The 57,671-nt window shown below is 73.2% G+C and carries 45 protein-coding genes (1 of these 45 running past the window's edge); 26 read left to right on the forward strand and 19 right to left on the reverse strand.

The features are described from left to right. The first annotated feature begins 834 nt into the window (after positions 1-834). The 14 genes from AB0399_RS08835 (at position 835) to AB0399_RS08900 (ending at position 21,794) form a co-directional block, all read left to right on the forward strand. On the forward strand, positions 835-1,176 hold the full coding sequence (locus AB0399_RS08835; RefSeq protein WP_329363006.1) for a sulfurtransferase TusA family protein: 342 nt from the start codon (positions 835-837) through the stop codon (positions 1,174-1,176). 31 nt (positions 1,177-1,207) lie between these two features. Further along, entirely contained in the window at positions 1,208-5,440 is a 4,233-nt protein-coding gene (locus tag AB0399_RS08840; RefSeq protein WP_366410753.1) for a carboxypeptidase regulatory-like domain-containing protein, read from the forward strand. A gap of 97 nt (positions 5,441-5,537) precedes the next feature. Then, positions 5,538-8,939: an AAA family ATPase gene (locus AB0399_RS08845; RefSeq protein ID WP_366410754.1), complete on the forward strand. Its 3,402-nt coding sequence runs from the start codon at positions 5,538-5,540 to the stop codon at positions 8,937-8,939. A gap of 787 nt (positions 8,940-9,726) precedes the next feature. Next, positions 9,727-11,337, forward strand: coding sequence for an AMP-binding protein (locus tag AB0399_RS08850; RefSeq protein ID WP_366410755.1), 1,611 nt, complete (start codon positions 9,727-9,729; stop codon positions 11,335-11,337). Further along, complete coding sequence (locus tag AB0399_RS08855) at positions 11,334-12,608, forward strand: pyridoxal phosphate-dependent aminotransferase (RefSeq protein ID WP_329363014.1); 1,275 nt, start codon at positions 11,334-11,336, stop codon at positions 12,606-12,608. The genes AB0399_RS08850 and AB0399_RS08855 overlap by 4 nt, the downstream gene beginning before the upstream one ends. Positions 12,609-12,639: 31 nt before the next feature. After that, positions 12,640-13,983 carry a lysine 2,3-aminomutase gene (locus tag AB0399_RS08860; protein WP_366410756.1) on the forward strand — a complete coding sequence of 448 codons (1,344 nt, stop codon included), beginning with the start codon at positions 12,640-12,642 and terminating at the stop codon, positions 13,981-13,983. Further along, positions 13,980-15,161: an acyl carrier protein gene (locus tag AB0399_RS08865; protein WP_366410757.1), complete on the forward strand. Its 1,182-nt coding sequence runs from the start codon at positions 13,980-13,982 to the stop codon at positions 15,159-15,161. Before AB0399_RS08860 ends, AB0399_RS08865 begins: the two co-directional genes overlap by 4 nt. A gap of 41 nt (positions 15,162-15,202) precedes the next feature. Continuing rightward, positions 15,203-15,448, forward strand: a complete 246-nt coding sequence (locus tag AB0399_RS08870; RefSeq protein ID WP_329373736.1) for a phosphopantetheine-binding protein — start codon at positions 15,203-15,205, stop codon at positions 15,446-15,448. Further along, the gene (locus AB0399_RS08875; protein ID WP_329363021.1) at positions 15,441-16,655 is read left to right on the forward strand and encodes an acyl-CoA dehydrogenase family protein; all 1,215 of its coding nucleotides are present in this window, start codon (positions 15,441-15,443) and stop codon (positions 16,653-16,655) included. The genes AB0399_RS08870 and AB0399_RS08875 overlap by 8 nt, the downstream gene beginning before the upstream one ends. A gap of 1 nt (position 16,656) precedes the next feature. After that, positions 16,657-17,811: an acyl-CoA dehydrogenase gene (locus tag AB0399_RS08880; RefSeq protein ID WP_366410758.1), complete on the forward strand. Its 1,155-nt coding sequence runs from the start codon at positions 16,657-16,659 to the stop codon at positions 17,809-17,811. Beyond that, the gene (locus AB0399_RS08885) at positions 17,808-18,524 is read left to right on the forward strand and encodes a 4'-phosphopantetheinyl transferase superfamily protein (RefSeq protein WP_366410759.1); all 717 of its coding nucleotides are present in this window, start codon (positions 17,808-17,810) and stop codon (positions 18,522-18,524) included. The genes AB0399_RS08880 and AB0399_RS08885 overlap by 4 nt, the downstream gene beginning before the upstream one ends. Further along, positions 18,521-20,119, forward strand: coding sequence for an AMP-binding protein (locus AB0399_RS08890; RefSeq protein ID WP_366410760.1), 1,599 nt, complete (start codon positions 18,521-18,523; stop codon positions 20,117-20,119). Before AB0399_RS08885 ends, AB0399_RS08890 begins: the two co-directional genes overlap by 4 nt. Before the next feature lie 26 nt (positions 20,120-20,145). Beyond that, positions 20,146-21,075, forward strand: a complete 930-nt coding sequence (locus tag AB0399_RS08895; protein WP_366410761.1) for a DMT family transporter — start codon at positions 20,146-20,148, stop codon at positions 21,073-21,075. Next, positions 21,072-21,794 carry an alpha/beta fold hydrolase gene (locus tag AB0399_RS08900; protein WP_366410762.1) on the forward strand — a complete coding sequence of 241 codons (723 nt, stop codon included), beginning with the start codon at positions 21,072-21,074 and terminating at the stop codon, positions 21,792-21,794. Before AB0399_RS08895 ends, AB0399_RS08900 begins: the two co-directional genes overlap by 4 nt. Before the next feature lie 118 nt (positions 21,795-21,912). Here the strand turns inward: AB0399_RS08900 and AB0399_RS08905 are convergent, their stop codons facing one another. Both AB0399_RS08905 and AB0399_RS08910 read right to left on the reverse strand, forming a co-directional pair. After that, entirely contained in the window at positions 21,913-22,674 is a 762-nt protein-coding gene (locus AB0399_RS08905; protein ID WP_366410763.1) for an SDR family oxidoreductase, read from the reverse strand. A 203-nt stretch (positions 22,675-22,877) separates the two neighbouring features. Continuing rightward, complete coding sequence (locus tag AB0399_RS08910; protein WP_366410764.1) at positions 22,878-24,731, reverse strand: FAD/NAD(P)-binding protein; 1,854 nt, start codon at positions 24,729-24,731, stop codon at positions 22,878-22,880. Between the two features lie 239 nt (positions 24,732-24,970). On the opposite strand from AB0399_RS08910, the gene AB0399_RS08915 reads away from it, so the two are divergent. Continuing rightward, positions 24,971-25,690, forward strand: coding sequence for a methyltransferase domain-containing protein (locus tag AB0399_RS08915; RefSeq protein ID WP_366410765.1), 720 nt, complete (start codon positions 24,971-24,973; stop codon positions 25,688-25,690). Between the two features lie 57 nt (positions 25,691-25,747). On the opposite strand, the gene AB0399_RS08920 is transcribed toward AB0399_RS08915, so the two are convergent. The 13 genes from AB0399_RS08920 to AB0399_RS08980 form a co-directional block, all read right to left on the reverse strand. Then, a complete protein-coding gene (locus AB0399_RS08920; RefSeq protein ID WP_329363040.1) occupies positions 25,748-26,488 on the reverse strand; it encodes an IclR family transcriptional regulator in 741 nt (246 codons plus the stop codon). A 213-nt stretch (positions 26,489-26,701) separates the two neighbouring features. Then, on the reverse strand, positions 26,702-27,475 hold the full coding sequence (locus tag AB0399_RS08925; protein ID WP_366410766.1) for a fumarylacetoacetate hydrolase family protein: 774 nt from the start codon (positions 27,473-27,475) through the stop codon (positions 26,702-26,704). Next, positions 27,475-27,768 carry a YciI family protein gene (locus AB0399_RS08930; protein WP_329363044.1) on the reverse strand — a complete coding sequence of 98 codons (294 nt, stop codon included), beginning with the start codon at positions 27,766-27,768 and terminating at the stop codon, positions 27,475-27,477. The genes AB0399_RS08925 and AB0399_RS08930 overlap by 1 nt, the downstream gene beginning before the upstream one ends. Before the next feature lie 48 nt (positions 27,769-27,816). Next, complete coding sequence (locus AB0399_RS08935) at positions 27,817-28,569, reverse strand: SDR family oxidoreductase (protein WP_366410767.1); 753 nt, start codon at positions 28,567-28,569, stop codon at positions 27,817-27,819. Beyond that, a complete protein-coding gene (locus AB0399_RS08940) occupies positions 28,566-29,750 on the reverse strand; it encodes an enolase C-terminal domain-like protein (protein WP_366410768.1) in 1,185 nt (394 codons plus the stop codon). Before AB0399_RS08940 ends, AB0399_RS08935 begins: the two co-directional genes overlap by 4 nt. Next, positions 29,747-30,634: an alpha/beta fold hydrolase gene (locus tag AB0399_RS08945; RefSeq protein ID WP_366410769.1), complete on the reverse strand. Its 888-nt coding sequence runs from the start codon at positions 30,632-30,634 to the stop codon at positions 29,747-29,749. Before AB0399_RS08945 ends, AB0399_RS08940 begins: the two co-directional genes overlap by 4 nt. 71 nt (positions 30,635-30,705) lie before the next feature. Next, positions 30,706-32,406: a GH3 auxin-responsive promoter family protein gene (locus AB0399_RS08950; RefSeq protein WP_329363052.1), complete on the reverse strand. Its 1,701-nt coding sequence runs from the start codon at positions 32,404-32,406 to the stop codon at positions 30,706-30,708. Between the two features lie 146 nt (positions 32,407-32,552). After that, positions 32,553-34,037, reverse strand: a complete 1,485-nt coding sequence (locus AB0399_RS08955; protein WP_366410770.1) for an FAD-dependent oxidoreductase — start codon at positions 34,035-34,037, stop codon at positions 32,553-32,555. A gap of 103 nt (positions 34,038-34,140) precedes the next feature. Next, positions 34,141-35,205, reverse strand: a complete 1,065-nt coding sequence (locus tag AB0399_RS08960) for a 2-hydroxyacid dehydrogenase (protein WP_366410771.1) — start codon at positions 35,203-35,205, stop codon at positions 34,141-34,143. A 36-nt stretch (positions 35,206-35,241) separates the two neighbouring features. Beyond that, positions 35,242-36,237, reverse strand: coding sequence for an NAD(P)-dependent oxidoreductase (locus tag AB0399_RS08965; protein WP_366410772.1), 996 nt, complete (start codon positions 36,235-36,237; stop codon positions 35,242-35,244). Continuing rightward, a complete protein-coding gene (locus AB0399_RS08970) occupies positions 36,224-36,847 on the reverse strand; it encodes a 3-isopropylmalate dehydratase small subunit (RefSeq protein ID WP_366410773.1) in 624 nt (207 codons plus the stop codon). Before AB0399_RS08970 ends, AB0399_RS08965 begins: the two co-directional genes overlap by 14 nt. A 692-nt stretch (positions 36,848-37,539) precedes the next feature. Beyond that, entirely contained in the window at positions 37,540-38,997 is a 1,458-nt protein-coding gene (locus AB0399_RS08975) for a 3-isopropylmalate dehydratase large subunit (RefSeq protein WP_366410774.1), read from the reverse strand. 47 nt (positions 38,998-39,044) lie between these two features. Then, positions 39,045-39,860 (reverse strand): glucose 1-dehydrogenase, encoded by an 816-nt coding sequence (locus AB0399_RS08980; RefSeq protein WP_366410775.1) that lies wholly within the window; start codon positions 39,858-39,860, stop codon positions 39,045-39,047. A gap of 297 nt (positions 39,861-40,157) precedes the next feature. On the opposite strand from AB0399_RS08980, the gene AB0399_RS08985 reads away from it, so the two are divergent. The 4 genes from AB0399_RS08985 (at position 40,158) to AB0399_RS09000 (ending at position 45,395) form a co-directional block, all read left to right on the forward strand. Continuing rightward, complete coding sequence (locus tag AB0399_RS08985; protein ID WP_329363065.1) at positions 40,158-41,387, forward strand: MFS transporter; 1,230 nt, start codon at positions 40,158-40,160, stop codon at positions 41,385-41,387. A 102-nt stretch (positions 41,388-41,489) separates the two neighbouring features. Continuing rightward, positions 41,490-41,963: a type II 3-dehydroquinate dehydratase gene (gene aroQ, locus AB0399_RS08990; RefSeq protein ID WP_329363067.1), complete on the forward strand. Its 474-nt coding sequence runs from the start codon at positions 41,490-41,492 to the stop codon at positions 41,961-41,963. A 774-nt stretch (positions 41,964-42,737) separates the two neighbouring features. Continuing rightward, complete coding sequence (locus AB0399_RS08995) at positions 42,738-43,394, forward strand: SAVMC3_10250 family protein (RefSeq protein WP_366410776.1); 657 nt, start codon at positions 42,738-42,740, stop codon at positions 43,392-43,394. Next, the gene (locus AB0399_RS09000; RefSeq protein WP_366410777.1) at positions 43,395-45,395 is read left to right on the forward strand and encodes a HEAT repeat domain-containing protein; all 2,001 of its coding nucleotides are present in this window, start codon (positions 43,395-43,397) and stop codon (positions 45,393-45,395) included. Between the two features lie 76 nt (positions 45,396-45,471). On the opposite strand, the gene AB0399_RS09005 is transcribed toward AB0399_RS09000, so the two are convergent. The 4 genes from AB0399_RS09005 to AB0399_RS09020 form a co-directional block, all read right to left on the reverse strand. Then, entirely contained in the window at positions 45,472-46,653 is a 1,182-nt protein-coding gene (locus AB0399_RS09005) for an MFS transporter (RefSeq protein ID WP_366410778.1), read from the reverse strand. 71 nt (positions 46,654-46,724) lie between these two features. Next, positions 46,725-47,966: a glycosyltransferase family 4 protein gene (locus tag AB0399_RS09010; RefSeq protein ID WP_366410779.1), complete on the reverse strand. Its 1,242-nt coding sequence runs from the start codon at positions 47,964-47,966 to the stop codon at positions 46,725-46,727. A gap of 26 nt (positions 47,967-47,992) precedes the next feature. Further along, positions 47,993-48,589 (reverse strand): TIGR00730 family Rossman fold protein, encoded by a 597-nt coding sequence (locus AB0399_RS09015; RefSeq protein WP_366410780.1) that lies wholly within the window; start codon positions 48,587-48,589, stop codon positions 47,993-47,995. A gap of 358 nt (positions 48,590-48,947) precedes the next feature. Continuing rightward, on the reverse strand, positions 48,948-49,670 hold the full coding sequence (locus AB0399_RS09020) for an HAD family hydrolase (protein ID WP_366410781.1): 723 nt from the start codon (positions 49,668-49,670) through the stop codon (positions 48,948-48,950). A 566-nt stretch (positions 49,671-50,236) separates the two neighbouring features. Between AB0399_RS09020 and dpgA the strand changes: the two genes are divergently transcribed. The 7 genes from dpgA to AB0399_RS09055 form a co-directional block, all read left to right on the forward strand. Continuing rightward, the gene (gene dpgA, locus AB0399_RS09025) at positions 50,237-51,331 is read left to right on the forward strand and encodes a 3,5-dihydroxyphenylacetyl-CoA synthase DpgA (protein ID WP_366410782.1); all 1,095 of its coding nucleotides are present in this window, start codon (positions 50,237-50,239) and stop codon (positions 51,329-51,331) included. Continuing rightward, positions 51,328-52,080, forward strand: coding sequence for an enoyl-CoA-hydratase DpgB (gene dpgB, locus AB0399_RS09030; protein WP_366410783.1), 753 nt, complete (start codon positions 51,328-51,330; stop codon positions 52,078-52,080). The genes dpgA and dpgB overlap by 4 nt, the downstream gene beginning before the upstream one ends. After that, positions 52,077-53,597, forward strand: a complete 1,521-nt coding sequence (locus AB0399_RS09035; RefSeq protein ID WP_366410784.1) for an enoyl-CoA hydratase/isomerase family protein — start codon at positions 52,077-52,079, stop codon at positions 53,595-53,597. Before dpgB ends, AB0399_RS09035 begins: the two co-directional genes overlap by 4 nt. Beyond that, the gene (locus tag AB0399_RS09040) at positions 53,594-54,934 is read left to right on the forward strand and encodes a PLP-dependent aminotransferase family protein (RefSeq protein WP_366410785.1); all 1,341 of its coding nucleotides are present in this window, start codon (positions 53,594-53,596) and stop codon (positions 54,932-54,934) included. Before AB0399_RS09035 ends, AB0399_RS09040 begins: the two co-directional genes overlap by 4 nt. Positions 54,935-54,947: 13 nt before the next feature. Beyond that, a complete protein-coding gene (locus tag AB0399_RS09045; RefSeq protein ID WP_366410786.1) occupies positions 54,948-56,375 on the forward strand; it encodes a condensation domain-containing protein in 1,428 nt (475 codons plus the stop codon). A gap of 10 nt (positions 56,376-56,385) precedes the next feature. After that, on the forward strand, positions 56,386-57,264 hold the full coding sequence (locus AB0399_RS09050) for a hypothetical protein (protein WP_366410787.1): 879 nt from the start codon (positions 56,386-56,388) through the stop codon (positions 57,262-57,264). Between the two features lie 107 nt (positions 57,265-57,371). Further along, positions 57,372-57,671 carry the beginning of a ParB/RepB/Spo0J family partition protein gene (locus AB0399_RS09055; protein ID WP_366410788.1) on the forward strand. 858 nt of this gene lie beyond the right edge of the window, so only the first 300 of its 1,158 coding nucleotides appear in the window; its start codon is at positions 57,372-57,374; its stop codon lies off the right edge, out of view.

Raw genomic sequence — 57,671 nt, forward strand, 5'->3', positions numbered from 1 at the left:
GCCCGCCCCGAGGAACACCTCGGGGCGGGCACGCGCGCGTGTGCGAGGGTGAGGGCCGCCGCACGGGCGTTCAGGCATCCTGACGCCCCGTCACCTCGGCCGGTGCCAGGCGGTGCCCCCGACGCCCCGCTGCCCTTGCTGCCCCCGGTGCCCCCAACGCCCCACCGCGCGGGTGTTCGGTGTCGAGGAGAGCTGCGAGGTCGGGGCACCCTCCACGAGTACCAGGTCAGCCGCGGCGCCAGGCTCGATTCGCCCGCGGTCGGTGGGGCCGGACCGGTCGGTGGGGCCGGACCGGTCGGCGGTACGCCGCGCCGCCGCGCTGAGCGCCCCGACCGGACTCCAGAGCGCCGGCCCGAGCGGGCGCGGCTCGTCGTGCGGGCCGGCGCCGTGAGCGAGGCCCGGGGCACCGAGGTGGGGACACCGAGGCGGGGTGCGCCGGTACCGGGGAGAACCTCGACGCCCGCGGCGTGCAACGGCCCGACCGGGCGCAGGCGTCGGACAGGTGGACGTTCCGAGAGAACCGGCAGCGTGCCGGGCGACTGCCCCGTGTCGATGAGGCGCCGGCGTCGCCGGGCATGGATCGCCTGGTCGCCGATGCCCAGGAGCCGGGCGACCTCGGCGACCTCGCTTCCGGGTGCGACGAGAGCGACGAGAGCGACGAGAGCGAGAACCCTCGTGGAGGGACCCGGGAGTGACGTCAAGCCGCGCCACACGCAGGCATCGGGCCGGCCGCCCGTCATCCGGTGAGGTGCGGCCGAGCGCAGTAACACACGAGTAACGCCCTTCGACCGTACCTTCGGTGAGCCCTGGTACCCCACGTCCGAGGACCGCTCAGTGCCCGATCCCTGTCCACCCGACCCGACTTCCGCTCCCGCCGACCCACCCGGCGGCGCCGACCAGCCGCTCGCCGTGGTGGACGGCGGTGAGGAGCCGTGGTCCCGACTGCGCGCCGCTCTGGAGCGGCGCCGCGCGGCGCTCCCACCGGGCGCGCTGCTCGAGGTCTCGACCTCCCACCCCGAGGCCGTTTGTGCCGTCCCGGCCTGGTGCGCCCGCAACGGTGACCGGCTGACCCGCACTCACGACGGCGACGCCGTCGCCCGCTTCGTCATCCGGATCGGCGCGCACCCGGAACCCGGTTCCGCGGGACAGGCCCTGTCCCGCGACCCCCATGAGTAAGCCCACTCCGCCATCAGCAGGGAGACACCGCATGTTCCGTCGAAAGTCGGCCGACCCTCCGCGGGCCGGCCGTCAGCCGCAGTGGCGCGGCTTCGCCCGCAGACTGCTGCCGCCCCTCGTGGCACTGGCGATAGCCGCGGGGCTCGCCGTGGCCGCCCCGGCCGTCGCTTCGGCTGCCCCGACCGCCGCCCCGGCCGCCGCCCCGGCCTCGGCTCCTGCCGCCCACCCCACGCACGAGCTGTGCGCCAAGCCCACCAAGCCGCGCCAGATGGCCTGTCTGGCCGTGGTGCGCGACGACGTCGCGCCGCTGCGCGGCGTGCAGCGGCCCAACGCCGCCGGTACGGACACCGCCCCCTCGGGCCTGTCGCCCAACGACATCGACAGTGCCTACGACCTGCCCACCGACACCGGCGCGGGGGCCACGGTCGCGGTCGTCGACGCCTACGACGACCCCAACGCCGAAGCCGACCTGGCCGTCTACCGCAGCCAGTACGGCCTGCCGCCCTGCACCACCGCCAACGGCTGCTTCCGCAAGTCCGACCAGCGCGGCGGCGTCACCTACCCGGTCAGCGACAGCGGTTGGGCCGGCGAGATCTCGCTGGACGTGGACATGGTCAGTGCGGCCTGCCCGCAGTGCCACATCCTGCTGATGGAGGCGGACTCGCCGACCACCGAGAACCTGGGCAGCGCGGTGAACGAGGCGGTGGCGCTGGGCGCCGACTACGTCTCCAACAGCTACGGCGGCGCGGAGTACGCCGGTGAGGCCGCGGACGCCGCGAAGTACTACGACCACCCGGGAGTTGCGGTCACCGTCAGCTCCGGCGACAACGGATACGGCAACGAATTCCCCGCCGCTGCCTCCCAGGTGACCGCGGTCGGCGGTACCTCGCTGGTCAAGGACGCGAGCGACCCGCGGGGCTGGCGCGAGAGCGCGTGGAACGGCGCCGGCAGCGGCTGCGCGGCCTACGCTCCCAAGCCCTCCTACCAGTCCGACACCGGTTGCGCGCAGCGCACCATCGCCGACGTGTCCGCGGTCGCGGACCCGGCGACCGGTGTCGCCGTCTACAACACCTGGGCCGGCGCCGGCTGGGCGGTCTACGGCGGCACCAGCGCCGCCGCGCCGATCATCGCCGCCGTGTACGCGCTGGCCGGCACCCCGGCCACGGGCGACCACCCGGCCGCCTACCCGTACGCCGACCGCAGCGGCCTGAACGACGTGGTCGACGGCAGCAACGGAGGCTGCGGCAGCTACCTGTGCACCGCGGGCGCCGGTTACGACGGGCCGACCGGCCTCGGCACCCCGCACGGCACGGCCGCCTTCGGGATTCCCGGCGCGCACGGCGAGATCACCGGCACGGTGACCGACGCGGCAACCGGCAAGCCGGTGCCGGGAGCGACGGTCGCCACGTCCGCGGGCACGGTCTCCACGGGGAAGGACGGCACGTACCGGCTCGGCCTGCCGGTGGGCCGGTACGACCTGAAGGTGACCGCCTACGGATACGCCGCTCGCACCCTGGACGGGGTGTCCGTCACCGACGGCGGTACCACCGCCGAGGACGTCGCCCTGACGTCGGAGCCGATGGCCACGCTCAGCGGCAAGGTCACCGACGGCAGCGGGCACGGCTGGCCGCTCTACGCCACGGTGGCCGTCGGGGGCCGCCCGGGCGGACCGGTGTACACCGACCCGAAGACCGGCGCGTACAGCGTGCGGCTGCCGCAGGGCTCGGACTACACGCTGCACGTCAGCGCGGTCGCGGCCGGCTACACCGCGGCGGACGACACCGTGACCGTCGGCACCGCGGACACCGTCCACGACACCGCGCTCGCCGTGGACGCGACGGCATGCGTCGCCCCCGGCTACGCCGCCGCCTACACCGGGTTGAGCCAGACCTTCGACACCGGCTCGACACCCACCGGCTGGACCGTGGACACACCGCGGACCAGCGTCGCCGGCTGGACCTTCGACGACCCCGCCACCCGCGGCAACCAGACCGGCGGCCGGGGCGGCTTCGCCATCGTCGACGGCCAGTACGCGGGCCTCGGCCTGTCCCTGACCACCACGCTGACCAGCCCGTCCACCGACCTCAGCGGCCAGGACGCTCCGGTGCTCGGCTTCCGCTCCGACTACAACGAGGCCTACGGGGGCTCCGCCTACGTGGACCTGAGCCTGGACGGCGGCACCACCTGGAGCACCGTCTGGCACCAGAGCCACGTCGGCGGCCAGATGGAGACCGTTCCGCTGCCGCAGGCCGCCCACCAGCCCAAGGCCCAGATCCGGTTCCGCTACGCCAACTCCTACGACTACGACCGGTGGTGGCAGGTGGACGACGCCTACCTGGGCACCCGGGCGTGCGCGCCGGTCGCGGGCGGCCTGGTCATCGGCCGGGTCACCGACAGCAACACCGGCAAGGCCGTGGACGGCGCGAAGGTCACCAGCGCCGACCAGCCGCTGGACTCCGCCACGACCGCGCCGACCGGCGCGGACACCGCCCTCGGCGACGGCTTCTACCAGATGTTCTCCTCGCTGACCGGCAAGCACGCACTGAAGGTCGCCGCCGCCGGCTACACGACGGCGTCGGTCCCGGTGACCGTCAAGGCCGACGCCGTGGTCAGGGCCGGCACCGCGCTGGCGGCGGGCCGGCTCACCGTTGGCGGCCCGGTGACGCGGAGCGTCGCCCTGGGCAAGGCCGGCACCGGCACGTTCACCGTCACCAACACCGGGACCGCCCCGGCGAGCGTGCAACTCGGCGAGCGGGACGGCACCTTCACCTCGCTCACCGGTACGGTCAGCAGCCCCGCCTCGACCACCGCCCCGGCCGGACCCGCGACCCAGCGGATCAAGGGCCACTACGCCGGGACACCGCTCGCCCGGCGCGCGGCGGGCCCGGCCGGCACCCCGAGGACCGCCTCGCCGTCCGCCGCACCCTGGCAGACCCTTCCCGACCTGCCCAGGGCGGTCCAGGACAACCTGGCCGCCTCCCTCAACGGCGTGATCTACTCCGTCGGCGGCACCCGGGGCGTGGACGCGGTGCCGGACGGCTACGCCTACGACCCGGCCACCGCCACCTGGTCATCGATCGCCGACCTGCCCGTCCCGAGCGAGCGCCCGGTCGGCGGCTTCATCGGCGGCACGCTCTACGCGGCAGGCGGCTGGGACAGCACCGGCCGGCCGATCACCAATCTCCAGGCGTACGACCCGGTGACCGACACCTGGTCGCAGAAGGCCGCGATGCCGCACCCGTACGCGGCCGCCGGCGCCGCCGTGCTGGACGGAAAGCTGTACGTGGTCGGCGGCTGCGACCAGAGCAACTGCGGCCACACCGATGTGCAGGTCTACGACCCGGTCTCGAACACCTGGTCCGTGGCGGCGTCCTACCCCGCCCCCACCTCGTGGCTGTCCTGCGGCGGTCTGGACGGCGCGGTCTACTGCGCGGGGGGCCTGGACCTGAGCAGCGTCAGCACCACCAAGGGCTGGGTGTACGAACCGGGCTCCGACTCCTGGACCCCGCTGCCCGACCTGCCGATCGACCTGTGGGGCAGCGCCTACGCCACCGCTGACGACCGGCTGGTCGTCTCCGGGGGTGTCACCTCGGGCAGCACCGTCCTGACCAACCAGGGCTTCGCTCTCGACCCGCAGACCCGCACCTGGACGCCGCTGCCCAACTCGAACGCGGCCACCTACCGCGGCGGGGCGGCCTGCGGCTTCTACAAGGTCGGCGGCTCGGTGGGGCCGTCCCAGATCGCGCCGGTCGCGGAGGTCCTGCCGGGCTGGGACCAGTGCGGCTCGGCGGACGTCGACTGGCTCGGCGAGACACCCGCGAGCGCGAACCTCGCGCCGGGCGCGTCGGTGAAGATCGCCGTCACGGTCAACTCCGCCGTGGTGAGCCAACCGGGCACCTACGGAGCGCAGCTGACACTCCGCCAGAGCACCCCGTACACCGTCGGCCCGGTCGACGTGACCATGGACGTGACCCCGCCCACGAGCTGGGGCGAGGTCACCGGACTGGTGTCGACCGCGCAGTGCGACGGCACCACGACCCCGCTGCCCGGCGCACTGGTGCAGATCGACGGGGCGGCCGGCAGTTGGACGCTGACCACCGGTGCCGACGGCCGCTACGCACTGTGGGCGGACCGGAAGAACAACCCGCTCACCGTCATCGCGACCGCCGGCGGGCGGCAGCCCCAGACGGCGAAGGTGAAGATCACCGCGGGAGGTGTGAAAACCGCGGACTTCGCCCTCAAGCCCGTCAACTCCTGCGGCTGAGACCGCGGGTGGCCGGGTGCGGCGGGAACGTCCCGCCGCACCCGGCGCCTCGGCCGGCACGAGACACCGCCGGTGAAACTCATTACAGTGCCCAACCATGGACCACGACCTGCGGCTCCACCTCCTGGGCGGCTTTCGCGCCGAGTTGGCGGAGGCGGGAGGCGACGCGACGGCGGTCGTCGTGGACGAGGAGCGCTGGACCCGCTCCAGCGCCCGGCACCTGGTCAAGCTGCTGGCCCTGAGTGAAGGAACGTCACTGCACCGCGATCGGGTGCAGCGCCTGCTGTGGCCGAGCGCCGGCCGGCAGGCCGCCCAGGTCAGCCTGCGCGTCGCCCTGCACGCCGCCCGCCGTGCCCTCGAACCGGGCCTGCCGCCCCGCGCCGCCTCCTCCTACCTCGTCGTCCAGGACGGCATGGTCCAGCTGGTCCCGGAACGGACCCGGGTCGACCTGCACGAGGTCCGTGCGGCGGCCAACGCGGCCCTCGCCGGGCCGCCCACCACGACGGCCCTGGCCGCCGCGCTGGCCGCGCTCGACCGGCCGTTGCTGCCCGAAGACCGCGACACCCCCTGGACGGCCCCGGCCCGCAGGGACCAGCAGGAGCTGCTGCGCCGGCTCGCGACCGCGCTGGCCGACCTCTTCCGCGACGGCGGGGAGCCGGCCCGCGGGGTCGAGCCGCTGGCGGCGGCCCTGGCCGCCGACCCCCTGGACGAAGGGCTGCACCGCCGGCTCATCCGGCTCCACCTCGACCTCGGGCGGCGCCGCGAGGCCATCCGCCAGTACCACGCCTGCCGCGTCGCGTTGCGCGCCGAACTGGGCGTCGACCCCGACGTCTCGACCCGCGCACTCTTCCAGGAGGCGGTCTCCGCACCGCAGGACAGCGTCTTCCAGGGGCTTGCCGCCGCCCTGCCGTCCGCCCTGGAATCGCCGCCGCCGACCCCGCTGTTCGGGAGGGTCCGCGCGCTGCGGCTGCTCACCGCCGACCCCGCGGGCACGGTCGGGCGACTCACCCTGGTCAGTGGCGAGACCGGCGTCGGCAAGACCAGGCTGGTCGCCGAGGCGGCCAGGGCCGCCGCCGCGAAGGGCGCGGTCGTGCTGTGGGCGGCCGGCGAGGAGGGCGCGCGCGACGAGCCGTACCGCACGGTGGCCGCCGCGCTCGACGACTTCGTGACCGGATGCCCGCCGCGCGTCCGCGAAGCCCTCGCCGTGCAGTACCCCGACCTGGCGGAACTGCTGCCGGGCTTCGGCGGCGGTGTCCCCCCGCTGACCCGGGGCCCCGACGACCCGCACGTCGGCACCCCGCAGGAGCGCAGGGACAGGCTGCGCGCCGACACGGCGGCGCTCCTCACCGACCTGGCCGCGAACCGCCCGGTGCTGGTCGTCCTCGACGACCTGCACACCGCGGACGGGCCCTCGCTGGAGCTCGTGGCCCATCTGCTGCGCCGGACCGCGGGGCGCCCGGTGCGCTTCCTCGGCACCTACCAGGAGCCCGAGGCGGGCGGCGACCTGGAGCGGTTCGTCCGGGCCACCACCGCCGCGGGCACGCTGCGCCAGCTGGAACTGATGAGGCTCAGCCGCGCCGACTGCGACGGGTACGCGACCGCGCTGCTCGGCGCGGCAGCACCCGGGGCCGGGCCGGACCTGGTCGAGCGGGTCTTCCGGGCCTCGCTCGGCAACCCGCTCTTCGCCCACGAGCTGATCGGCGCCTGGGCGGCGGAGCCGTCGGGATCGGCGGGCGGTTCCACCCACCAGGTGCCCAGCGGCCTGCGTGAACTCGTGGTCGCCCGGGTCGACCGGATCTCGGTCGACGTCCGCCGGGTGCTGGAACTGCTCGCCGCGCTTGGCGGCCACGGCCCGCTGGCCGAACTCCGCGCCAGTGCCGCGCTCCTCGTACCTCCGCTGACCGAGGAGGTACTGCTGACCGCGTTGGACCGCGCTGTCACCACCCGCCTCGTGGAGGACCGCCCGGTCGGCACCGCCGCCGGCTACGCCTTCCGCCACCCGCTGGTCCGCAGGGCCCTGTACCAGCGGCTCTCGGCGGCCCAGCGGCTCCGGTTGCACCGCGCCCTGGCCCTCGCCCTGGAGCGCACCCGCCCGCGGGACGTGGACGCCCTTGCCCGGCACTTCGACCGAGCCGAGCACCCCCGGGCCGCCGACCACCTGCGCAGGGCCGGCGATCGGGCGGCCGCGCTCTACGCGAACGACGCCGCCGAGCAGTACTACGGGCGCCTCGCCGAGCGCCTCGACCAGTCCGGCGACCCTTCAGGAGCAGCGGCGGCCCGGGTGGCCCGGGCCGCGGTGCTGCGCACCGCCGCCCGGTGGGCCGACTCCGCGGCGGCGCTGACCGCGGCCGAGGGCTGGTACCGCGACGCGGACGACACCGAAGGGCTGGTGCGCACCATCACCGAGGGCGGCCACCTGCACGCGGGCGCCGGCACCCCGGCCCTGGGGCTGGCCGCGCTGCTGGCGGTGAACGACTCGACGGCCTCTGCCGCGGTGCGCGCGGCCCGCCAACTGGTCCTGGGCCGGCTCTACTTCCCGCTCGGCCGGTATCCGGAGCAGCTGGCCGCCGGCGACGCCGCGGTCGCGCTGGGCCGGGAACTGATCGCAACCGGCCATCCAGCCGGGCCCCGTACAGTGATCGACGGGCTGGTCTGCCGGTCGGTGGCGCAACTCGCCGTCGGACAGGCGGCGGACGGTCGGCGCAGCCTCCAGGAGGCCGCCACGCAGGCCGAACCCCTCGGTGACGCCGTGCTGCTGGCCACGGTGCTGGGCAACCTGTCCGAGGCGTGCCGGCGCGACGGAGACCTCACCGGCGCGCTGGTGCACCGTGCCCGCGCGGTCACGCTGGCCGAGCGGATCGGTGACCCCTCCCGGCTCGCCTTCCAGTTGGCGAACCTCGCCAACCTGCGCCTGCTGACCGGTGACCCCGACGCGGCGGCCGAACACGCGCAAGAGGCCGTCGCCCAGGCCCGCTCCGTCGGTACGTCCTGGTCGCTCGCCTACGCCATGCTCAACCTCGGCGAGGTGCACCTCCGCACGGGCCGTACGGACCAGGCCGAGCAGTACCTGGCCGAGGCCGCGGAGGCCGCCGCGGCCAGCGGCGACGCCCAGGCGGGACTGCGGACCGTCGTCCTGCGCGCGGAAGCGGCGCTTGCCGCCGGCGACCCGGCGCGGGCGGCGGTGCTGCTCGGCCCGTACACCGAAGGGGACGCGGCCGAGCGCGTCAGCCCGCTCGTCGGATGGGCCCGCTTGGAGACCGGGGCGGTGGACGACGCGCTGGCCGCCGCCGCGAAGGGAGTACGGCGCGCCGGCGAACTCCCCGACCGCCCGGCCGAGGTCGACGGCCTGTGGGTGCTGGGGCGCGCCCTGCTCGCGGCCGGGCGCCCCGCTGACGCGGCGGCGGAACTGCGCCGGGCCGTCGCCCTCGCCGATGCCATGCCGTACCCGGCGGGCGCGGCCCGCGCACGAACGGAGCTGGCAGCGCTTCAGCGACCGTAGCGACCGTGCACCGCTGGAGTCGTCGCCCCGCGCTGCTCCGTCGGCTGGACGGACCCCGATCCGCCGTCCGGAACCGTGGCGCGGGCGCGGCAGCGGCCGGCAGGGCCTGGGACCGGTCGACGGCGGCGTCCAGGTGGCGGGTCGTCCGGAGTACGGCGGCGGTCAGGAGCAGGCCGGGAGCGCCGGGTCGGTCCTCCCGGTACACGGGGGCGGCCGAGTGGAAGACGCGCGCGGGAAACAGTTCCGAAGGGCGCCGGCATCGCGGGATTCCGGCCGCCGCACTTCGGCGTCCACCAAGGGAGTGGACCTCCAAATCGGCCGGGACGCCATGGACTTGCGCGGTCTTCGTCATTCTCGTGCAATGTTCTCTTCACGAATGTCTGCTACCAGCGGCGGGCGTTCACATTTTCCTCACCCTCTCACTCCGCCACCCTCGGCAGATCTTCTCCACTTCGCTCCGGGCGCCGCCGCGAGTCCCGATTGGCCGGAAATAAAAGAAGGCCGAAATTCGCCACGGCACAGAATCGGCCACCTCGGCGTCCCGCGGCACGAAAGAAAGCGAAACGCCGGGCGAACCCCCTCGCGACCAGCGCATGACAACGATGCCCAGGTCCGGGAATCGGCCACCCGAAAGCGCCCCCGTCCAGCGCCCGCACCGCGCTGACGTGCGCCGGAGCCGCCGTGGCGGATACGGCAGCGGGGCTGGGACTCATGGGTTCACGCACATGGCTTCCGTAGTACTGTCCCCTGTGCCCAGGCCGCCCCGCCGATTTTCTCGGAGGAGAACATGGCCACCACAGGTTCGTTTTCCCCGTGGCATCGCCAAGCCCCTGAGCTCCTGCACGAGTTCCTGCTCGGTGCGAGCGATACCCTCCCCACCAGACCGGCGGTGATCGAAAGCGCCCCCGACGGGGGCCTTCACACGGTCACCTATCGGGAGTTGGCGGCACGCACCGCCGCCAGGACCGAAGAACTCGCCGGCCTCGGAATCGGAGTCGGCGACCGCGTGGCGCTGGAGTCCGACAGCAGTGCCGCCGTCCTCACGTTGCTGATGGCGTGTTCCGCACTCGGCGCGACCTTTCTTCCGCTGAGCCCGCAGTCGCCCGTGGGCCGCCGGCTGACGATCGTCGGCATGACCGGACCGGCGCTGTACCTGCGGTCCGGCGGCGAGGAACCGCCGGGCCTGCCAGCGTCCACCGGCAGCGGCCGCTTCGGCCCGGAGGAGCTGGTCATCGAGCGCGCGCCGGCCCGGCGCGCCCACCACCGCACCGGCGCCGTCTCCACCGACCCCGCCTACGTCGTCTTCACCTCCGGCTCCACCGGCACCCCCAAGGGCGTGGTGATGAGCCACCGCGGGTATCTGGCCTTCTGCCGGGGGATGTTGCGGCACGACATCGTCACCGCCGAGGACCGGGTCGCCAGCACCTCGCCCTTCCAGTTCGACTTCTCCCTGCTGGACGCCGGGCTCGCGCTGGGCAACGGGGCCACGCTGGTGCCGGTACCGCGCGGCCTGCTGCGCTGGCCGCGGCGCTTCGCCCGCTTCCTGCGCGAGGCCGGGGCCACCCAGGTCAACGGCGTCCCCTCGATCTGGCGGCCGCTGCTGCGGCACGAGCCGGCGCGGCTGTCCGAACTCGGCGCGGTGCGGGGCATCCTCTTCTCCGGCGAGCGCTTCCCGCTGGAGGATCTGCGGCTGCTGCGCCGCGAGTTGCCCGGGGTGCGGATCGTCAACTGCTTCGGCAGCACCGAGTCCATCGCCTGCACGTTCGCCGACCTCCCCGACCCGCTCCCGGCGGACCAGGCGGACATCTCCATCGGTCGGCCGCACGCGGGAGCCGAGATCCTGCTGATCGACGGCGAGGGCCGGCCGGTGGACGAGCCGGGGGCCGTCGGTGAGATCCACCTGCGCAGTCCCGCGCTGTTCACCGGCTACTGGAACGACCCGGCGGCCACCCGCGCCGTCCTGGTGGCCGATCCGCTCGAACCGCGGTCCGGCCAGCTCGTCTACCGCTCGGGTGATCTCGCCTCCCGCGGAGCCGACGGCGAACTGTACTTCCACGGCCGGGCCGACTCGATGGTGAAGATCCGTGGCAACCGCGTGGAGCTGGGGGCGGTGGAGCACCGGCTGCGCGCGTTCCCCTCGGTGGAGGCCGCCGCCGTGCTGGTGGTGCCGCGCGCCGGGGACGCGGCCGATCCCGTGCTGACCGCCTTCGTCGTACCGGAGCCCGCCGCCGGCTGGGACCCCGATCAGCTACGGGAGTTCTGCGGGAAGGAACTGCCCGACTACATGGTCCCCGACGAGCTGAGAGCCATCGACCGCCTGCCGCTCAACCCCAACGGCAAGGTCGACCGGGCCCGGTTGCTGGCACTGGCGCTGCCCGGGAAGGAGCGGACGGTGTGACGCGGATCGAACTGACCGGCGCGCGCGGGATATCGCCCAACCTGGCGCTGGACGAGCAGGTCCGGGAGCGCCGGCGGCGCGGCGACACCGTGGTGCACCTGGGATTCGGCGAGTCGCGGCTGCCGGTGTTCCCGCCGCTGGTCGAGCGGCTGGCCGCGGGCGCGGGCCGCAACGCCTACGGCCCGGTCCGCGGCGACCTCGCGGCCCGGCGGGCCGTGGCCGGGTACTTCACCCGCCGCCGCGTGCCGACCGAACCGGACCAGGTGGTGCTCGCTCCCGGCAGCAAGCCCCTGCTCGCGGCGGTGCAGATGACCGTCCGGGGCGACACCCTGCTGCCGCGCCCCTGCTGGAACACGTATCCCCCGCAGGCGCTGCTGGCCGGGAAGGCGGTCTTCCAGGTGCCGATCCCCGCCGGCTGCGGCGGGGTGCCGGAACCGTCGGCCCTGACGCGGACCATCGCGCGGGCGCGGGAGGACGGCCGGGACCCGCGCATCCTGGTGCTGGCACTGCCGGACAACCCCACCGGGACGGCGGCGCCCGCCGCGCTGGTCCGCGAACTGTGCGCGATCGCCCGGGAGGAGGACCTGCTGATCGTCTCGGACGAGATCTACCGCGACCTCCTGCACGATCCGCGGCAGCCCTTCCTCAGCCCGGCCGAGGTCGCTCCGGAGCGCACGGTGGTGACCACCGGGCTGAGCAAGAACCTGGCCCTGGGCGGCTGGCGGATCGGCGCGGCCCGGTTCCCCGAGAGCACCTGGGGGACGGCGCTGCGCGACGCGGTGGCCTCCTTCGCCAGCGAGGTCTGGTCCACCCTGGCCGGTCCGATGCAGGAGGTGGCCGCCTACGCGTTCGCCGAACCCCCCGAACTGCGCGCCCACCTGGCCGAGGCCGCCCGGCTGCACGGAGCGCTGGCCGGTGCCGTCCACCGGATCGTCCGCGCGGCCGGCGCCGAGTGCCGCAGACCCGACGCCGGCTTCTACGTCTACCCGGACTTCGAACCGCGCCGGGAGGCCCTGGCCGCCCGGGGCGTCACCGACTCCGCCACCCTGCAGGACCGCCTGCTCGACGCGCACGGCATCGCCGTCCTCGGCGGCCACCACCACGGCGACGAACCGGGAGCGCTCCGCTTCCGGGCGGCCACCAGCATGCTCTACGGCGAGACCCCCGAGGAGCAGTCCGCGGCCCTGCACAGCCCCGATCCGCTCGTACTGCCCCATGTCTCGCGGCTCCTGGCCGCGATCGAAGAGGGGTTCGGCAAGCTCTGCGGCTGAGCCGCCCCCGACCGGAAGGAATGACCGCACGGTGCCCCCGAGCAACGCAAGCGTTCCGCCGACCACGGACAGCCCGCCCCGGTTCCATGCCGTCACCTCCAGACACCTGGACGACCTGACCGCCCGCGCCGGCCTGAGCCCCGACCAGCGCCTGGGCGTGCGGGCGGTGGCCGAGGTGCTGCCCTTCCGGGCCAACAGCCATGTCGTGGACGAGCTGATCGACTGGTCCGCGGCCCCCGACGACCCGATCTACCGCCTGGTCTTCCCGCAGGAGGACATGCTGCCGGCCGAGGACGTGGCCAGGATCGCGGACCTGCTGCGCAGCGGGGCGCCACGCCGGCAGATCCAGACGATCGCCCACCAGGTGCGGATGCGGCTGAACCCCCACCCCGCCGGCCAGTTGGAGCTCAACCACCCGGTGGTGGACGGTCGGCAACTGGCCGGAATCCAGCACAAGTACCGCGAGACGCTGCTGTTCTTCCCCCGCCAGGGCCAGACCTGCCATGCCTACTGCACCTACTGCTTCCGCTGGGCGCAGTTCGTCGGCGAGCCGGAGCTGCGGATGGCGGCCGACAGCGACGAACTGGTCCTGGTGGACTACCTGCGCGCGCACCCGGACATCACCAACGTGCTCTTCACCGGCGGCGATTCGATGATCCCCAGCGCGGCGGTGCTGAGGCGCTACGTCGAGCCGCTGCTCGCGCTGGACCAGATCGAGTCCATCCGGCTGGGCACCAAGGCGCTGTCGTTCTGGCCGCGGAAGTTCCTCACCGATCCGGACGCCGAGGATCTGCTGCGGCTGTTCGAGGAGGTCGTGGCGGCCGGCAAGAACCTGGCGCTGATGGCCCACTTCTCCCACCCGCGCGAGCTGGAACCGCCGGTGGTGGCGCAGGCGGTGGCCCGGTTGCGCGGCACGGGGGCGGTGATCCGCACCCAGGCGCCGCTGATCCGCTCGATCAACGACGACCCGCGGGTGTGGGAGTCGATGTGGCGCGCCCAGGTGCGGCTCGGGATGATTCCGTACTACATGTTCGTGGAGCGGGACACCGGTCCGGTGGACTACTTCGCGGTGCCGCTGGCCCGGGCCTACGACATCTTCCGGGACGCCTACGCCTCGGTCTCCGGCCTCGCCCGGACCGTACGGGGGCCGTCCATGTCGGCCACCGCGGGCAAGGTCTGCGTGGACGGGGTGGTCGAGCTCCTCGGCCAGAAGGTCTTCGCCCTGCACATGATCCAGGCCCGCGATCCGGCCCTGGTCGGCCGGCCGTTCTACGCCGCGTACGACCCCGCGGCGATCTGGCTCGCCGACCTCAAGCCCGCCTTCGCCGACCGGTTCCCCTTCGACGCCGACGACACGGCGGAGGAGTCGCTGTGACCGCGGCCCCGGAGATCCGAGCCGAACTGCTGGACTGCTTCCAGAGCAACCTCGCGGTGCTGGCCGACCGGTACCACGGCGCCGGGACCCACCTGCGGCTGGGCGCCGCGCTGCGCCTGCGCACCCGCCCCGGTCCGCACGGCCTGCCCACCGTCGAGCCCTCCCTGGACGAGGCGTTGGCCGACGCCGCGGACCTCCTCGGCCTCGCCCTCGCCCAGAAGTGGCCCGGCGCCGACGGCGACTGGGCGCGATCGCTACGGGAGACGGCGTGGGTGGTCGCGGACGCCTACCACCTGCCCTGGGTGCCCTACCACGGGCAGCGCCACATCGAGCACAGCTTCCTGGCCGAACCCGACGGCGACGGCGCCCTGGCGGTGACCGACGCCTACCACAACGACACTCCGTGGGGCGCGGCGCGCCCGACGCGACTGCTCCTCGAACGGGAGGAGCTGGCCGCGGTCCTGGACGCCGGCCCGGGCCGGGCCTTCCAGTTCGCCCCCACGCCCCTCGATCCCGCTCGTCTCGATCCGCCGGGGGAAGAGGTACGGATATCGTCCGCCGGGGCCGACGACTACCTGCGTCCCTACGCCGAGCATCCGGACCGGAAGCTGACGCTGGATCAGTTCACCATGGAGACCTGGCTGCTGGCCCGGTCACGCCGGCTGCGTGCGGCGTATCTGGCCCAGGGGGACGCGGGGACCCCGCAGCACGTCGCGGAGCACCTCGCCCGCTGGGACGGGTTGGTCGAGTACACGTATCTGACCTCCCGCCGCGTCGCCCGGGGCCGGGCGGAGCCACCCGATCTGCTGCCGCGGGCGGCCGAACTCCTGCACGCCGACTGGGAAGTGCTCTGCGGTGGCGACCGGGGGGCAGGCGACATCGGGGCGGCCGGTGCTGCCGGGGCGGCCGGCGGTGGTCCACCTTCCCCCGAGCAGGTCGCCTCGACGGTGGCCGGGATCGTCGGGCGGGTCCTCGGCATACGGGACGTGCCCGCGCCCGACGCCGACCTGACCGGACTGCCCGCCTTCAACTCCCTGCGGATGCTGGAGATCGTCGACGGCCTGGAGGAGGGCTTCGCCATCGAGTTCGGGCCGGGGGACCTCCTCCCCGAACGACTGCACCGCATCGTCGACCTGTGCGAACTGGTCGAGCGACGGCTCAATGGCGGCGCCGGGTGAGCCCGGCGTCCACACCGACCGAGAAGGGTGCCCGCGCCGTGATGGACGAACGCTTCACCGGGATACTCCGGCCTTTCCTCCCCCACCTGGCCGACCGGCCGATCACCCCGGACACCCGGCTGCGGGAGGCCGGGCTGACCTCCATGCAGTCGATCGAGCTGCTGCTCGCCCTGGAGGACGAGCTGGGCGTCGAACTGCCCGACGAGGCGCTGGTCGAGAAGACCTTCAGCACGGCCGGCGCGCTGTGGTCGGCGGTCGCGGCACAGGAGGGCGGCGCCGATGTCTGAGTCCGCGCGTCCCCGCCCGGCGGCCGGCGGCCGCTTCGCCCGGCAGACCGATCAGGCCCGCGCGGTGGCCGAGAAGTACGCCCAGCAGACCGACGCGGCGGCCGAGTTCCCGGTCGCGGTGCTCGACGAGCTGCGGGCCGGCGGGCTGCTCGGGCTGATGGTCCCCACCGAGTACGGCGGCCTGGGCGGCACCCTGGACGAACTGCTGGACGTGAGCATCGCGCTGGGCCGCACCGACCTGTCCGCGGCTCTGATCTTCGCGATGCACTGCCAGCAGGTGGCCTGCGTGGTCACCCACGCCGCCCCGCCGCTCGCCGAGGAGTTGCTGCCGCAGATCGCGGCCGGGCGGATGTACCTGGCGTCGGTGACCACGGAACCGGGCAAGGGCGGCCATCTGCTCACCGCGGGCGCCCAACTCTCCGCGGACGAAGGGCGGTCCGGGCACCTGGAACTCGACCGGTTCGCGCCGATCGTGACCGGCGGGGCGTACGCCGACGGCTTCCTGATCAGCATGCGCGCTCCCGAGGCGCCCTCCGCCGACGCGGTCTCCCTGGTCTTCGCCCGCCGCGACCAGCTGGAGATCACCGCCTCCGGGGAGTGGGACCCGCTCGGGATGCGGGCCAGCCACAGCGTGGCCCTGCGGCTGACCGGCAGCATCCCGGGGCACCAAGTCGTCGGCGAGCACGGCGAGTTCCGCGCGGTGGTGCTCCAGACCCTCGGTCCGCTGGCGCACCTGGGCTGGTCGGCCTGCTGGCTCGGCACGGCCGCGGGGGCGCTGTCCCGGGTGCTGCGGATGCTGCGGGAGTCCGCCCGGGGCAAGGACGGCAAGGACGGCCGGCTCGAGTCGGAGCTGCTGCTGAGCCGGCTCTCCCGGGCCCGGCAGCGGCTGGACACCGTCCACGCGCTGCTGCGCCACACCGCCGCCGTGGTCACCGCCGCCGCCGAGGGCGGCACCGATGTCTCGCTGCCCCGCAACCAGTTGCTGATCAACAGCCTCAAGCTGACCGCCTCCGAGGAGTGCCATCGCGCCGTGGAGGACCTGATCGACGCCGTCGGGCTGCGGCACGGCTATCTCAGGAACTCGCCCACCCGCCTGGAGAAGGCGTTGCGCGATCTGCGCTCCGCACCGCTCAACTACAGCAACGACCGTCTCCACCAGGCGGACGGCGTCCTCGCCCTGCTCGACGCGGGGGTGTCCTTTGCCTGACGTGCCTGACGCCCGCGCCGCCGCTGTTCCCCCGGGCGCCGCGCCCCCGGCCCCCGATCCCCCCGTCCCCGATACCCCAACCGCCCCTCCCCCAAAGGCCGTTCCCCCGGCCCGCGTCCACCGGCTCCTCAAGGAGTTCGCGGACGCCGGGGAGTTCCGGCGGCTCTACCCGCACCCCGCACCTGGCCGGCTCGACCCGGTCGTGCTCAGGGAACTGCTGGCCGCCGCCGACGCCGAGGGGGCGCTGGGCCCGGTGCTCTCGCTCTGCGTCCACCTGGCGTCGGCGGTGCCGCTGCTCGCCGCGGGCTCCCGCTCGAAGACGACCGCCGCGTGCCTGGAGGCGGCGCTGCGCGGCGAGCGGCTGGTCGCCCTGGCCGCCACGGACGAGGGCGCGGGCTCCGACCTGGCGGCGCTCACCACCACGGTCCGCACGCGTCCCGACGGGCTGGTGGTCGACGGCACCAAGCGCTGGGTGACCTCGGCGACCACCGCCGGCGACGCCCTGGTCCTGGCCCGCCGGTCGCCCGGGCGGCACTTCACCAACTTCACCTGGGTCCTGGTGCCCCTGGACGCTCCGGGGGTCACGGCCGAGCCCGCGGACACCGAGCTGTTCGCCGGCTCCGGGGTCGGCCATCTCCGCTTCTCCGACGTCCGGTTGACGACGGACCACCTGGTGGGGCGGCAGGGCCGCGGCATGGCGGCCTTCGCCCAGCACATCGCGGTGGAGCGGCTGGCCTCCGCGGGCTGGGCGATCGACCTGTGCCGCAGGATCATCGCCGACACCGACCGGCGGCTGGGCAGCCGCATCGTCGAGGACACCGCGCTGCGCCGGCGGTCCGGCGTCCGCCAGCGCCTGGCCGAGTGCGCGGTCCGCGTCGCCGGGCTGCACGCCCTGTGGACGCAGCTGCGGGACCGGATCGCCGACGAGCGGGACGGCACCGCGGCCGCCCTCCTCAAGGCCGCGTCGGGGGCGACGGTGGACCATGTGCTCGCCGAGTGCGCGCGGTTGCAGGGCGCCGACGGCTTCGCACGGGGCGGGGCGCAGGCGCTGCGCGCCGAGGCGGCGATCTTCGGCATCGGCGGCGGCACCACCGAGGTGACCCTGGACATCGTCGCCGAGCGTCTGGACGCCGTGTTGGACGGGCTGGCGCCATGACCGTACCGCCGCCGGCCACGGGGCCGGGCCTGCGGCTCGAAGCCGCCCCGGGCATCTGGGTCGCCCTCCACGAGAGGCGGGGCGCCTGCCACGACGAGGAGCGGTTCGACCACCACCAGGAGCCCGCGCCGTACCTCCCTCCGACCCGGGAGGATCTGGCCGCGGCCGACGGCCTTCCGCCGTGGCGGGCCGCCGAACTGCTCGCGGGCCGAGGGCTGTTGCGTGCCCTGCTCCGGGCGCGGTACCCGGAGGCCGCCGGCGCGCCCGTCGCCTACGAGCCGGGTGGCCGCCCCGCCCTGGCCGGCCGGCCCCGGATCGGCATCAGCATCAGCCACGACCGGGGGGCCGTCGCCGTCTGCGCGGCACTGGACCGCGCGGTCGGCGTCGACGTCCAGCACGTCCCGGCGGAGGTCCGGCCCGCCCTGCTTCGGCGCTGCACCCAGGGCCGCGCCGAGGAGTGGGCCCGGCTGCCGGCCGAGCGCCGGACCACCGAGTTCGCCTGGCTGTGGACGGTCCAGGAGGCGTGCGTCAAGGCCGAGGGCAGCGGCTTCGCCGGGCGGCCCTGGCGGGTCCGGGTCCGCCCGGCGGCGCGGGCCGGCAGCTGGGGCCGCTACTGCTGGGTGTCGCTGCGCGACCGGACCTCCCTCCCCCTGAGCGTCGCCTACGGCGCACCGGCCCCGTTCCCCATCGAGCCCGCGGAGCAGCAGCCATGACCCCACAGCGCGGCATGTACGGGTGGTTCGCCGACACCGCGCGCCGCCATCCCGCCGCGGTGGCCCTGGAAGTCGGCGGCCGGCCCTGGAGTTACGCCGAACTCGGCCACCTGGCAGGCCGGTTGGCCGAAGCGCTGCACGCGGCGGACCCCGGCCGGCCGCTGCGGCGGATCGGGCTGCTGGCCTCCCGTACCCCGCACGCCTACGCGGGCTATCTGGCCGTCCAGCGGCTGGGCGCGAGCGTGGTGCCGCTCAACCCGGCCTTCCCGGCGGCCCGCAACGCGGCCATCGCCAAGGCTGCCGGGCTCGATCTGGTCCTCGCCCAACCCGACTACGCCACCGCCGAGTTGGGCGCCCGACTGCTCTCGCCCGATCTCGGTTCCCTCCCGCCCGCGCGCGCGTTGCCGGCCCTCCCGGCGGGCGCCCGGGGACCGCGGGACATCGGCTACGTCCTGTTCACCTCGGGATCGACCGGCTCCCCCAAGGGCGTCCCGATCCAGCACCGTTCCGTCGACGCCTATCTGAGCCATGTCATCGACCGCTACCAACTGGACGTCGGCGCACGGCTGTCGCAGACCTTCGAGCTCACCTTCGACCTCTCGGTCTTCGATCTCTTCGCGGCCTGGGGATCGGGCGCGACGCTGGTGGTGCCGGGCCCCGACGACGTCCTGGCACCCGCCCGCTTCGTCGCCCGCGAACGGCTGACCCACTGGTTCTCCGTGCCCTCGGTCATCTCCTTCGCCCGGCGGCTGCGGGCGCTGGCCCCGGACAGCATGCCGTCACTGCGCTGGAGCCTGTTCTGCGGCGAGACGCTCACCCTCGCCCAGGCGAGCGCGTGGCAGCGGGCCGCGCCGCACAGCGTGCTGGAGAACCTCTACGGCCCCACCGAACTCACCCTCAGCTGCACCGAGTTCCGGATGCCCGCACCGGGCACTCCCGCCGCCGGCACTCCCGCCGCCGGCACCGGCACTCCCGCCGGCAGCACGCCCGCCGCCGGGCCGGGCGGCGCCGTACCGATCGGCACCCTCTACCCCGGCCTGGAGCACCTGGTCGTCGACGAGGACGGCCACGAGGCCGACGAGGGAGAGCTGTGCGTACGAGGCGTCCAGCGCTTCCCGGGCTATCTCGACCCCCAGGACAACATCGGGCGCTTCCTGCGCCGGGAGCAGGGGCGTACCACCGTGGTCGAACGGGCCGATCCCCCCTCCGACGACCTCTGGTACCGCACCGGGGACCGGGTGCGCCGGAGCCCGGACGGGCTGGTCCACCTGGGCCGGCTCGACCACCAGATCAAGATCCGCGGCTACCGCGTCGAACTCGGCGAGATCGAGGCGGCGTTGCGCGCGCTACCGGGCGTCAACGAGGCGGTCGTGCTGTCACTCGACGGCGCCGCCGGACAGGAGCGGCTCGCAGCCGCCTGCACCGCGCAGTCCGGCGCCCGGCTCGACCCGGACACCCTGCTGGCGGGGCTACGGGAGCGGTTGCCCGCCTATATGGTGCCGGTGACCGTCAGCGTCCGTCGTTCCTTCCCCTACAACCCCAACGGAAAGATCGACCGTACGGCGCTACGCGAGGCGCTGGCGCGGAACCCCTGATGAGCGCGATGAGGAAAGGCCCCGCCATGAACGTGGAGCCCGGCGCGACCACCCGGCGAGCCGCCGCACCGGCGGACGTGCCGGAGGGCGCCGATCGAGCGAGAGTGCCGGGGAGCGTGTCGGCCGTGGCGGGGGTGGTGGTCTTCTCGCTGACCTTCCCGACCACCGCCTGGGCCCTGGAGGGCATGGGCCCCTGGACGGTGACCACCGTGCGCGCCGTGCTGGCCGCGCTGATCGCGGGCGGCTGCCTGCTGGCCCGGCGCGTCCCCCTCCCCCGGCGCGCGCACTGGGCCGGACTGGCCACCGTGGCGGGCGGGTTGATCGTCGGATACCCGCTGCTGACCACGCTGGCGCTACAGACCACCACCTCCACCCACGCCGCGGTGATCGCCGGGCTCCTGCCGCTGACCACGGCCGTCTACGGCACCGCGCGGACCGGGGTCAGGCCGCCGCCGGTGTTCTGGGCCGCCGCACTGACCGGGGCGGCGGTGGTCGTCGGGTTCGCGTTCCAGCAGGGCGGCGGGACGTTCTCGGCGGCGGACCTGTACCTGTTCGCGTCACTGCTGGTCGCCGCGGCGGCGTACACCGAGGGCGGGCTGCTGGCCCGGGCCATGCCGGGCTGGCAGGTGATCGCGTGGGCCCTGGTGATCTGCCTGCCGCTCACGGCCGCCGGCTCGGTGGCCGCCCTGCTCGTCGACCATCCGCACCCCACCGCGCGCTCGCTGATCGGCCTGATCTGGCTGGGCGCCGGGGCGCAGTTCCTCGGCCCGCTGGTCTGGTACCGCGGGATCGCGGCCATCGGCATCACCCGGGCCAGCCAGATCCTGCTCTCCCAGCCGCTGCTCACCCTGATCTGGTCGGTTCCGATGCTGGGCGAGCGCCCGCCGGTGATCGCGGCCGTCGCGGCGGTCGCGGTGCTGGTGTGCATCGCCGTCACCCAGCGGGCCGGCCGATGAGCGAAGAACCCGGGCTGCTCATGACCCTGGGCCGGCGCAGCGGCCCGCTGGACACCGTGCTGATCCACCCCGCCGGCGGCGGGCTCGGCCAGTACCTCCGCCTGGCCCGGCGACTGGCCCGGCACGGCACGGTCCACGGCATCCGCGCCGCGGGCCTGCTGCCCGGCGAGCGCCCCGAGCGGAGCGTCCCACGGATGGCGGCCGCCTACCGGGAACTCCTCGACCGGCTGCCCCGACCACCCGCCCTGCTCGCCGGCTGGTCGCTGGGCGGCATCCTCGCCTGGGAGCTGGCCGCCCAGGCCGCTGCCGCGGGGAACGCCGGGGATACGCCGCCGCCCGCCGTCGTCATGATCGACAGCCACCCCGAACTGGAACCGGACAACGCGCTGCTGCGCTCCCACCCACTCGACAGCATCGAACACTCCGTCAGCGGACTGTCCTCGGGCTTCGAGCCGGCGCTGCTGCGCTCCACCGCCGCCGCCCATCTCACCGCCGCACGAGCCCATCGCGTCCGACAGCCCAGCGACACCCCCACGCTCCTGCTCGCCTGCGCGAGCCCCGACCGCGAGGCGCAGATCGCCCGCTGGCGCTCGCTCGCCACCCGCCTCACCGTCCGGGACCTGAACTGCGGCCACTTCGAGATCTTCACCCCACCCCACCAGGACGAACTGCTGGGCCACGTCCAGCCGTTCGTCGACGGGCTCATCGCGGCACGCTGAGCCGCCCGTCCCTTTTGGGGCGGCTCCCGCGCGCTTGACTCCGGCAGCCGTGAAGCCGTGACAGGCGCCGGGGAACTCGCGGGGCCCGGCACCCCAAACCCCTTCCGACGGGCGTAGGTCACAGGGTGCGCAGGGCGCCGCCATCGATGTGGATCATGGTGCCGGTGACGTAGGACGCCGCCGGCGACAGGATGACCGCGGCCAGGCGGCCGAACTCCTCAGGTGTGCCGTAGCGTCGCAACGGGATTTCGGCGGTCCGTTCGGCGCGGGCCCGCGCCGGATCGTCGTTGGCCGACTCCAGGCTTTTGAGCCGGTCGGTGGCGATCGAGCCGACAACGAAGCCGTTGACCCTGATGCCGCGTGGACCCAGCTCGTCGGCGAGTGTTTTGGCGGCCATAGCGAGCCCCGGGCGCAAGCCGTTGGAGACGCTTATGTTCGGCCAGGGGGATTTCACGGACAACGACAGCACGAATCCGATCGATCCGTCGGACGGGAGTACGGGTGCGGCGGCACGGGCGAGGCGCAACGCACCGAGGAATACCGACTCGAAGGAATCCCGCCACTGCTCATCGGTGATCGTGGTGATCGGGCCGGTGGGCGGACCGCCCACGCTGATCAGCACGCCGTCCAACCGGCCGAAGTGGCGCAGGGCGGAGGCCACCATCTGCTCCGCCGCCAGGGCGTCCGCGTTGTCAGCGGCCAGGCCCAGCACGTTCTCCGGGCCGCCCAACGCCGCCGCGGCCTCGTCGACCGCGGCCTGGTTGCGTGAGGAGACCACCACCCGAGCGCCCTCACCGACGAGGGCATGGGCGGCGGCGAGGCCGAGTCCCTTGGTCCCACCGGTGATCAGGAAGACTTTGCCGTCAATTCCCAGGTCCATATGACTCCGCCGGCTCCACTGAATCCGCTGTGTTCGGACGCGAGGAGCGCTGGTATTTCCTTCAACGCACCACCGCAGGCCCGGCCCTGACTCTATCCGAGATCCAACACAGCGCGTGCCACCGCTGGATGGCCCCGATCGGCGCCGTCTCGCCTTTGCCGGCCGGTCGGCTCTTCGAGTCGGCGAGCCGTTCGATTCCTTGGTCACGGTGAATGCGGAACGGAGTGGCGCGCCGAGCAGGCCACCGGGTCGAGGGAGCGGTCGGCCGTGTCCATGAGGCGCAGGCACCCCGCTGCGATGCGATCGGCGTCCCGGAACGCCTCCCCGGCAATGCCCGACACGTCGAGGGAGGTGACCCAGGGCACGAGTTCGGTCGGCGGGCCGTAGCCGAAGCGCCGCGGGTGGGGCGTCCCGTCGGCACGGACGACCGCCACCGTCGCGGTGTCGACGTCGAGCGCTCCGGTGGCGTAGTCCCCCCGGCCGTCCGGGAGGGAGCGCTGGCGGATCTGGCCGGTAGCGGCGAGATGGCGCAGCAGCGGGTCGCTGGTGCGGCGGATGTCGGGCGCCGGCAGGTGGGCCTCGATCAGGCAGCGCGCGACGACCCGGCTGCCGCTCACCGCCGGTGAGTACGCGGCGAACCGCCCGGCGTCCTCGTCGGCCTCGATCAGCATGTGCGGGCCGACCAGGCAGACGGCAGCGCTGTCCATCAGGGCCGACAGCTCCTCCAGCCGGGCGCTCTGCGGTCCCTCCGCGCCCACGTTGTCCAGGGAGGCGAAGGTCCCCAGGACGTGGTCGCGGAAGGACCTGCCGCTGATGCGGCCCTCGCGCGCGAGGTCGCGGACCTGCCGCCGCACCGAGCTCAGCGCGCGGCCGACCGCTTCGGGGCGCGCGCCCTCGGGCCGCAGGTCCGTACGCATCAACCGGGCGGCCCACTCGCGGTATTCGCCGGGGCTGCGGAAGGTCAGCCCCGAGGCCGGCCGGACCAGCGCGTCGACGTCGCGCTGGGAGGCGGAGGTGTCGTCGACCGGCACGGGCGCCGCCGGGGCGTTGCGCAGCCGTCCGATCTCGTGCAGGGCCAGCGGCCAGATGTGGCGGCGGAAGTCGATCGGGCCGCTGCCCGCGCTCTCCCGCAGCCGGGCGGCGAGGTCGACGTCCGGCGCGGAGGGCGGCTCGGAGGCCGGCAGGGAGGGCTGCGGGACGCCGCGGCCCGACCCCGCGAACAGCACGGGCTCGCGCCCGGAGGCCAGGTAGCGCAGCCGTCCGTTCGCCGCGCGCTCGTAGCGGCCGCCGCGTCCCGTGGTCAGCATCGCCACGTAGTCGAAGAAGTTGAGGCCGAGGCCGCGGATCAGGACCGGCTCGCCGGCGGCGATGCCGTCAAGGTTCACGTCGGCCGGATTCGACGCGGGTACGTGGACCAGGCCCCGGGCCCGGGCCCAGCCGGCGAACCAGTCCTCGCCGGCGTCGGGGAGCATGTCGACGTGGCCCTGGGCGAGGACGACCGCGTCCACGGTCAGCGTCAGCTCCCGGCCGTCGGCCGCGGCGATCCGGACCGCCTGGCAGCCGTTCGGGGCGTCGTCCAGCGCGCGGGCGGTGGCGCGGTGGTCGAAGATCTGCACCCGTGCGGGTGCGCTGCGCCGTACGTGGTCGAAGGCCCAGCGGAGGTAACTGCCGTGGAAGGCGCGGGTGGTGCAGGCCGCGGGGGTCAGCGAACGGGCCTCCGCCGCCGCCTGGGGGTCGGCGGGGACGCCGCCGTCGGCCACGGCGCGGGCCCAGTCCCACAGCGTCGGTCCCACGCTGGGCCGTGCGGCACGCTCGCCCGGCAGGGGCGGTTCGCCGAACACCGTCACGCGGGCGCAGGGGCTGTTCATCAGCAGCGACCTGCTCTGGTCGCCGCGCCACACCCGCCCCGCGCCCGGATCGTACGGGTCGATCACATGGAGGTGGACCGGCCGGTCGGACGCGGACGCGGCGAGGCCCGAGCACAGCCGTTGCAGAGCGATCAGGCCCCTCGGTCCCGCCCCCACCAAACCGATGCCGAACGGTTCAACCCGCGTCACGTAGGCTCCTTCGCAACGTCCTCACCCGATGGGGAAGCGTGCTCGGCCGGAGCAGTGTCCGGCAGGCCGGGCGCAGCTCCGGGCCCAGCCCTGGGGGCGGCCTCAGGCCGGCCGCGAAGTGCCCCCTGGTCAATATAATTGACGCCCCGTCATCTCTCCAGCGAGCCTCGCCCCCGCGAGGGCCGGGGGCCCGGGTTTTGGCCACGTCCGGTGACGGGGAATCCGGTTCGCACTTTATAGTGAGCAGCGGTCCGGTTGACTACGACTTCGGGGGCACCGTGGAGGGGGAGGTCTCGCGCCTTTTCGGCGACGGCGCCAAGCGCTATGACGAGGCCCGCTCGCGGCTGGTCCCCCACCTCAACGACTTCTACGGCCTGGCGATCGACGTGGCCGTGCGCGGGCACGGCCCCGCGCCGCGGGTCCTCGACCTCGGCGCCGGTACCGGCCTGTTCAGCGGGGAGCTGGCCCTCCCGCTGCCGAACGCCTCCGTCGACCTGGTCGACTCCTCGGCCGCCATGCTGGCCGTCGCCGACCAGATGCTCGACCTCTACGCGGTGGAACGGACGATCTACGAGCAGGATCTGCGGGCGCCGCTGCCGCAGGGGCCGTACGACATCGTGATCTCCGCCCTGGCCATCCACCACCTTCCACACCCCGACCAGCGCGACCTCTACCGGCGGGTGCGCGAGGTGATGAGGCCGGGCGGCGTGTTCGTCAACGCGGAGCAGGTGGCCGGCGGCACCCCCGCCCTGGACGCGCTGTACGAGGAGACCTGGCACCGCGAGGTGGTCGCGCTCGGCGCGAGCCCGCGGGAGATCGACGAGGCCGTGCAGCGGATGGCCTACGACCTTCCCGCGCCCGTCTCCACGCACCTGAGCTGGCTGGCGGAAGCGGGATTCAGCCAGGTGGACTGCCTCTACAAGAGGTACCGCTTCGCGGTGGTGGCCGGGTGGGTGTGAACGGGACCGGGGGCCGGCCGGCGCGCGGGGCCCGGTCGCGGGTGCGCTGACCGGCGGTCAGGCGGTTTCGTCGCGCGCGTCCTCGGTCTCGGTCCCGGGTGCGAGCGGGTCCCCCGGCGGGAAGTCGCCGTCCTCCCAGGAGGCGGTGAGGCAGCGGGCGGCGCGGGCGGCCTGGAGGCGCAGCCGCTCGATGTTGGGCACGATCCGCTGCATGGGGCCGCTCACCGACAGGGCGCCGAGTATCCGTTTGGGGCCGGTCATCACGGCCGCGCTGACACTGGCGACGCCGACTTCGCGTTCGGCGATGCTGTAGGCGGTGCCTTCCAGGCGGATACGGTCGAGTTCCGCTTTGTCGATGTCGCCGAACTGCTGCCAGTCGTCGGACCAGGCGAGCAGGATCTTCGCCCCGGACCCGGCGTTCAGCGCGAGGCGCTCGCCGACGGCGACGGTCTCCCGCAGCCCGGTGGGGCGGTCGACGGCTGCGACGCAGAGGCGCTCGCGGCCCTCGCGCACGTAGAACTGCACGCTCTCGCCGGTCTCCTTGTGGAGGGTGCCCAGCACGTCGCGGACCGTGGTCAGCCACGGCAGGGCGGCGACGGCCGCGGTGCCCCAGGACAGGACGCGGGTGCCGAGCAGGTACTCCCCGGCGCTGGTCCGCTGGACCACGTCGTGCGACTGGAGGGCGGCGGCGATGCGGTAGATCGTGGAACGCGCTATGCCCGTCTCCTGGGCGAGTTCGGCAGGCGAGGAGCCGCCGCCGGCCAGGGCGTCGAGGACCGCGATGACACGGTCCACCATGACGATCCCTGACTCTGTGCTTCGCTGCGTCAATCTGCTCTCCACGAGGACCGTCCGTCGCCTGTCAGTCCTCGGACGCTATCAGGCACTTTACCGGGTGCCTTCGCGGTCGTGCCAGGTCCGGTGGCCGGTGCGGACGCCCCGGGTGGTCCGGGTGGCCCGGTCCCGGGCACCGGTTCCCCCCGGGGCGGCCGCTCGCCGGCCGTGCGCGGCCTACCCCGAGACGGGGTTGCGGAGCACTCCGACTCCGGCGATCCCCACCTCCACCACGTCGCCGTCGTGGAGGGCCGCGCTGCCCTCCGGGGTGCCGGTGAGCAGAACGTCCCCCGGCAGCAGCGTCATCAGGGCGCTGAGGCCCGCGACCAGCTGGTGGACGCTTCGCACCAGGCCGGCGGTCGAACCCGACTGCCGGACTTCGCCGTTGACCCGGGTGGTGATCTCCGCGTGGAGCGGGTCGAGGTCCGTGGTGATCGACGGGCCGAGCGGGCAGAAGCTGTCGAAGCCCTTGGCCGTGGTCCACTGGCCGCCGTCGCTCCCCACGTCCCACGCCGTGACGTCGTTGGCGCAGGTGTAACCGAAGACGGCCCCGTCGGCCTGCTCAGGGGCGATGTCCCGGCAGACCCGCCCGATGACGACGGCGAGTTCGCCCTCGAAGCGGGTGTCGCGGGAGATCCGCGGCAGGACGACCGGGTCGTTGGGCCCGATCACGGCGGTCGGCGGCTTGAGGTGGACCACGAGGCGGCCGGCCTCCTCGGCGCGGCCGCCGTAGTTCCGGCCGATGACGATGATCTTCCCCGGCTCGGCCGGGGCGAGCAGCAGTTCCTCCTCGAACAGGACCAGTTGGCCCGACTCGGCCGCCACCCCTTCGTGGAGATCGCGCACGATCTCCACGAAGGTCTCCCCCTTCAGCAGGTGGACGGTCCCGGAGGCACGGTCCACCCGCCCGTAGGAGGCGCCCCGCTCGGTGCGCACGCGCACGATCTCCATCAGTGCACCCCCTTCGCGGCCCAGATGCCGGTCGTCGGGTTCCAGTCCAGCACCCGCACCGAGGCGACCAGGCCGGCCTGGGTGAAGGGGTCGGCCGCCAGGACGTCGTCCAGGTCGGACCGGTCGGCGGCGCGGTAGACCAGCAGGCCGCCGTTGACACCGGCCACCGGTCCCGCCGCCAGCAGGACGCCGCGCTCGATCAGTTCCTCCAGGTACGCGCGGTGCTGCGGGACCCAGCCGGCCCGGGCGCCGCGGTCCCCCACGTAGGTGCGCTCCACGACAAAGGTTCCCATCGGTGCTCTCCTTCCACGGTGTGTCGCCCCCCTGGTGAGGGGAGCCGGTCAGATGAGCAGTCCGCCGTTGACGTCGATGACGGTGCCGGTGGTGTACCCGGCCTCCTCGGAGCAGAGGTAGAGCACGCTGCCCACCGCCTCGGCGACGGTGCCGAGCCTCCCCACCGGGATCTTGGACAGGACCTGCTCGCGCTCGGCCGCGGGGCGCCGCTCCCACGCCGTCGCGATCCGCTCGGTGGCGATCGGGCCGTGCGCGACGGCGTTCACCGTCACCCGGAACGGCGCGAGTTCGTAGGCGACCTGCTTGGTCAGCCCGACGACGGCCGCCTTCGCGGCCACGTACGCGGCGTTGCTGAAGTGGCTGTACGTACGCCCGCCGGCGGAGCTGAAGTTGACGACGCGGCCGTAGCCGGCCCGCCGCATCGCGGGGACACACAGCCGGATCGCGGTGAGCACCGGGACGACGTTGCGGGCCAGCGACTCGGTCAGGAACGCCTCGTCGAGGTCGGTGACCGGAGCCACCCGGGTGTCGCCGCCCACGCCGTTGACCAGGATCTGCGGCGCCCAGCCGGCGCTGAGGGTGGCGAGCTGTTCCTCGGTGCTGCGCACGTCGGTGATGTCCACGTGCAGGGTGCGGACCTCCGTGAGCTCGGCGACCTCGCCGGCCAGCTCCTTCAGGGCCGCGCCGTCGCTGTCGAGGAGCACCAGCCGGTCGCCGCGGCGGGCGAGGGCGCGGGAGAGTTCCGCGCAGATGCCGCCCGCGGCTCCGACGACCAGGGCGGTTCGCGGGGTCGCGGTCACAGGTCTTCCGTCCTCTCCGGAGAGGTGCGCAGGTACGGCGTGAGGGCCGCGGACGGGGCGAGGCCGTGGCCGTGGCCGGCCACCGGCGGGGCCAGCCCCCGGTCGCGGTCGATGGCGAAGGCGGGCTCGGTCAGCGGGGTGGGGAACCACTCGTCCTGGCGCCCGGCCTCGACGGTCACCGGGTCGTACAGCCGGGCGGCGAGGGTCCGGCCGACCGACCACAGCGGCCCCACCTCGCCCACCTGGACGCCGAGTTGGACCCGCATGCCGTGGTCGGCCGCCCGCGCCGCGGTGCGCAGCGCGGGCAGCAGCCCGCCGCATTTGGAGACGCGCACGTTCACCAGGGACGCGGCGCCGGCGGCGGCGGCCAGGTCGACGTCCACCGGGTCCACGGCCGACTCGTCGAGCATGACCGGGACGCCGAGTTCCTGGATACGGCGCATCGTCGCCCAGTCCCGCGGGGTGGTGGGCTCCTCCAGCCAGTCCGGCCGGGCCTGGTCACGCAGCAGGCCGGCGCCCTTGAGCGCGTCCTGCGGGTCCCACGCGCCGTTCGCGTCGACCGACAGGCCCACCTCGTCGCCGAGGGTCCTGCGCACCTCGACCGCCCGCCGGGCGGTCTCCTCCGGGTCGCCCAGCGCCTTGAGCTTGACGTGGGCGAGGTGGGAGCGCGCCGAGGCGCCGAGGGCGCCGAACTGCTCGGCGGGTGAGCGGCTGAGGTCCACCACCTGGCTGACCGGCCGCGGGGGCACCCGGCGTTCGGCCAGGGCGCCGTCGACGCCGGGGCAGGCGTCGATGACGGCCTCCATGGGCAGTCCGTGCCGGCGGCACAGCGCGTCGAGCAGGGCGGTCTCCAGTGCGGCGGCCGCGGCCGGTGCCCGTCGCAGGCCGCCCAGCAGCCGTGGCAGGTCCAGGTCGGCCAGTACCGCTACGGCGGGGCCGAAGTCGAGGCCGGACAGCAGCACGTCCAGCACCGCGGTGTCCAGACCGGTCAGCGCGGTGTGCGCGCTGACCAGCGTCTCGCCGGTGACGTAGGGCCGTGGTGCGCCCTCGCCCCAGCCCTGGACACCGTCCCAGCGCAGGTGGAGCAGGACGGACCGGGTGCGGCTGTGGGAGTGGGTGGCGTGGGCGAAGGGGCGGTGCAGCGGGACCTGTGCGATGCGGACGTCCAGGTCGGATATCACGCCTGGGTCCTCTCCCGGCAGACGGTGTGGAGCACCGCCGTGTCGGCCAGCCAGTCCCACAGTTGCCGGCGCACCGCCGAGAACTCCAGGTAGTGGGTGTCCGCGGCGAAGTGCACCTCGACCGCCTCCGGCTGGAGGCGGGCGAGTTCGCGGCGCGCCACGTCCAGGTCGATGATCGCGTCCCGTTCGGGCCTGGCGAAGTACACCGGGCCGCGTACCGCGAACGGGCACCAGGGTCCGGCCGCGGTGTAGGCGAGTTCGAGCTCGGCCATGACCGAGCGGAACCGGTCGCTGACCTGACGGAGCATCAGATGGTCGTTGGCCATGACCGCCAGGTAGCGCGGGTCGTCGGTGTAGTCGGTGTCGGACAGGGCGACCGGGGTGCGGCAGGTCCCCTCCAGCTTCAGCTGCTCCGCCATGCCGTCCCTGCCGAGCCGGGCATGCTGCTGGCCGAGGGCAGGCGCGCAGAACACGGCGGCGTCGGGGGTGATGCGCGTGGTGGACAGCAGCGCGGCCAGCAGGCTACCGCCGAAGCTCTGGCCGACGACGGTCAGCGGCAGCCCGGGCGTGCGGTCGCGGACCACGTCGAACAGCGCCGCGTAGTCGTCCAGCACGCTCGCGGCGGAGGGGAGGTGGCCGCGCAGGCCGCCGCTGGCACCGGAGCCGCGGCGGTCCGGCGCGTAGACCGCGATCCCCCGTCCGGCGAGTTCGGCGCCGGTCTCGAAGAGCCAGCCGGCGTGGCTCTGCAGGCCGTGGATGTAGAAGAGGGCCGCTTCGGGGGCTCGGTCGGTCGGGAGCCACCGGTGGAGGCTGAGCGGGGTGCCGTCCGCAGCGGGGAACTCCTCGGTGCTGCGAGCGACCGGTAACGTTGCGTCATGGTCCATGGGCATGGCGAGGCGATGACCTCTCATGGCAGAAGGGCTGGGGTGCCGCGGCCGGTGGCCCGGCGCGGTGGTCACCGGCGGACGGTCAGGCCCATCTCGGTGACGATGTCCAGCAGCGCGTCGTTGCGCTGTATCCAGTGGTGCTTGATCTGCATGGCCGCGGCTCCGCGCCGGCGCTGCTCCTCGGCGATCAGGCCGAAGCTTCCGGCGACGAGCGGCAGGACCCGCAGCGGGGTGAGCCGGTCGGTACGGCGCTTCTCCGCGTACTCGGAGTTGAGCCGTTGCAGCGCGCGTTCGGCGCCGACGGCGAGCTCGGCCTCGGCGACGGCGCCCAGGCCCTCGGGCCACTCCACGGCGATGACGTATCCGGGCGGGGTCCCCCACGAGGGGATGCAGGTGAACAGGGGCAGCGCGCCCCAGGCGGGGGCGAAGGCCAGCCGCAGGGCGTCGTGGATGTGGGTCTCGGTGAGCTTCTCGCCGGTGAACGAGCTGGCGAAGCCGGCCCGGCCGGAGAACTCCAGCCGGGGCACGGCGCCCACCTTGCCGACGACCTTGTAGACGTCCCCGATGTCGTACCGGTAGAGGCCGTTGGCCTGGCTCATCACCAGGCGGTAGGAGCGGCCGACCTCCACCTCGTGGAAGTCCAGGGTCTCGGCGTCGGACGCGAGCGGGCCGCCGTCGTCGCCGTCCTCGTACGGGGCGAACTCGTACCACCCCTGGTCGACGGCGAGCGGGCCGGCCGACGGGTGGTCGTCGACGGGGAGGGTGACGATGCCCTCGGTGCCCGTCGTGCTGAAGGGCAGCTTCGGGATGCCGGGCGTGACGTTCTCCAGCCAGTCCCGGTACAGGCCGGCGGAGGCGGAGTTCCAGCACACCACCAGGGAGAGGTTGGGCCACAGGTCGGTGAGGCGCAGGCCCGCGTCGCCGCGGTCGAGCATCAGCTGGATGCGCCGGGCGAGTTCGGGATCGGCGGACGCGCCCTGGAAGGGGCGTCCGGCCACGGTGCCCTCGTGCACGTCCCGGACGAGTTCCGTTCCGCGCGCGGCGAGTTGCTCGGCCAGGCCGACGATCTTGGAGGGGTTGAGGGTGACCAGCAGCCGGACGTCGCCGCCCACCAGCAGCCGCAGCTTGCGGTAGAGGCTGTCGCCGTACTCCTCGTCGTCGTCACCGGTGAACCAGGGGGTGTCGTACCACGGCGGCACCCAGTCCTCGGCTCCGACCGCGCCGGGCCGGCGGGAGATGCTGTAGACGGGGAAGCCCTGGTGCTCGACGGCGACGGGAGCGCGCTCCCAGGACAGGTCGAGCAGGCCGGAGCTGAACGGGCGCGGCCGGCCGACCTTCTCGAAGTAGAGCCCCCACTGGGCATAGAGGCCGCGGCCGCGGTAGTGGTCGCGCCAGTGCCGGGTGCTGGGAACGTACTTGGGCAGCCCGGAGGAGCCGGACGTCTTGAGGAAGGCGTAGGGCGCGCTGCGGGTGAGGACCTGCGGCTCGCCCGCCAACTGGCGTTCCACGTAGGGGCGGAAGCCCTCGTAGTTGCGGATCGGCAGGGCCCGCTTCCACTGCGCGGAGGTGGCGACGGAGCCCAGGTGGTGCTGGCGGCCGAAAGCGGTGCTCCTGGCCTGGTCGAGCAGGTCCTGGAGTACGTCGTCCGCCACCTGCCCGGGGTTGAGGCACAGCGCTCGCTGCCAGCTGAGCGCGCTTTGCGTGCGGGCGAAGAAGTCGCCGCCGCCATGGAGTTTCGGCAGCGCGGGAGAGGATGTATGAAGATTCATTCTACTTCCCTCGGATGATGAAGCCGGAGAAATGGATCTCATTTCTCCGGCTTCAATCATGTCGCATATCCGTGCGAACGAAAAGGGAAACCGTCAGGCGTTGTTGCGGTTTTAACGTGCCCGCAACCGAGCGCTCGCGGCGGCCTTCAGACGTTCACCGTGGACGCCGCATTGGCGCCGGCGATGCGGCCGAAAACCAGGCATTCGGTGATGTTGCTCGCCCCCTGGTAAAGGTATCCCCACACCGAGCCGAATTCTCCGGCCGAGAACAGCCGCGGAATCGGGTTCCCGTCGGTGCCGATGACCCGCCCCTGCTCGTCCCGCCTGGCGCCGCCCTGGGTGTTGAGGACCACCGGGTGCAGCGGGATCGCGTAGAACGGGGGCGCCAGCGGTTTCAGGGTGGCCGCCGAGCGGCCGAACTCGGTGTCCTGCCCGTCGGCACAGGCCGCGTTGTAGCGGGTGAGAGTGGCGGTGACCACGGACGCGTCCATGTCGAGCCGTTCGGCCAACTCCTCCACCGAGCCGGCCTCGACGATCCAGCCGCGCTCGACCTCCGCCGCGTTGTCAGGGCTCCAGCGGTACAGGTCGCGGTTGTAGCCGCTCGTGTTCCAGGTGAGCGGCCCGGCCAGCCGGGTCTGCTCGTTGAAAATCGCCCAGCTCGGTATCCGCGGGAACTCCACGTTCTCGGCGTCGAAGTGGGAGAACACCCGGTAGAACTCGTGCAGCTCGATTCCGGTCTCGTCGACGTAGCGGTTCCCGGCCCGGTCGGTGTAGATAAATCCGTCGGACGGGAAGAAGATGCCGAACGCCGCCTCGAACTCCGGTGCCTGAAAACCGACGATGGTGGAGGTGCGGGTCATGTGCCACAGGTCGGCGCCGACGCGTTGCGCCATACGTATACCGTCCCCGGTGTTGCCGGGGTTCCCGGCGAACTTCAGCGGCTTGGGCGGCGCGTAGTCCCATTTCAGTTCCGGGTCGTTCTCGAAGCCGCCGCAGGTCAGCACGACGCCCTTGCGGGCCCCGATCGTGATCTGCCGGCCGCCGGCCGTCGCCACGACGCCGACCACCCCGCCCGACGCGTCGGTGAGCAGGTCGCGCGCCGCGGTGCCCAGCCGGACCTGGACCGACCGCTCGGCCACGTTGCGGGACAGCAGGTTCCACAGCCGCAGGGACGGTGGGACGTCGGCGTCGCCGCGGATGCAGTACTTGTCGAAGTTCCCGCTGCCGCCGGGCACCTTGGGGAAGCCGGGGCCCTTGATGGTGCGCGGGTAGGTGCCGGAGACGATGAGCTGCTCGGGGATGTGCAGGTCGCCGCCGAGGTCGGCGACCCATTTGACCAGCGAGCGCGCCTCGGTGACCAGCGCTTCGAGCACCGGGCGCGGGGTCGTCCCGAAGCAGAGCCGGTCGAGGTAGTCGGTGAAGCCCCGCACGGCCTCGTCGCTGTCCCGGGGGATCACGCAGTTGCCGCCGCTGACACGGGAGTTGCCGCCGGGCTGGGCCATCTTCTCCAGGATCACCACCTCGGCCCCGGCGTCGTGGGCGGTGATGGCGGTGGCGGCTCCCGCGTAGCCGTAACCGATGACGACGACGTCGGTCTCCACGTCGAAGGACTGCTGCTCTGCCATCCGCATGTGTGCTCTCCTGACTGGTGAGTCTGGTGCGATGCGATTGCGTGCGCTCGACCGATCCGCTGATCCGCCGGTCCGGCGGTCCCGCGGTCCGGCGGTCAGGCGGTCAGGCGTGCGAGGGCTGCCCGATGCGCGAAGGTCTCCGCAGGACGCCCGGGTTGGCCAGGTACTGCGGCGGCCGCCCGTCGAGCAGGGCGGTGACGTTGCGGATCGCGGTGGGGGCCAGCGAGTCGAAGAGCTCTCGGGTGTGCCCCACGATGTGCTCGGTGAGGATGACGTTGTCGAGCCGGCGCAGCGGGTGGTCCGCGGGCACCGGTTCCACCGCGAAGGTGTCGATCGCCGCGCCGCGCAGCCGGCCGGAGGTGAGGGCGCGGGCGAGCGCCGCCTCGTCGACCAGCCCGCCGCGCGCGGTGTTGAGCAGGACCGCGCCGGGCTTCATCCGGGCGAGCTCGTCGGCGCCGATCAGGCCGCGGGTGGTGGCGGTCAGCGGCAGGTGGAGGCTGACCACGTCGCTCCGGCCCAGCAGGGTGTCGACGTCGGTGAACTCGACGTCCGCGGCGTCCTCGGTGCCCGCGTAGTGCTCGGGGCGCCGGGTGGCGACCAGTATCCGGCCGACCCGCCAGCCGCGCAGCCGGGCGACCACCTCGCGGGCGATCCGCCCGTAGCCCAGCAGGCCGACCGTGGAGCCGGCCAGCATCCGGCCGGTCTGCTCGTAGGGTGCGGGCCTGGCCAAAGAGCGCGCCAACTGGGCTTGTTTGGCGGGGAGTTCGAGCATGAGGGCGGACATCAGCATGACCGTGGACTCGGCCATGCTCTCCATGTTCTGCGGGGTGGCCCCGTTGGCGACCAGGACGCCGTGGGCGGTGGCCGCGTTCAGGTCGCAGGACGCGGTGCTGCTGGAGGCGAAGACCACGCCCCGCAGGTTCTCCGCCCAGCCCATCAGCTCCGGTCCGATCAGCGTCCGCGAGCTGATCACGGCCACGGCCGCCCGGGCGAAGTAGCGCGGCCACTGGTGCGGCGGGTAGTCGGTCCTGGCCGGCGCGGGCTCCGCGGGCCCTCGAACGACCCGTACCCCCGCCCGCTCGAAGTGCTCCGCCACCTGCGCGAGTACGTCACCGAGCACGTGGTCGTCGCCGACGAATATCTCCGGAACCCGCGGCGTGGTGGTCATCGTCCCTCCCCGTGGTGGTGCGGCGGCCCGGCCCCTTCATGTGACGCGCCGGACCGACCGGTTGTCGTTGTCCATGCCGAACGCCGCGGCCGCGGCCAGGAAACGCCCGACCGCGTCGTCGGTCATCCAGGCCATGTGCGGCGTGACCAGCACCCGCGGGTGCGCGGCCAACGGGTCCCGTGCCGGCAGCGGCTCCACGTCCAGGACGTCCAGGGCCGCACCGCCCAGCAGGTCCGCCCGCAGCCGGCGGCGCAGCTCGGCCATGTCCAGCAGGGCGGCGCGGGCGGTGTTCACCAGCAGAACATCGGGCCGCAGCAGCGCCAGCCTGCGCGCGTCGAGAATGCCGCGGGTCTCGGGTACCGCCCGCAGGTGCAGGCTGACGACCTCCGACTCGGCCAGCAGCGTGTCGAGTTCGCGGCGCCGGACGCCGGCGGCGCGCGCGGCCTCCTCCCCCAGCGACGGCGACCACGCCGCCACGTCCATGCCGATGGCCTGGGCCAGCCAGGCCAGCCGGGCGCCGATCCGGCCCCAGCCGACGATGCCGAGAGTGCGCCCGGCCAGATCCCGGCCGGCCACGGAGCGCCAGTCGCCCGGCGCACCGACCGCCGACGGCAGGCGGTGGGCCAGCGCGAGCATCACGGTGAGCGTGAACTCGGCGACCGTATCGGCCGCCAGGCCCGGCGTGTCGTAGACCTCGACGCCGGCCGCGCGCATCGCCGCCGTGTCCACCACGCCGGCGGCCGGCCCGGCGATCACGACCCGGCGGGGCCGCTCGGCCACCAGCGCCTCGGTGTCCAGTGCGCCCGAGTCGAAGAAGTGCAGGACGCTGTCGGCGCCGCGGATACGGTCCGCCCACGCCGCGGGTGACCCGGGCGCGCCCGGGTGCACCTCGATCCGCAGGCCGGCCTCGGGGTGGGAGCGCCGCACCAGGTCGGCGAGGCCGGGGTAGCCGTGGCAGGCGGGCATGACGAGCGTGCCCGCCGCCGCGGCCGCCCTCGTCGGCCCGGCCGCTGTGCGCTCAGGCCGCGACATGCCAGTTGTGCAGGTACGGAAGGCGCTGGGCAACCTCGGAGATGGCTGCGCCGGCTTCTGACAGGGTGGTCAGGGTGTCCCAGTTCCCGGCCACGAAGCGCCGGCGCTGCGACTCGTTGATGGTCACCGGCCAGCGCAGGGAGCCCGCCCGCAACTCGCTCCGCTCCAGGTCGACGACGACTTCGAGGGCCGGGTCCGCGTCCACCGCGGCCCGCGCCGCGGCGGCGTCGACGGGCGTCAGCAGCACGCACGGCAGGCCGATGGTCGCCGAGTTGCCGCTGAAGATCTCGCCGAAGCTCACTCCGGCGATCGCCCGGATGCCCCAGCGGTGGAGCGCCTTCGGGGCGTGCTCGCGCGAGGAGCCGCAGCCGAAGTTCTCCGCGGTCAGCAGGACGGACGCGGTGGCGTGCTCGGGCGCGTCGAACGGGTGCGCCCGGCCCGCCGCGGTGGCGATGCGGCGGTCGCCCTCGAAGACGTGGTCGCCGAGCGCGTCAAAGGTGAGCGACTTCAGGTACCTGGCGGGGATGATCCGGTCGGTGTCGATGTCGTCGCCGTGCAGCGCGATGGCTGTGCCGCGCACGGAGACCAGGGGTTGAACGGGGATCGCCATGGAGTGCCTTTCTCGGATTTTCGGTGTGGCGGGCGGTCACGCGGCGCGGGAGCCCGATGCGTCGGCCCGGCGGGGCCGTGCGGGTCCCGCGGGCCGGTCGGGCTGTGCGGGCCGTGCGAGCTGTGCGGGTCACGCGGGCCGGTCGGGCTACGCGAGCTGTGCAGGTCACGCAGGCCGTGCGGGCTGTGCGGGTCACGCGGGCCGTGCACGCCGTGCGAGTCACGCAGGCCGGGCAAGCCGTGCGAGTCACGCGAGCCGTGCAGGTCACACGAGCCGTGCGGGCTGTGCGGGCTGTGCGGGTCACGCGAGCCGTGCAAGCCGTACGGGTCACGCAGGCCGGTCGGGCTGCGCGAGCTGTGCGAGCTGTGCAGGCCGTGCGGCTCACGCAGGCCGTGCGGCTCACGCAGGCCGGTCGGGCTACGCGAGCCGTGCGAGCTGTGCGGGGGTCACGCGGGCCGTGCGAGCTGTGCAGGTCACGCAGGCCGTGGGGGTCATGCGAGCCGTGCAGGCTGTGCGGGCTGTGCGGGTCACGCGAGCCGTGCAAGCCGTGCGGGGGTCACGCAGGCCGTGCGGGCCGGTCGGGCCGGTCGGGCCCGGTCGCATTCTCTGGCCGGCCGGTTGAACGCCCCGGCCGGCCGGTTGAATCGCTCCGGCGGCCGGTCGGCCGGATTCGGTCAGACCGGTCAGACCGGTCAGGCCGGTCGAGCTGAGTCGGGACCGGCCGGGACCAGTCGAGACGCGTCGGCGAGGCCGAACACCTCGCGCGGGTCGGCGACCGCGCCGCGCACCGCTGCCGCGGCGACCGCCAGCGGCGACATGATCAGGGTCCGGCCGGTCGCCGCCCCCTGCCGCCCCTTGAAGTTCCGGTTGGAGGACGAGGCCGCCGTCTCCCCGTCCGCGAGCCGGTCCTGGTTCATCGCGATGCACATGGAGCAGCCCGGCTGCCGGAACTCGAAGCCGGCCCGTTCGAACACCACGTCCAGCCCTCGCTCCACCATCTGGGCCCGCACCTCGTGGGAGCCGGGGACTGCCAGGGCCCGTACCCCCTCGGCCACCTTGGCGCCGCTGCGCACCAACTCCTCGGCCACCGCCTCGAAGTCCGACAGCCGCCCGTTCGTGCAGGAGCCGAGGAAGGCCACGTCGATGCGGATGCCGGCGACCGGTTGGCCCGGTTCGACCCCCATGAACGCGCGGGCGTCCGCCAGGGCCGCCTCCTCGTCGCCGGAGGCCCGCTCCGGCACCAGACCGTCGACCGGGACCGACTGCGCGAGGTTGACGCCCCAGGTGATCATGTGGCCGATGGCGGCGCCGTCGAAGACGACCTTGTCGTCGTACACGGCGTCGTCGTCCGACCGCAGCGAGCGCCACCAGGCGACGGCGCGGTCCCAGTCCTCGCCCTGCGGCGCGCTGGGCCGGCCGTCGAGGTAGGCGAAGGTCGTCTCGTCGGGGTTGCAGTAGCCGACGAGCGCGCCGCCCTCCACCACCATGTTGCACACGGTCATGCGCTCGTCCATGGACATGGCGTCGACCACCGGGCCGCCGAACTCGTACGCGTAGCCGACGCCGGCCTTGGAGCCGAGGTGGTGGATGACGTGGAGGATGACGTCCTTGGCGGTGATGCCGGGGGCCAGCGCGCCGGTGATCTCGATGCGCCGCACCTTGAGCCGCTTGGTGACCACGGTCTGGGTGCCGAGCACGTCGCGCACCTGCGAGGTGCCGATACCGAAGGCCAGGGCGCCGAAGGCACCGTGCGTGGCGGTGTGCGAGTCGCCGCACACGATCGTCAACCCGGGCTGCGTCAGACCGCGTTCGGGGCCGACGACGTGCACGATGCCGTTCTCCCGGCGCTCGGGCGACAGGAAGCGCAGCCCGGCGGAGGAGGTGTTCGCCTCCAGCGCGCTGATCATCGCCTCGCTCAGGGGGTCGGCGAAGGGGCGGGCGACGTCGTCGGTGGGGATGACGTGGTCGACGGTGGCCACGTTCCGCTCCGGGTAGGCCACCTTCATCCCGCGCTCGGCCAGCATCGAGAACGCCTGCGGGCTGGTGGCCTCGTGGATCAGGTGCAGGCCGATGAACAGCTGGTACTGGTCCTCACCCAGTTCACGCACCACATGCAGGTCGAAGACCTTGTCGTACAGAGTCGAGGTCATGGTCGTTCTTCTCCTTGTGCAAGGGCGTGGACTGTGGTGGTGGAAGATCAGGAGTGGCCGGCGGTGACGCCGCCGTCGACCAGTACGGTCTGGCCGGTGACGTAGCTGCTCAGCGGACTGGCCAGCCAGAGGGCGGCGTTGGCCACCTCTTCGGGCGCTCCGAGCCGCTTGAGGGGGGCCCGGCTGCTGCGGGTGGCGAGCGCGCCGGCGTCCGCGTAGAGGGAGCGCAGGAGTTCGGTGTCGGTGGACCCCGGGCTCACCACGTTGACCCGGACCCCGGAAGCGGCGTACTGCAGCGCGGCGGACTTGCTCAGGCCGATCACCGCGTGCTTGGTCGCCGAGTACAGCGGGCTCTTGGCGTGGCCCAGGTGCCCTGCCACCGAGGCGCAGTTGACGATGGAGCCGCCGCCCGACGCCAGCATCCGGGCCACCTGGTGCTTCATGCAGCTCCACAGGCCGTGCAGATTGGTGCCGACGACGAGGTCGAAGTTCTCCTCGTCGTCCTCGTGCAGCGGACCGAACCGGCCGAAGGTGCCGGCGTTGTTGAACGCCGCGTCGAGGCCGCCGAAGCGGCCGACGGTCTGCTCGACCAGATCGGCGACCTCGTCCTCCCGCGCGACGTCGGTGCGGACGGCGAGGGCGACGTCCGGGTGCGGCAGCAGGAGGCGGGTCTCCTCCAACTGGTCGGCGCGGCGGCCCGCGACGACGACGTGCGCCCCGGCCCGCGAGAACGCGACCGCGGCCGCGCGTCCGATGCCGCTGCTCGCGCCGGTGACGAGCACCACCTTGCCGCTGAGCCCGAACGCGTCGCTCAACGCCTGGTCTTCCGAGGGTGATTCGACGATCGAGGTGGAGGGTGCCACAACTACTCCCATCAGAGCCTGCGGTCGTGCCCGGGGACTTGCCCCCCGACGCCAGCGGCGGAGTGCTGTCCACCGTACGGGAATCGATTCTTGCACGGCAAGAGAAGAAATCCGGGCGCCGCCGTGACAAAGGCGGGCGAAGCGCCTCCCCTCGGCGCGTCAAATGGCCCGATCTCGTGGCAACATGACGCGAAGTCAAGGAACGCCGTCAGCTGATCAGCTTTCAGGACTGTCCATTGGGTGAGGTGCTAGTCTCATTATTCGCAGTGGAGACCCTCGACCTGAAGGAACTGTCCGATGGCAGACGAGTCGATCGCGGGCGGGTACACGGGCACCAGGCCACCCCGGACGGCGGAGCCCGCAGAGATCCCCTCAAGCACGCCGGGCGGCGACCGGCTCCGCGTGACCATGGCCTACGCCGGCGGCGTCCTCGGTCCGCTCGGCGGCGGCGTCGTCTCGCCGATGATGTTGCAGATCGGCCTCTCGCTGCACGCGTCGACGAGCGAGGTGGCCACCTCGCTCACCACCTACTTCGTGGCCTTCGCCGCCGCCCAACTGGTCTCAGGGACACTGGGCGAGCGCTGGGGCCGCAAGCGGACCGTACGCACCGCGTACCTGGTCTACGCGGTGGGGTCGGTGGCCTGCGCCCTGGCACCGAACCTCTCCGTCCTGCTGGTCATGCGGGCGGTGCTGGGCGTGGCGAACGCCTTCACCTCCCCGCTGCTGCTGGCGGGGCTGGCGGACATCGTCCCCAAGGAGCGGCTGAGCCGTTCGGTCGGGATCTACGCCAGCTGCCTCGCCGCCGGCCAGTCCTTCGCGCCGCTGGTCGGCGGCCTGGCGGCCGGCTCGTCCTGGCGGCTGGGCTTCGTCGTCGTCGCCGTCGCCGCGGCCGTGCTCGCCCTCTTCCCGCCCCCCGGCGAGCCCCGGCCCGGCGCGTCGGCGCCGCCGTGGCGACCGCTGATCAGCCGGCGGATGGCCTGGCTGTCGGCCGCGGCCTTCGCCTCCTACATGGGCGCCTCGGCGCTGCCGTTCCTGGTCTCGGTCTACGCCGAGGAGCACTTGGGCCTGGGCTCGGGCGTCACCGGTGTGGTCGTCCTCGGCTTCGGCCTCGCCGGCCTGCTCCTCGGCGCCTCGTGGGGCTCGCTCACCGACCGCTACGGCGCGAAGCTCTGCGGGACCGTCGCGGCCGTGGTCAGCGCGGTCTTCGTCACGCTGTGCGGCATCACCGGCTCCGGCGTCACCCTGGCGCTCGCCTGGCTGGGGGCCGGCGTGAGCGCGTCCATGGTCACCGTGGCGCTCCAGAACCTCACCGTCCGGGCGGTCCCCGGCAACCGCAGCGGCTCCCTCTCGGCGGTCTCGGCCTTCCGCTACAGCGGATCGGCCATCGCCCCGCTGTGCTGGCTGCCGATCTACAACTCCTCGCCGTCCGCCTCTTTCGTGGCCGCCGGAGCGACCGCGCTCCTCGCCGCGGTGGCCCTCCCCCTGGTCCGTACCGGCCCCGAGCAGCCGGCCCGCGCGGGCGCCTGACCGCACTCCCCCGACTCCCCCGACTCCTCCAACTCCCCCGCACCATCGGTATCCGTCAAGTTTCGGACTCGTCGAGCAACGTGACGTCGGAAAGGAACTCCTGTGAGTGATCCCTCTGGTCTCCGCATCCTGGTGCTGAACGGCCCCAACCTCAATCTCCTCGCCGAGCGCGACCCGTCCCTCTACGGGCGGACGACGCTCAAGGAGATCGAGCATCAAGTCACCGCCCTCGGCGAGGAGTTGGGCGTCTCGGTCACCTGCGACCAGCGCAACTCCGAAGGGGAGATCGTCACCCTCCTCCAGGACAGCCGCACGGCCTACGACGGCGTGGTCCTGAATCCCGGCCCCCTGTCGCACTACAGCTACGCGCTGCGCGATGTCGTGGACGTGATCAGCACCCCGGTGGTCGAGGTGCACATCTCCAACATCCTCGCCCGGGAGGCGTTCCGGCAGACCAGCGTCACCTCACCGGCCGCGCAGGGGGTCATCTGCGGCTGCGGCGCGTTCGGTTACGAGCTGGCGCTGCGCGCGGTGCTGCACCGCATCGCGCAGAAGCAGGACCCCGCCGTCCGGTAGTGCCGTGACCGGCAGGGTTCACCGGTGCGCGGCACCCGGCACAGCGCTGGCAGGAGGGCCGCCCCTCCTCCCGCGCCGGCCGCGCCGGCACCCGACGGGACGGGCACGACGTGCGAAGGGCCCCAAGCCCCAACCCATCCGCCACCCCGGGCGGTGGGGCCCGCGGTTCGCGGTGGTTGCGGTGACGGCCCGGGGCGGAAGCGGCGGTGCCCGCCGCGGGCGCCGGGGAAATCCGAGGTCGCCGGGGAACGGCCCGTCAGGTGGGTGAGGAGGCGACGGCAGACCGGCCGCGGCATCCGGACCTCACCCTCCTCCCCCGCCGCCACCAGCCGCTTCGCCGCAGCCGCCGGCGCCGACACGTCGTCCCGGCCGGCGTCGGCCGCCCGCGCCGGGACGGCCGACGCCCGCTCCGCTGCGGACCGTGGGGTGGCCGCTGGGTCGTCAGGCGGACGCGACCGGCCGGGACCGCGGAGCCGAGCGGCCGATCCGTCCCGCTCGGGTTCGCGGTCTGTCGGCCCGACCGTCGACGCGGCCCCGCGCCGCACCTCCACCGTCGACCGGCCCCGCGCCGCACCCTCCACCGTCGACGCGGCCCAGCGCCGCACCCTCCACCGTCGACCGGGCCGGCCTCGTCGAGTACCGCCTCCGCGGCGCCGGGCCACGGCCGCGGCGCCCGGGGCGACGACGGCGTCGAGCAGCGTCAGCATTCGCAGGATGCACCCAACCCGCCCTGTATATAGTCCATTTGACGGCTGACGAAGGGGCAGGACCGAGATGCGCTACTACCTCTACGTGTCCCGTGCCAAGGTCGACATGCTCTTCGGACAGATCCCGCGGAAGCTGCTTCCTCAGCTGGTCACCGAGGCCCGCGCCGACCTGAAAGTGCTCAGCGTCTCGGTGCGGCAGCCGCGCGAGGAACCCACGCTCTACGACCGCCTCAGCGTGGTCGAGACGCACCTGGACCGCGAGTACGACATCGGCTGGATGACCGAGCCCGCCCGATGGTTCCGCGGCGAGTCGGGACTGCGGACCGCGGTGACCGGCATGCCGGGCAGCCCGGTCCTCATGACCTGCGTGGACGAGGACATCGTGGTCGCGCTGATCGGCTCCTCGCACCACCTCGTGGGCCGCGAGGAGCCGGCCGCCGAACTGGGACGGGTGGGCCACTCCTGGCTCCCCGCGCTGCACGCACTGCTTGAGGAATCCCGGGCCGGCCGCGAAACGCCGGACACCGAAGCCCTCGACTCCGACGGGACGCTGCGCGACGTCATCGCCTTCGCCCAGCACGCGACCGGACCCGCCACCTGGTGCGAGTTCCTGGCCCGGCAGCTGCTGCGCGGCAGGGCCACCGGTCCTGACGGCCGCGAGCGGGACGTGGTCGTCGCGACCCCGCTCTACGTGGCCATGTCCGACGAGATCCAGGAAGCCTGAGTGCGCGGCGCTCCCCCGAGCAGCCCGGCCAGGCTACGTCTCGTCGGCGACGTCGACGGCCTCGCCCGGATCGCGCTGGGCCGGGAGGCCACACCGGCTGCCCAAGCCGCCGCCCTGCTCTCCGACATGGGCGGCCTGGACGCGGCGAACGCCCTCTTGATGTGCGTGCGTCGGCACGGCAGACGCTGCCGCGTCGAAAGCTACGACGACGAACAGCTCTGGCCGCTGCTGGAGGCCGTACGCGGGCTCGGCCGGCTGCGCGAGCACCGCGCCGTCCCGCTGCTGCTGCCGCTGCTGGACCCGGGCACCATGATCCCGGACTACCTCACCTACCAGCTGGAGATGGCGGTCATACGAACCCTGCTCGCCATCGGAGCGCCCGAGGGCACCGACCTGCTCCTGGCCCGGCTGGCCGGGGCTCCGGACAGCGCGGACATCGACCTCGTGCACGAACTGCGCGACCCTGAGGCCGTCGTACCCCTGCTGGCCCTCCTGTGGAACATGCTGCCCGGCTACCCCGTCCAGGCCGTACGGGCGCTCGGCTCGTTCCGCGACGCACGCACAGGGCCGGCCATGCTCTACCTCGCCTCCTCCTCCGGCTCCACGCGCGAACTCCGCCGGGCGGCGCTCCAAGCGCTTGTCGACCTCCCCGACGTGCCGTGGGCCACGACCCGCAACAATCTCGGGATCAGCGCCTTGCTGTGGCGCCTCACCCAGGACCCCGACCGCGAGACGGTCTGGCTCGCCGCGGTACTGCATTCCCGCACGGAAGACGGCCGGCAGACGCTCGTCAGCCGCCTGCGCCACCCGCACAGCGCCCACGACCGTGCGGTGCCCGAGTCGCTGCCGTCCGAGACCGCGTGCATGATGGCGTGCGCCGTCATCCGCGAGAAGCCGGACCTCTTCGACGCCGCGGAAGTCGGCCCGCTGTTGAGCAGACTGCTGCTCGCCCGCGAGGAGCCCCGCCCGCTGCGGCAGGCCGCGGCCGAGGCCCTGGGCTCGCTCGGCGGGCAGGCCGCGACCGCCGCCCTCCTGGATGCCCTGGGCCACGACCGGATCGCCGACTCTGCCGCCGACATACTCGCCCGCCTCCCGGCCCCGCCCGAACAGCGGCTGCTGGAACTGCTCGCCGGCAGCGGCGACCCCGTCCGGCGGCGAGGAGCGGCTGTGGCTCTCGGACTTGCCCGAAGCACGGCCGCCGCGCCACTCCTGCTGGCCGCCCTGGACCGGGCGGAACCGCGCCCGCTGCGCGCCGCCGCCACCGACGCCCTGGGCCTGCTCGGCCACCGGCCCGCAGCCGAACCCCTCTGCGCGCTGCTCACCGACCCGGCGGAAGCCCCCGGTCTCCAGGCCCGCGCCGTACGGGCACTGGGCAGGATCGGGGTACCGGAATCGCTGACCGCGGTGTCCGCGGCGGCCCGCGCCCCCTCCGAAGCGGTACGGCTGCGGGCCGCCGAAGCGCTGGGCGGATTCCCCACCGACGAGGCCGTCCGACTGCTCGGCCACCTCGCGGGCGACCCCGACGCCGACATCGCGTGCGCGGCGCTCAGCGCGCTGGGCCGTATCGGCACCCCCGCCTTGCGGGAGCTGACCGCCCTGGTCGAACGCGCACCCGGACAACGGGCGCCCGCACAGCGGGAACTGGTCCAGGCGCTCAGCCGCTGCGCGGGAGCCGAGGCCGTCACCGCGCTCGGACGTGTGGCGACCGGACCGTTCGAAGCCGCGGCCCGCGCCGCAGCGGTCGACGCGCTCGCCGACCGGCCGGAACCGGAGCGGCTGGGGCCCCTGCTCCGGTTTCTCGACGGCAACGGGCCCGCCCGGATGCCCAGGCATGTCGACGTGGTGGGGGCACTGGCCCGCATCGATGACGACTTGGCCGTCGAATCGGTGATCGCCTACTTCGAGAGCCAGAGCTTCTTCACCGCCCAGCACTCTTGGGACGAGGCCCGTAAGAGCCTCACCACCCTCGCAACCCGCCGCCTCCGGGGCTCCACCCTCTAGACCCCCGCCGTGGGAAATGCGCCCCCTCTCCGGAGCCGGGCGGATACTTCCGCCGCATCCCGCCCCCGTTGGCGTGTCAGTCCGAGAGGCGCAGTGCGGGCACCAGCGCCGGGATGAGCAGTATGAGGAGGGACGGCAGGAGCAGGGCGACGCGGAGGCTGGTCGCGCCGCTGACGAAGCCGATGAGCGCCGGGCCGACCAGGAAACCGATGTAGCCCATGCCGACGATGAGCGAGAGCGCACGACCGGCGCTGCCGTGGGCCACGTCGCCGGCGATCGTGTAGATCTGCGGGGTGAGCCCGGCCAGGCCCAGGCCGAGTCCCGCGAAGCCGGCCACCGCGAGCCATGGCGCGGTCGACAGCACCCCGGCACCGAGGCTGACCGCCCCGAGGACCGCGCTGTACTGGAGGAACCGCCGGGTGCCCAGGGAGGTGACCACGCGGTCGCCCGCGACCCGGGAGATGAACATCGCGATCGAGAACACCACGAAGGCGGAGCTCGCGAACGCGACGCCGGCACCGAGGTTCTCGTGCAGGTAGACGCTGCTCCAGTCGCCGACGGCGCCCTCGGCGACCATGGCGAACATGGCAAAGAGCCCCAGCAGGACGGTCGCGAGCCGCAGGCTCGTGCCCCTCGCTGTGACGTGCGCACGAGCCGACCGGACGTCCGCGTCCACGTCGATGTCAGCGTCCACGTCCACGTCCGCGGTGCCAGGGCCCCCGGGCAGCCGCCACGCGTGCGCCAGCACCGCGGGCACGGCCGCCACGCAGAGCACCGCCAGGAAATGGTGCCGGACGGAGATCCCCGCACCCGCGGCCAGGCCCCCGCTCGCCGCCCCTGCCAGCCCGCCGACGCTGAACAGGGCATGGAAGGACGACATCATCCGCCGGTGGTAGGCCCGTTGGACATCCACCGCGGCGGAGTTCATCGTCACGTTCAAGGTGCCCTGGACGGCGCCGAAGAAGGCGAGGACGCAGCAGAGCGCCGGCAGGTTCGGGGCCATGGCGGCCAGCACGAGGGCGATCGCCTGGGTCAACGCGAGGGTGCCCAGCGCCCGTGCCGGTCCCAGGGCGTCGATCACCCGGGCCAGCAGCAGCATTCCCAGCACCGACCCGGCGGCGAAACAGACCAGTGCGGTGCCGAGTTGGGTGTCGGTCAGCCCGAGCCGGTTCTTGAGGGTCGGCAGCCTGCTGGTCCACGTGCCCACGACGACACCGAAGTACCCGAACACCAGCGAGACGGCGACACGGGCCCGCACCAGATGACGGGAAGGGCGCGCCGCCGGGACGTCCCTGCGGCCGGCGGTGCGGGTCGACGCCGCCGATCCCCTCACCTGACCGCCAGCGGTCGGTCGACCCGGGTGAACAGGTCCGACACCCGTTCCGCGATCTGCTCCGGGGCCCACCGGCGGGATCGTCGTTCGGCCGCGGCTCCCTTGCGTACGGCGTACGCCGGGTCCGCGATCAGCTTCAGTGCCCGGTCGAGGAATTGAGCCCGGTCGGCGAACAACAGGTCGTCGTCACCGATGATTTCGGGGATGGCGCCGCGCCGGACGCCGAGCACCGGGCGCCCGGACGCCATGACGTCGACCACGGCCATGCTCCACAGCGCACCGGCGCGCAGCGGCGCGACACCTATGTCGGTGCGCGCGATGACCGCCTCGTACGCGGACCGGGTCGGCGCGTCCACCGTGCTCACGAAGGGCAGTTGCGAGATCCGCGCCAGCACGGCGTCCACGCTGCTGTCCAGCTTCCGCCGGCGTGCCGACCGTCGCCCGGTCGGGTTGGTGACCACCACGCGGAACGGGGTCGGCGAGATCTCGGCCAGCTCCTCGAACCAGTCGAAGAGTTCCGTGGTGCCGTAGTGGGCGTAGAGCCGGTGGTTGTAGAGGAAGGTGGGGATCGGCGGCGAGTCACCGGTGCCGGCCCGCGGGTCCGTACCGCGTACGGTCGTCGCGGGCACCACCTCAACGTCCGTACCGCGTACGGTCGTCGGCGGGGGCACCACGGCGAGCTTGTCCGCCAGCGCCTCCGAGCCGGGAGCCGCCGACAGGAACAGCCGCCTCCCCCACTCGCTGCCGATCATCAGCAGGTCGGCGAAGTGCGCCGCCTCGACCTGGCGCGCCCAGATGCTGCCGGCGAGGCCGTTGGCGTTCAGGCTGGGGTCGAAGTGAACGTCGCCGGAGGCGTCGACCGACTCGATGGGCAGGTAGTGGTAGTAGACCCCGGTGGGAACCTTGCGGCCCGACTGCTCGGCGATCAGAGCGGACAGCGGGACGGCCAACTCCGGCTGGTTCACGAGCAGTGCGTCCGGCCTGGAACCGCACGAGGCGAGCGCGTCCTCCAGGTGGGACCACGGAAAGCTGTACCGGACGGCGTACTTCGAATCGGGCATCTCCACTTCGACGGCACGCGACGAGGTGACCGCTCGCACGCCGGGCGGCCCGATCAGGACCGTCTCCCATCCGAGGTCCCGCAGGCCGCGCAGCAGCGACTCCTGGAACACGAACCCGCTGTCCGCCAGGAGATTCGAACCGTTGCTCAGGTTCAGGTACGAGTAGAGAACCGGCATTTCGTGTGCCTTCCTCTCGGCGCGGACTAGGGCCTGTCGTTCGGGTTCGGGCCGTCGGTCCATGCCCCTCGACTGCGAAGCGCCGCCCCGATCACCCGGAACGCGTCGTCCAGCGACGCGCTGAGCGTGAAGTTCGCGCGCACCTGGGCGGAGACGAACCCTTCGGCCTGCATGTGGTCGACCAGTGCGCGCAACGGGCCCCAGTACCCGTCGATGTCGGCGAACACGATCGGCTTCTCGTGCAGCCCGATCTGCCGCCAGGTGATCGCCTCGAACGCCTCGTCCAGGCTCCCCACGCCGCCGGGCAGCACCAGCACCGCGTCGGAGCGTTCCATCATCCGGCGCTTGCGCTCGTGCATGTCCTCGACGAGTACGAGTTCGCCGACGCTCGCCGACGGCGGTTCGATGTCCGCCAGGTGCTGCGGGGTGATGCCGATCGTCCGCACCCCGAGAGCTGCGGCCTCGTCGCACATCACCCCCATCAACCCGACGGCCGATCCACCGAACACGAGGTCGGCCTTCGCCTCGGCGCAGTACGCCGCGACCTGCCGGGCCGCGGCGGCGTACGAGGGTCTGCTGCCGAGCGACGAACCGCAGAACACGGCGACAGCCGGTGAGTCCATGGGGGCCACCTCACAAAGGGCGTTCATACGGACCGCGTGTCGTCGATTCCGCTCGTTCTCCCCATTCTCGTTCCCGGCTCGGGAACGGAATTGGTATTCCTCGCGGGAGAGGCGCGCATAATGGAATGCGGGGAGCCGACAGGGCGGTGTGGGAATCCTTCGTGGACCCAGTGACGGTAGATCAAGAAACAATCCGGCGTCAACACCCCTTCCGCACCCGGCTGATCATCACCCGCACCTGGCCGGAATCCGTTCGCCGCCCGCGCGAGGGAACGGTGCGGGCCGGCGCGCCCGGCCGCCGTGCCGGATGCGGAATCCGGCGGAAACGGGTCGGCGGGCGGGCGACGTCGCGCGGAGTTCAGCCCGCGAGGGCGACCGGAAGTTCGTCGAGGGAGCGGATGACGCGGATACTCCCGCCGACGTCCATGCCCGCACCGGAGTTCGCCCGGTCGAGCCAGTACGCGTGCAGTCCCGCGTCACGGGCACCCACCGCGTCGATCTCGTACTTGTCGCCGACGTAGGCCACTTCGTGCGGTCGCAGGCCCAGCGAGGCACAGCCGGCGAGGAAGATGCTGCGCGCGGGTTTGGCCGCGCCGTGCTGGTCGGAGCAGACCAGCACGGCGCCGAAGTAGGGCAGAAGGCCGATGGCTTCGAGCTTGCGACGCTGGTGGTCGGCGGAGGAGTTGGAGACGATCCCGAGGCGGTAGGCGGGGGCGAGCCTTCTCAGCGCGGGCTCGGCGTCGGCGAACCCGGCCCAGGCGGCGTTGCGATGGGCCTCGTATCCGGCGAACCAGGCGGAGACCATCCGGTCCGACAGTTCGGCGCGCGTGGCCCGTCCGATGCGGAGCAGGAATTCCCGGGCACGTTCGCGCTGCTGCCCGGGGAAGGTGAGTTCGCCCTTGACGAAGCGGGCGTACTGCTGCTCCATGATGGTCCGCCAGAGCGCGACGGCGGTGGCAGGGTCGGGAAACCGTTCGAGCAGTCCCTCCGCCCGCAGGTGGGAGAGCACGCCGACTTCTTCCGAGGACGAGTAGTCGAACAGCGTGTCGTCGACGTCGAAGAGCACGCCCCGGATCGGCACGTGTCGTCCCTTCCGGCCCTTCCGCCGGGCAGGTGCCGGCGCGCGGGCGTCCCGTGGGTGCGCGGTGGGGTGTCGGGCCGGGACCTCCCAAGGGGAGAACGCGCCCCGCCCGTCGGTGAATCGGCCGCCCGGGATTTCCGGTCGGAGGAATTCGCCCCGTGGCGAACGCAGCCCTCCCCCATGGGCCTTGAGGCGGCGGTATGACCGTAGAGCCGGCATGGTGCGAAGTCAACACCCGCCAAATTCCTCGCACTCGGGCCGGAGTCCGGCCCAAGGGGCCAGAAGTGGGCCGATCGGCAGGTGCTTGACATCGGCGGGAAGGGCATTGAACACTCGCTGACGCGGCAGGAATTTCCCCTTCACCGGCCGCCTCGACAGTTCGATCCTTTTGTTTCACGGCACCCTCACCGCGAACGGTTCTGCTTTCGAAGAGGAGCCTTCATGCAGGAGAATTACTCTGCCGAGAACATATGGGCCGCCTGCTCCGTCCGGCCCGCCGGCCCGGGCCCCGGCCCCGGCCCCGGCGGCGGCCCCGGCGGCGGACGCCGGGCCCAGGGCCGCTCCTGATGACCACCGGGCCAGCCGCTCGCGAGGACTCCGGGACGCGCACCCCGGCACTGCCGCACATCACCGCGGTCGGCACGGCGCTGCCACCGGTCTCGTACACCCAGCGGGAACTGCTCGACCTGTTCCGGATCACCGATCCGCGCATCAGGTCGGTCTTCACCAACAGTGCCATCGACCGGCGCTACCTCGACCTGCCCCCGGCCGAGCCCGGCTGTCCCCCTCCCGCCGAAACCCAGGGCGAACTGCGGGACCGGCACCTGTCGACCGGGCTCGACATCGGCGCCGACGCGATGCGCGCGTGCCTGAAGCAGGCGGGCGCCCAACTGTCGGATGTCCGCTACGTGTGCGCCGTCACCTCGACCGGACTCCTCACGCCCGGCTTCAGCGCCCTGCTGATCGGGGAACTCGGGCTGTCCGACCGGTGCTCCCGCATCGACGTGGTCGGAATGGGCTGCAACGCCGGCCTCAACGCCCTTTCCGCCGTGACCGGTTGGGCCAGCGGCCACCCCGGGGAGCTGGCGCTGATGGTGTGCATCGAGGTGTGCTCGGCGGCATACGTCATCGACGGCGGCATGCCCAACGCCGTGGTGAACAGCCTGTTCGGAGACGGTGCGGCGGCCGTCGCGGTGGTCGCGGGCCCCGGTGCCGGGAACTCGCCGGCCGTCCTGGACTACGCCAGCAGCACCATCCCCGGCACGGCCGACGCCATGCGTTTCACCTGGGACGACCGCCTCGGGAAGCTGAGTTTCCTGCTCGCTCCCGACGTGCCCTACGTGGTGGGAGCCCACGTCGAGGAGACGGTGGACCGGTTGCTCTCCGCCCACCGGCTCCGGCGGGCCGACATCGCGCACTGGGTGGTGCACTCCGGGGGCAAGAAGGTCATCGACTCGCTGCGGGTCAACCTCGGCCTGACCCGGCACGAACTCCGCCACACCACAGGGGTGCTCAGGGAGCACGGCAACCTGTCCAGCGGGTCCTTCCTCTTCTCCTACCAGCGTCTGCTCGACGAGGGCACCCCACGGCCCGGGGACCACGGAGTGCTGATGACCATGGGCCCGGGTGCGGCGATCGAGACGGCGTTGCTGCGCTGGTGAGCGCCTACCGGCTCCTGGAAGGGACGGACATGTACGAACACGACACGAGCAGCCGCCACGAGCATGCCGAGCGGGTACTGCGGATCGGCGCCGGGCACCCGCTCCCCGTACTGACCGATGCCGTACGGGAGGTCTGCGAGCAGGCCGAGGCGGACCGCCGGTGCCTGGTGCTGAGGCTCGTCGACGGTGGCACGCCGGGGGAAGGGTGGCCCGGTGACGTCACCATCCAGGAGGTGAACCGCTGGGAGCGTGCCGTGCGCCGGCTCGAACGGCTCCCCGCGGTCACCATCGCCGTTGCCGAAGGGACCTGCGCGGGGGCCGCCTTCGACCTCCTCCTGGCGACCGACTACCGGATAGCCGGTGCCGACCTGCGGCTGCGCCTGCCCGTCAACGCCGGTCAACTCTGGCCGGGGACAGCCGTGTTCCGGCTGGCCCAGCAGGTGTCCCCCGCGCACGCCCGCCAGTTGGTGCTGTGGCGGCACGAACTGTCCGCCCGCCAGGCACTCGACGCGGGAGTCGTCGACGAGTGCCGCGCGGACACGGACGCGGCGGTACGGGCGGCGGTCGTCCTCCTCGGCGAACTGGCCGGCGCCGAGGTCGCGGTGCGCCGCCAACTGATCCGGGAGGCCGCCTCCTCCCCCTACGAGGACGCGCTCGGTGCCCATCTCAGTGCCTGCGACCGCGAGTTGCGCCGCCTCGGGCGGCGCCGGCCGGTGACGCCGCTGCCGCCCACGGGCGGCGGCCGATGACCGGCACCGAGACCGTGCGGTACCGGCGAACCGCGGACTGGCTCGCCGGCGCACCGGAGTTCACCGCCGGCCTCGCGAAGGACGCGGAAGCGCTGCGCGCCCACATCGCCGCCGCGGCCGAACTGCCCCCACCACGACCGAAGGCCGCGCACGGGAGCGGCGAGGACGAGGGCGAAGGCAAGGGCGAGGGCGAGGGCGAAGGCAAGGGCGAGGGGGCAGGCGAGGTCGCGCAGTGCGCGCCGTCCGTCCAGGACGCATGCCGCGCACTGCGCGCACGCTTCATCGGCCGCCACGCCGACGCGGTGTACGACGAGCTGACCGACCGCCGTACCGCCCGTCCACGGCTGGCGGAACTCCTGCACCGCGCCGCCGACCGCTACCCGGGCCTGGTACCCACCCGCGCGCACATGGCCGAGCAGGCCACCTTGGCGCAGGCGGACAAGGACGGGTCGGAGATCGACCAGGGGATCTTCGTACGCGGAGTGCTGCGCGCGCCCACGGCCGGCCGCCACCTGCTGGCCTCGATGCTCCAGCCGTCGCCGCGCGCCCTCGACCTGCTGCCCCGTTTCCGCCGTACCGACCGCATGGACCTGGGGTCCGTGCGGGTGGAACGGCGGGGCACGGCGGCGCACCTGACCGTGACGAACGGCTACTGCCTCAATGCCGAGGACAACGCGCTCGGCGACGCCATGGAGACGGCCGTCGACCTGGCGCTGTGCGACGACCGGATCAAGGTCGGGGTGCTCCGCGGCGGGGTGATGGACCATCCCCGGCACCGGGGGCGGCGCGTCTTCAGCGCCGGCATCAACCTGCGCCACCTCCACCGCGGGCAGATCTCCTTCGTGGACTTCCTGCTCGGCCGGGAGTTGGGCTACGTCAGCAAGATCCTCCGCGGCGTGCTGGACGAGCCCCCCGCCGGGTCCCCCGCCGATCCTTTCGCCAGGTCCTCCGGCGGCACCTTCGCCGGCCACTCCGCCGACGCCTCCGCCGACCCCTTCGCCCCGCCCCGCTTCGCGCAGAAGCCGTGGATCGCGGCCGTGGACAGCTTCGCCATCGGCGGCGGCATGCAACTCCTACTCGTCTTCGACGTGGTGATCGCCGCCGCCGACGCCTACTTCAGCCTGCCCGCGGCCCAGGAGGGCATCATCCCCGGAGCCGCCGATCTGCGGCTGCCGCGGCTGGTCGGCGGCCGGCTGGCGCGGCAGGTCGTCCTGTCCGGCAGACGCATCGCCGCGACCGAACCGGAAGCCCGCGCGCTGTGCGACGAGGTGGTGCCGCCGGAACAGGTGACAGCCGCGGTCGAGGCGGCGGCGGCGCGGTTGGCCGACCCCGCCGTGGTCGCGAACAAGCACGCTCTGGTGGCGGCCGAGGAACCCCTGGACCTGTTCCGCACCTACATGGCGGAGTTCGCCTACGCCCAGGCCGTACGCGTCAACAGCCCGGACGTGATCGACAAGCTGACCCGGTCGCTGCCGGGCCGTCCCGCCGCGGAACGAGGTCGGGGCCCGTGCGCGTGAGTGCCCGTGAGCTGCATCCCGCCGTGTCGGACCCGGCGCTGTCCGCGGTCGGCGACCTCAACGAGGTGATGGCGCGCCATCCGACGGCGATCTCGTTCGCCCCCGGAGCGCCGCACCCCGACTTCTTCGCCGACCTCGACATCCCCGCGCTGCTCGACCGCTACGTCGGCCACCTCGCCCGCGAACGGGGCCTCGACCGAGCCGCCGCCCGGCTGCTGCTCTACGAGTACGGGCCTGCCCGCGGGCTGATCAACGATCTGGTCGCCGAGGCGCTGCGCACGGACCTGGGCATCACCTGCGGGCCCGACAGCGTGGTGATCACCGCCGGCGCCCAGGAGGCCATGCTCCTGACCCTCCGTGCGCTGTGCCGATCGGCCGAGGACGTCCTGGCGGTGGTCGATCCCGCCTACGTCGGGATCACCGGCGCGGCCCGGTTCCTGGACATCCCGGTCGTACCGGTCGAGGACATGGGCGCGGGCCCGGACCTCGGCCGGCTCGAACAGGTCTGCGCGGACGAGCGTCGCCGCGGCCGGCGCGTCCGGGCCCTGTACGTGGCACCGGACTTCGCCAACCCCTCGGGTACCCGGATGGACCTGCCCTCCCGGCGGCGCCTGCTGGAGACCGCCGCCCGTGAGGGGTTCCTCGTCATCGAGGACAGCGCGTACGGCTTCACCGCGGCCGGCGGCGACGTCCTGCCGCCGCTGAAGGCCCTGGACCAGGACGAGTCGGTGATCCATCTCGGGACCTTCTCCAAGGTGTGCCTGCCCGGCACCCGGGTGGGATACGTGCTGGCCGACCAGCGGACCCGCGGGCCGGAGGGCAGCCGGCCGCTGGCCCACCACCTCGCGGCGCTCAAGGGGGCCGTCACGGTGAACACCTCGCCGCTGTGCCAGGCCGTGATCGGCGGCATGCTGCTGGAACACGGCGGGTCGCTGGCCCCGTTCACCGCCCGGCGGTCCGCCTTCTACCGCGGCAACCTGCGAGCGCTGCTGGCCGCCCTGGAACGCCACGTCGGACCCGCGGGGCGGTTCGACACCCGCGAGGCGTCCGCGGAACCCCCCGGTCCGGTGTGGCAGCGGCCGGCCGGGGGCTTCTTCGTCCGCATGCGGCTGCCGGTTCCGGTGGACACCGCCCTGCTGGAACTGTCCGCGGCCCGCTACGGAGTGCTGTGGACCCCGATGTCCCCCTTCTGGATCGGCGGCGGCGGGGACAACGAACTGCGCCTGTCGTGCAGCTATCTCACCCCCGAGCGCATCCGGGAGGGAGCGACCCGGCTGGCCCGCTTCCTCGCCGGCCTGCCGGCGCCCGGGGGCGCAACACCACGTGTCACGCCATGACGGAGGTATCACGATGGACGCGGAACGCAGGCTGGTGCTCCGGTTCTCCGGCCTCGACCGGCGCAGCGGCCCCATGACCTGGTCGCAGTACGCGATCTGGTCCGTCATCCGCTGGGAGGGCGAGACCGCGTACCGGCGGAACCTGCCGTGCGTGTGGTCGGTGCCGCCGGGCGTCCGCGTCGACGATGTGCTCGCCGCCTTCGAGGAGTTGCTGACCGCGTGCGAGACGTTGCGCACGACCTTTCGCAGTGACGGCGACTGGCCGCGGCAGGAGGTCCACGGCTCGGGGGAGGTCCCGGTCGTGCTCAGCGACGCCGGCTCCGATGCGCCGGCCGAGCACACCAAGCTCCTGCTCGCGCGGCTTCTGGGTACTTCCTTCGACCTCGCGACGGATGTCCCGCTGCGTCTGGGCATCGTGACGTCGGGCGGACAGGTGGTGAAGGTGGCCGCGGCGTTCTCGCACGTCGCCGTCGACGGCTGGAGCGTGGAGATCGTCCGGCGCATGGTGGACGAGCTCCTCACGAAGGGTCCCGGCGCGCTGCGCGCTTATGCCGGGCAGTCCGAACAGCCGCTGGAGCGGGCGGAGTTCGAACGATCGGAAGCCGGCGTGCTGGCCGCACGGCGGACGTTGCGCTTCTGGCAGCGGGCCTTCGACGAGGTCCCGTCGGTCATGTTCGCCGGCGGCCCCGAGAGCAAGGCGCTGGCGGAGCGCGGAAGCGTGCACTCGCACCACATCGCCCGCGCCGTACGGGACATCGTGGTGCGTGACAAGGTGAGCAGTCCCGCCGTGCTCGCCGGGGCGGTGTCCCTGGTGCTGTCGGCCGCACTGGGCGAGTCCGATCTCGCTCTGCGCAGCCTGGTGGTGACGAGGTTCCGGCGCCAGGCGCGGTACTCGGTGGCGACGCTGAACCTGAACGGACTGTTCCGGCTGAAGGTGGAGCCCGGACCGATCCGAGCCCACTTCCTGCGGGCGGCCGCGGCCTCGCTCCAGGCCGTCCAGTACAGCCAGTGCAACCCGGACGAGATGGAGGGCGTGATCGACTCCGCGCTTCGGGACCGGGGGGAGGAGTTCAAGCAGTGCGTGTTCCTGAACGACGTCAGCCAGCCGATCGGCCCGGTGCCGGACCATGAGACGGGAGCCGTGGCGGCGGCACGGGGCCTGACCGCGCGCGGCGGCCCGGACCACGACGCGGCCTGCTGCGACGGCGGTTCGGTATACCGCCGGATGCCGGACGGCGAACCGGACAGGGAATCGAAGTTTCTCTTCACGGTGGCACGGGTCGCACCCGTGGCGGAGGTCTTTCTCTATCTGGACCGGCGTTTCTTCCCGGTGGGTCCGACACAGATCCTGCGGGCGGTGGAGTCGGTGCTGACGGAAGCGGCCCGCGACCCTCATGTCGATACGCTTTCTCTCGCCCGCCGGTGCCTTGCTCTCGCATAAGATTCCCGTCATGCCGAACCACCCTGTTTTCACCGACCTTCTGCTGTACTCGGACGACGAACTGGAGCGGCTGCTCGGCGCTCGCCCCGCGGAACGCCGCGTGATCCAGGCGTGGCCCCTTTCCTGCGTCGAGGAAGTGCGCCTCGCGGACGGCAGGAGACTCGTCTACAAGGCCCAGTTGCCGCCCTCCGTCGAGCCGGAGTTCTACGCGGCGGCGGATTCCGTGCTCCTGCCGGCCCACCGCGACCTCGGACGGCTCGGCCGGGTGCGGATGATGGCCCTCGACTGGATCGCGGCGCCCCTGCTGTCGCAGACCGAGCACGACGCGGACGGGCTCGTCGCGCACGCCCGGAAGGTCATCGCCCTGATCGGCGAGATCGGCGGTGAACCGCCGTCGTACCTGGACGTCGGCTCGCCCGGGGCCTGGTCGGAGGCGGTCGACCGGCTGCTGGGCCGATGGTCGGGGCTGCTGGCCCGGGGGCGGCTCGCCGGCACCGGACCGGACGACCTGGACCATGTGCGGGCGTGGGCGGCGTCGGCCCCGGTCCAGGCGCTGCTCGAGGAGGGCTCCCGCCTGGCGCACGGGGACCTGAAGGCGGACCAGATCTTCGTCACCCCGGACGGCTACCGGCTGATCGACTGGCAGCGGCCGATCCTCGCCCCTCCGGAGGTCGACCTGGTCTCCCTGCTGGTCGCGGCGGGGATCGATCCGCACCCGTTCGTCGACCCGACGACGGTCGCGGTGCACTGGCTGCTGCGCCTCAACTGGGCGGTCGAGGCGCAGAGCGAGCTCTTTCCCGACCAGGTCCTGCCCCTGCTCGGGGCCTGGGCCCAGGAGGCGGTGGGTCATATTCGGGACATATCCGCATCGCCGGGCCGGCCGCGGTGAAGTGCAAAGGTCGGCAATTCGACAGAAAGGGAAACTGGAAACAAAGTGAGCTGACAAGGGATTTGACAACCCGTCGCTAAAATCGACATCCGCAGGGTTGTGCGAACATGATCCGGGCATCTATTTTCAGCAGACCAGGAGGGCGCGGAACCCAGGGCGGATTATCACTCTCCGTAGGTCTTTCTCGGACAGGCGATCTTCGGCCCTTCGAATCATGGAGGTACGGCTTGCTGGGCGGGGAGGATCGCGGAATTGTCGGGGCAGAATCGGGGAACGTCACCCGTGTACGCCTCGACGAAATAACTGTCGGTGAACCTATCAGAGCGGCCGGGGTCGACGAAGCACACGTCAGAATTCTGTCGGAATCCACGGAAAAACTGCCTCCCATCCTGGTGCAGGCGAGTTCG

It is taken from the genome of Streptomyces sp. NPDC088194 (assembly GCF_040702025.1).
GTDB lineage: Bacteria > Actinomycetota > Actinomycetes > Streptomycetales > Streptomycetaceae > Actinacidiphila.

Bases quoted from the DNA above. Each gene is read 5' to 3' on its own strand.
- AB0399_RS08840 (WP_366410753.1), top strand. From the start codon at position 1,208: ATGTTCCGTCGAAAGTCGGCCGACCCTCCGCGGGCCGGCCGTCAGCCG.
- AB0399_RS08845 (WP_366410754.1), top strand. From the start codon at position 5,538: ATGGACCACGACCTGCGGCTCCACCTCCTGGGCGGCTTTCGCGCCGAG.
- AB0399_RS08850 (WP_366410755.1), top strand. From the start codon at position 9,727: ATGGCCACCACAGGTTCGTTTTCCCCGTGGCATCGCCAAGCCCCTGAG.
- AB0399_RS08870 (WP_329373736.1), top strand. From the start codon at position 15,203: ATGGACGAACGCTTCACCGGGATACTCCGGCCTTTCCTCCCCCACCTG.
- AB0399_RS08875 (WP_329363021.1), top strand. From the start codon at position 15,441: ATGTCTGAGTCCGCGCGTCCCCGCCCGGCGGCCGGCGGCCGCTTCGCC.
- AB0399_RS08885 (WP_366410759.1), top strand. From the start codon at position 17,808: ATGACCGTACCGCCGCCGGCCACGGGGCCGGGCCTGCGGCTCGAAGCC.
- AB0399_RS08890 (WP_366410760.1), top strand. From the start codon at position 18,521: ATGACCCCACAGCGCGGCATGTACGGGTGGTTCGCCGACACCGCGCGC.
- AB0399_RS08895 (WP_366410761.1), top strand. From the start codon at position 20,146: ATGAACGTGGAGCCCGGCGCGACCACCCGGCGAGCCGCCGCACCGGCG.
- AB0399_RS08900 (WP_366410762.1), top strand. From the start codon at position 21,072: ATGAGCGAAGAACCCGGGCTGCTCATGACCCTGGGCCGGCGCAGCGGC.
- AB0399_RS08905 (WP_366410763.1), bottom strand. From the start codon at position 22,674: ATGGACCTGGGAATTGACGGCAAAGTCTTCCTGATCACCGGTGGGACC.
- AB0399_RS08920 (WP_329363040.1), bottom strand. From the start codon at position 26,488: ATGGTGGACCGTGTCATCGCGGTCCTCGACGCCCTGGCCGGCGGCGGC.
- AB0399_RS08925 (WP_366410766.1), bottom strand. From the start codon at position 27,475: ATGGAGATCGTGCGCGTGCGCACCGAGCGGGGCGCCTCCTACGGGCGG.
- AB0399_RS08930 (WP_329363044.1), bottom strand. From the start codon at position 27,768: ATGGGAACCTTTGTCGTGGAGCGCACCTACGTGGGGGACCGCGGCGCC.
- AB0399_RS08945 (WP_366410769.1), bottom strand. From the start codon at position 30,634: ATGGACCATGACGCAACGTTACCGGTCGCTCGCAGCACCGAGGAGTTC.
- AB0399_RS08950 (WP_329363052.1), bottom strand. From the start codon at position 32,406: ATGAATCTTCATACATCCTCTCCCGCGCTGCCGAAACTCCATGGCGGC.
- AB0399_RS08955 (WP_366410770.1), bottom strand. From the start codon at position 34,037: ATGCGGATGGCAGAGCAGCAGTCCTTCGACGTGGAGACCGACGTCGTC.
- AB0399_RS08960 (WP_366410771.1), bottom strand. From the start codon at position 35,205: ATGACCACCACGCCGCGGGTTCCGGAGATATTCGTCGGCGACGACCAC.
- AB0399_RS08965 (WP_366410772.1), bottom strand. From the start codon at position 36,237: ATGTCGCGGCCTGAGCGCACAGCGGCCGGGCCGACGAGGGCGGCCGCG.
- AB0399_RS08970 (WP_366410773.1), bottom strand. From the start codon at position 36,847: ATGGCGATCCCCGTTCAACCCCTGGTCTCCGTGCGCGGCACAGCCATC.
- AB0399_RS08975 (WP_366410774.1), bottom strand. From the start codon at position 38,997: ATGACCTCGACTCTGTACGACAAGGTCTTCGACCTGCATGTGGTGCGT.
- AB0399_RS08985 (WP_329363065.1), top strand. From the start codon at position 40,158: ATGGCAGACGAGTCGATCGCGGGCGGGTACACGGGCACCAGGCCACCC.
- AB0399_RS08995 (WP_366410776.1), top strand. From the start codon at position 42,738: ATGCGCTACTACCTCTACGTGTCCCGTGCCAAGGTCGACATGCTCTTC.
- AB0399_RS09010 (WP_366410779.1), bottom strand. From the start codon at position 47,966: ATGCCGGTTCTCTACTCGTACCTGAACCTGAGCAACGGTTCGAATCTC.
- AB0399_RS09015 (WP_366410780.1), bottom strand. From the start codon at position 48,589: ATGGACTCACCGGCTGTCGCCGTGTTCTGCGGTTCGTCGCTCGGCAGC.
- dpgA (WP_366410782.1), top strand. From the start codon at position 50,237: ATGACCACCGGGCCAGCCGCTCGCGAGGACTCCGGGACGCGCACCCCG.
- AB0399_RS09035 (WP_366410784.1), top strand. From the start codon at position 52,077: ATGACCGGCACCGAGACCGTGCGGTACCGGCGAACCGCGGACTGGCTC.
- AB0399_RS09045 (WP_366410786.1), top strand. From the start codon at position 54,948: ATGGACGCGGAACGCAGGCTGGTGCTCCGGTTCTCCGGCCTCGACCGG.
- AB0399_RS09050 (WP_366410787.1), top strand. From the start codon at position 56,386: ATGCCGAACCACCCTGTTTTCACCGACCTTCTGCTGTACTCGGACGAC.